This is a genomic window from Streptomyces scopuliridis RB72, from assembly GCF_000718095.1.
Taxonomy (GTDB): Bacteria; Actinomycetota; Actinomycetes; order Streptomycetales; family Streptomycetaceae; genus Streptomyces; species Streptomyces scopuliridis.
In genome coordinates this window covers 571,512-614,009 of sequence record NZ_JOEI01000005.1, presented here as the reverse complement: position 1 = coordinate 614,009, position 42,498 = coordinate 571,512, and the positions used below count along the sequence as shown (strand labels likewise).

Here is a 42,498-nt window from a genome sequence, read left to right as displayed (position 1 = left end):
CAGCCCGGTCGCCTCGTCGGCGGGCACGCTCAGACCGACGATCGCCGCCACGACCAGCGAGACGACGCCGACCATCGCGGCGTACTCGGCCCCGCTCTGTCCCCGGTCGCGCTGTGGCGGGAGACCGGGTATGTGGTCATGCGCATGCCATCTGCGAAACCGTTCCGCGCCCTTCATCAGTTCTCCTCGCCCACGCCGTCTCCCGTTCCCCCGAGCTTCTGCAGCCTATGGATGGGCCCGGGCCCAAACGCAGGGTCCCGGGACCCAGTTGAGGGCCCAGCCCCCCTCGGTGTTGGCTGATCGGCATCGCCGAAAGTGGCGTCAATTCGACCGCTGTGCGAATGAACCCGACGGGTCCGCCTTCCGTCTTCCGTGCCGACGCGGTTCCGGTTGATCAGCACGCTCCCGGTACGCGTCGCTTCGGGGGTTCTTCGACACAACACCTCACCTTTGGGGGAGAGTTGCTCAGAAACAGCAGCAGAGCGGGCGCGGCCATGGTGGCGGCGCTGCTCACCGCGGGCCTCACGACGGGCGCCGCTTCGGGGGCGGCTTCCGGCGTCGCTTCGGCCGGCGACAGCGCGGAGATCTTCGCCGCGAAGGCGCGGCAGGCGAAGGGTGCGTCGTCCGCGGTCACCCTGATCACCGGCGACCGCGTCCATGTGGACGCCGAGGGCCGGGTGACGCGGGTGGAGCCGGCCAAGGGCCGCGAGGGCGTCCGAATAACCGTCAACCGGATCGCGGGCGCCACGTATGTGCTGCCCTCCGACGCGTCCCGGCTGGTGGCCCAGGGCAAGCTGGACCGGCGGCTGTTCAATGTCAGCCGGCTGATCGAGGACCGCTACGACGACGCGCACCGCGGGACGCTCCCGCTGATCGTGTCGTACGCCAGGGCCGCCGAGGACAAGGCGCGGGCGAAGTCGGCCATCTCGGCCGCGGACGTCTCGGTACGCCGGGTGCTGCCCGCGGTCAAGGGCGAGGCGGTGACCGCCCCGAAGACCGGTACGTCCGAGGTGTGGCGGGCCCTCACCGCGGTCGGCGAGCGGCGGAGCGGGGAGCGTACGGTCGCGCCGGGCATCGAGCGCGTATGGCTGGACGGCAAGCGCCGGGCGAGCCTGGACAAGAGCGTCCCGCAGATCGGCGCGCCGACCGCCTGGCAGGCCGGGTACGACGGCAAGGGCGTGAAGATTGCCGTCCTGGACACCGGCGTGGACGAGACCCATCCCGACCTCAAGGGCGTGGAGCTGGCCCAGAAGGACTTCTCCGGCTCGGGCAACACCGTCGACCACTTCGGCCACGGCACGCATGTCGCGTCCACCGCCGCGGGCTCCGGTGCCAAGTCCGGCGGTAAGTACAAGGGCGTCGCGCCCGGTGCGAAGATCCTCGACGGCAAGGTGCTGGACGACTCCGGGTTCGGTGACGACTCCGGCATCATCGCGGGCATGCAGTGGGCCGCCGACCAGGGCGCGAAGGTGGCCAACCTCAGCCTCGGCGGCGGGGACACGACGGAGACGGACCCGCTGGAGGCGGCCGTCGACAAGCTCTCCGCCGAGAAGGGCGTCCTCTTCGTCATCGCGGCGGGCAACGACGGCCCCGCCGCCGAGACCGTCGGCTCGCCCGGCAGCGCGGCCTCCGCGCTCACCGTCGGCGCGGTCGACCGTAACGACAAGATCGCCGACTTCTCCAGCGTGGGCCCGACGGCCGACGGTTCACTGAAGCCGGACATCACCGCGCCCGGGGTGGACATCGTCGCGGCGAAGGCGGCCCAGGGACAGATCGGTGACCCGGCCGCCGACGGCTATGTGTCGATGTCGGGCACGTCCATGGCGACCCCGCATGTCGCGGGCGCCGCCGCGATCCTCGCCCAGGAGCACCCGGACTGGACGGGGCAGCGGATCAAGCAGACGCTGACCGCGTCCGCCAAGCCCGGCGCCGGACTGACGGCCCATCAGCAGGGCACCGGCCGCGCCGATGTGGCCAGGGCGATCACCCAGACGGTGGTGAGCGAGCAGACCTCGCTGGGCTTCGGCACACAGCAGTGGCCGCACGCCGACGACAAGCCGGTGACCAAGCAGATCACCTACCGCAACAGCGGAACGAAGCCGGTCACCCTCGACCTGTCGGTGGAAACGGCCGGCCCCAAGGGCAAGCCCGCCCCGGCCGGCTTCTTCGCGCTCGGCGCGAAGCAGGTCACCGTACCCGCGGGCGGCACCGCGAACGTCGGCCTCACCGCGGACACCCGGATCGGCACCCTGGACGGCACGTACTCCGGTGCGGTCACCGCCAAGGCGGCCGAGGGCGGCCAGCAGGCCCGTACGTCGTTCGCGGTAACCCGCGAGGTGGAGTCGTACGACCTCACGCTGAAGTTCATCGACACCAAGGGCAAGCCCGCCCAGGCCGAGTCCACCGTCTACGGCCTCACCGCCGACTTCTGGAAGAACCCGTACGACACCGACGGCGACGGCGTCGCCAAGATCCGGGTCCCCAAGGGCTCGTATCTGCTCGACGTTCCGGTGCAGACCCCCAAGGGCGGCGACACGCCCCCGGACATCGCGCTGATGGTGCAGCCGAAGATCTCGGTCACCAAGAACGCCACGGTCACCTTCGACGCCCGCAAGGCGAAGCCGGTCTCCATCACGGCGCCGGACTCCGCGAAGCAGCTCGACACGTATCTCAACTACGGCTTGGAGTCGGGGGACAGCGCCTTCGGCAGCACCTGGTACCTGGACTCGTTCAAGGGCTTCCGTACCGCGCAGGTCGGCGCGGCGCTGCCCGCCAAGCAGTTCAGCAGCCAGCTGGGCGGCACCTGGCAGAAGGGCAGCACGAGCTACAACCTGCTCTACAACCGCGCGGGTTCGCTGTACACCGGCTTCAGCCACACCGCGTCCAAGAGCGAACTGGCCCTGGTGAACATCAAGATCGGCGCCTCGGCCAAGGGCCGCAAGGGCACGGTCAACCCGTTCTGGAGCACCCCGATGTTCGGGGTCGGCACGGTCACGCAGCCGTTCGCCCTCCCCGCCACGGCGAAGACGTACGTCACCGCTCCCCAGGGCTTCGACTGGGAGTTCAACATCGGCCAGGACGGCACGGGCGAGGAAGGCGGCGTGTACCTTCAGTCCGACCCGCCTCGTACGTACCAGGCGAAGAAGACCTACGAGAAGACGTACAACGTCGGTGTCTTCAGCCCGAAGGTGGACGCGAACAACACCGCGCAGCGTCTGGGCAGCGAACTGGCCGTCTGCGTACCCGAGTTCACCGACGGAGCCGGTCACTTCGGGCACTCCGAGGTCTCCAAGCAGCGGACGCTGATCACCGCCGACGGCAAGAAGATCGTGGACGCGAAGGACGGCCTCTGCCAGTTCGTCACCGGTCTGCCCGCGAAGTCGGCCGCGTACCGCATCAGCACGGACGCGTCCCGCTCCACCACGGTCGCCGGCGTCAGCACCCGTATCACCGCGGCCTGGACCTTCGCCTCGAAGAAGCCCGCCGGGGACACCATCGTCACCCTGCCGCTCTCCACCGTCCGCTTCGCCCCGAAGCTGGATCTGGGCAGCGCCGCGGCGGCCGGCAAGAAGCTCACCGTCCCGCTGACCCTCCAGGGCCCGGCCGCGGGCAAGGGCTTCAAGTCCCTGTCCGTGCAGGTCTCCTACGACGGCGGGACCACGTGGGCCAAGGCCCCGGTCACCACCGCCAAGGACGGCAAGAAGAGCCTGTCGCTGAGCCACCCGAAGACGGCCAAGTCGGTCTCCTTCAAGGCGAAGCTCACCGACACGAGCGGCAACACGTACGAGACGACCGTCGTGAAGGCGTACCTGCTGAAGTAGTGCGCCCAGCCGTGTGACCCACAGTCAGCCGCGCCCGGGGGATGAACGTCCTTCCCCGGGCGCGGCGTTGTGGCGGTCGCCCCCCTCTCCGGAGGCTATGTGACCTCGGTCACAGTGGTATGGGGATACGTGTATGTGGCATCACCGTGGAGCCGGTGCCCCGGTGGTGAGGTTCCTCATGGCTTCGGCTGACGAATGTCATGGATATGGCTGATAAATGTCATGGCGCTGGAATGGTGCTGGAATGGCGCTGGAATTGCCCATTCCATTTGCGGTGTGATCCGCGTCATACTCGCTCAGTTCGAATAGATGCTTGTATCTCTCCCCGGGTGAATCCGGGTGGCAAAGGGCTGCGCATCCATCCCTTTCCCCCGGGTCGCCTTCCGTCTGTCCACCGCACATTCCTCATGGGGAGGGACACAATGATCGAAGACAAGTTCAACGCGCAGATGGAGAGCCTCGGCGGGCTCTCCGAGGAGACCCCCGGCTGGCTGGCGCACGAGACGTCTCCGGTTCTGGCCACGCCGGCCCTCGCCTTCGCCGGAGGCGCGGCTCTCGTCACGGGCGCCTACGCCGTCGGCAAGGTCGTGGGATCCAGCCCCCAGGGCTGACGCGACAGCAATTCCGCACCCATGCGAGAAACCCCGCCGGTCCGGAGATGATATCCGGCCCGGCGGGGTCCGTATGAGTCCGCGCATTCCGTTTAAATGTCGCGGAAGATCTCGATCTGCGCGCCCACGGAATTCAGGCGTTCCGCCAGATCCTCGTAACCGCGGTTGATGACATAGACATTGCGGAGTACGGACGTACCCTCCGCCGCCATCATCGCCAGCAGTACGACCACGGCGGGCCGCAGCGCCGGCGGGCACATCATCTCGGCCGCGCGCCAGCGCGTCGGGCCCTCGACCAGGACGCGGTGGGGGTCGAGGAGTTGGAGCCGGCCACCGAGGCGGTTGAGGTCCGTGAGGTAGATGGCGCGGTTGTCATAGACCCAGTCATGGATCAGGGTCTGGCCCTGGGCCACCGCCGCGATGGCCGCGAAGAACGGCACATTGTCGATGTTCAGCCCGGGGAACGGCATCGGGTGGATCTTGTCGATCGGCGCTTCCAGCTTGGACGGCCGTACGGTCAGATCCACCAGCCGCGTACGGCCGTTGTCGGCGGAGTACTCGGTGGTGCGGTCGTGGTCGAGCCCCATCTCCTCCAGCACCGCGAGCTCGATCTCCAGGAACTCGATCGGGACCCGGCGGATCGTCAGCTGGGACTCGGTGACCACGGCGGCGGCGATCAGGCTCATCGCCTCGACCGGGTCCTCGGAGGGGGAGTAGTCGACGTCCGCGTCGATGGACGGCACACCGTGCACGGTCAGCGTGGTCGAGCCGATGCCGTCGACCCGGACGCCCAGCGCTTCGAGGAAGAAGCACAGGTCCTGGACCATGTAGTTCGACGAGGCGTTGCGGATGACGGTCGTGCCGTCGTGCCGGGCGGCGGCCAGCAGGGCGTTCTCGGTGACGGTGTCGCCGCGCTCGGTCAGTACGATCGGGCGGTCCGGCGAGATCGTGTGGTCCACCTGGGCGTGGTACAGGCCCTCGGTCGCGGCGATGTCCAGACCGAACCGGCGCAGCGCGATCATATGCGGCTCGATCGTGCGCGTACCGAGGTCGCAGCCGCCCGCGTACGGCAGCCGGAAGGTGTCCATCCGGTGCAGCAGCGGGCCGAGGAACATGATGATGGAGCGGGTACGGCGGGCCGCCTCCGCGTCGATCGCCTCCATGTCCAGCTCGGCGGGCGGCACGATCTCCAGGTCCACGCCGTCGTTGATCCAGCGGGTGCGTACGCCGATGGAGTTGAGCACCTCCAGGAGCCGGAACACCTCCTCGATGCGCGCGACCCGGCGCAGCACCGTGCGCCCCTTGTTGAGCAGCGAGCCGCAGAGCAGTGCCACACACGCGTTCTTGCTCGTCTTGACGTCGATGGAGCCGGAGAGCCGGCGTCCGCCGACCACCCGCAGATGCATGGGCCCGGCATAGCCGAGGGATACGATCTCACTGTCGAGCGCCTCACCGATGCGCGCGATCATCTCAAGGCTGATGTTCTGGTTACCGCGCTCGATGCGGTTCACGGCGCTCTGGCTGGTGGCCAGAGCTTCGGCAAGCTGGCTCTGTGTCCAGCCACGATGCTGACGGGCGTCACGGATGAGCTTGCCGATGCGTACGAGGTAGTCGTCTGCCATAGGGGAAGATTATCTCAGGTGTGAGATAAGCGCCCTGCGGGGGTGCGCTGCCCGGGTGACAGCCACCCGGGCGGATCTCCGGGGACGGATCTCCGTAGACGGTCCGAGGGCGGCCACCCACGCTCCGATCGTGGGAGCCGGGGGCCGCCCCGGCAACCGCAGCGCCGCCGTACGGGTCAGGCGGCTGACATACCATCAGGCGCGCTGGAGCCCCGGCCGCCCCGCCTCGGTGAGATAGGAGATCCGGGTCGACACGGGCGCGCCGGGCCGGGTGACGTACGGGAGCACCTTGAAGTCGGCGCGGCAGGACTCCCGCGTGGCCGTGCAGCGGACATAGCCGCGCTGGTAGTTGGTGAACTCGATATGCGAGTTGGCCGCGAGCAGGCTCGCCCCGGAGGGGTCGAGGTCCATGCCGTCCATCTTGGTGGAGATGGAGGTGCCGACGAATTCGACGCCGACGGTGGGGGAGTCAGGGTCGTCGAAGTTCCGCTTGAGGTTGGCGGCGAGATGGCGGTGCATATCGCCGGTGAGCACCACGGGGTTGCTCACGTTGCGGGCGGCGATCTGGTCGAACAGCCGCTGCCGCGAGGCCGCGTATCCGTCCCAGAAGTCCATCACGAACGACTGGCCGGGGCCGGGATCGGTGTCGACCTGGTTCATGGGGATCTGCTGGGGGATGAAGTTCCAGGTCGTCCCGGAGCGGCCGAGGCTGTTGTAGAGCCAGCTCTCCTGCTCGGCGCCGAGGATGGAGCGGTCGGGGTCGAGGCGCTCGTCGCAGCCGCTCTTCGTACCGTCACCGCAGGGCTGGTCGTCGCGGAACAGCCGGGTGTCAAGGATATGGAACGAGGCCATCCGCCCGTAGCTCAGCTTGCGGTACAGCCGGGCCTCGAAGCCCCTCGGCTTGTTGGGCAGGCGCAGCGGCAGATGCTCGTAGTACGCCTGGAACGCGGCGGCGGCGCGCTGGCGGAACACCGCCGGGTCCTGGTCCGGCTCGTTGTCGAGCTTGGAGTGGTCGCCCGCCCAGTTGTCCTCCACCTCGTGGTCGTCCCAGACGACGGCGAACGGGTGGGCCTGGTGGGCGGCGATCAGATCCTGGTCGAAGCGGTGCAGCGCGTGCCGGTTGCGGTACTGGGTGAGGTCCATCGGCTCGGGGCGCAGTTCGGCGGCGACGGGGACCTGGCGTACGCCACCCATCGCGTCGATGGGGTTCTCGTAGATGTAGTCGCCGAGATGCAGGATGAGATCGATGTCCTCCTGCGCGAGATGGCGGTAGGCGGTGTAGAAGCCCTCGAACCACGCCTGGCAGGAGACGAAGGCGAAGTTCAGCTCCTTGGGCCGGCTGTGCGGCGAGGGCGCGGTACGGGTGCGGCCGACGGGGCTGATGACCCCGCCGGCGCTGAAGCGGTAGTAGTACTGCCGGCCGGAGTGAAGGCCCGTCAGTTCGACATGGACCGAGTGGGCGAGCTCCGCCACCGCCTTGGTCCGGCCCCGGCGTACGACACGCCGGAAGCGTTCGTCCTCGGCGACCTCCCAGAGGACCGTGACCGCGTGGGGCGGCATGCCGCCGGTGCCATCGGGGGCGAGGGGGTGAGGCGCGAGGCGGGTCCACAGGACGAATCCGTCCGGCCAGGGGTCGCCGGACGCGACGCCCAGGGTGAAGGGGTCATCGGTGAACCGCTCGGCGGCTCCGGCCCGGCCGGCCGACAGGCTGCCGGCGGCGAACGCCAACGCGAGCGTTCCCGAGGCGCCGAGCATCGCGCGTCGCCCCAACCCTCTGGATCTGTCGATCCCACTGTTCAGTGGCATGGATGCTGGTCCGTTCCGTCGTGCGGGATCCCGCCCGAGCCGAGGTACTCGAAGGGGTATCGACGCTTGATTTAACGTCCGTTCGTGTTGTAATCACACGGTGAATATCACATGAGAATCACGGGGTACAAGAGCACCCGCTGCGGGGGCTACAACGCTTGTCGTAGGCGACTGTAAGGGCCTCCCGAGCGAAGATCGATTGCGGCATGAGATGGCTAATGCGCACCTCGGTAACACTCTTGACACCTCTCGCGAGGGGCTCATAGTCTCCACGCCACAGAATTCACGTTAGATTTCACATTCGAAGATGGTCGTCTTCACGCCGTGCAAGTGACGACGAGCAGACGAACTGACGAACAGTCGACGGTGACGCGCCGCTCCCGGCGCGAAGGAAGGACGTGCTCGTGTCCCTGCGGCCCTACGCCCTGCGATGCGACCACCGCGCCACCCCGCTGGGCATCGATGAGGCCGCGCCCCTGCTCTCCTGGCGGCTCGCGTCCGCGCACCGGGGCGATGCGCCGCTCGCGTACCGCGTGCGGGTCGCCGACCGGGCCGAGGACTTGGACGAGGGCGGCCAACCCCTCTGGGACACCGGCCGGATCGAGGACCCCGACGCGATCGGAGCCGTCTACGCCGGACCCGCGCTGAAGTCCCGTACGCGCTATCACTGGCGGGTCGCCGTCTGGCCGGCCGAGCGGACGGACCCCACCGGACCTACGGCCGAAGGCGGTTCGGCCGCGGCCGTCGAGGCGACATCGTGGTTCGAGACCGCGTTCCGCGGCGCGGACGAGTGGCGCGCCTCGTGGATCGGCCACGATCCCCGCCCGATCCCGGTCATGGACGCGCCGACCGAGGGCGAACGCGCCCTGGACGACCACGGTCTCGCCCCCTGCCCCACGCTCCGGCGCGCCTTCACCGGCCCCGCCGCCCTCCGCGCCCGGCTGTACGTCAGCGCGCGTGGCCTGTACGAGGTCCGCCTCAACGGCACCCGCGTCGGCGACGCCGAACTCGCGCCCGGCTGGACCGACTACACCCGCCGCGTCCAGTACCAGACGTACGACGTGACCGAACTGGTCCGCGACGGCGAGAACGTGCTCGCCGCGACCATCGCGGACGGCTGGTGGAGCGGGTTCGTCGGCTTCGAGCCCCGCAGGGCCGGCGCCCACTACGGCGCGTTCCCGCAGTTTCTGGCGGAGCTTCATATCGACCACGCCGACGGCCGTACCACCACGATCGTCACCGACGACACATGGCGCACCCACACCGGGGAGATCCGCCACGCCGACCTGCTCATGGGGGAGTGCCACGATCTGCGGCACGCGGCCGACGGCTGGGATCTGCCCGGCTTCGACGACACGGACTGGTCACCGGCGCTGATCACGGACACCGGCCATCGCCTGCTCGTGGCGTCCGTCGACGAACCGGTACGGGCCACGACCGCGTTACGCCCCCGCTCGATCACCCGCGTCCCCCACGGCAACGGTGGTGTCACGGCCGACGGCGGACACGACACCCATATCGTCGACTTCGGCCAGAATCTCGCCGGCCGGGTAAGGCTCCGCGTCGCCGGACTCGCCCCCGGCGCGCGGGTGGTCGTACGCCACGCCGAGGCGCTGGACGAGACGGGCCGCCTCTACACCGCGAACCTGCGCACCGCCGCCGCCACCGACGTACTGATCGGTGACGGCCGTGAACACCTCGTCTTCGAGCCGCGCTTCACGTACCACGGGTTCCGTTTCGTGGAGATCAGCGGAGTCCCGCGGCTGTACGACTCCGATGTCGTCGCCGTGGCGCTGCACAGCGACACACCATGGTCCGGCGCGTTCGACTGTTCCGACCCCGAGATCCGCCGGCTCCACGACTGTGTGGTCTGGGGACAGCGCTCGAACTTCGTCAGTGTGCCCACGGACTGCCCGCAGCGTGACGAACGGCTCGGCTGGCTCGCCGACGCGCAGGTCTTCCTGCCGACCGCCGCGCTCAACGCCGATGTCGCCGCGTTCTTCACCAAGTGGCTCCGCGACATCGAGGACGCCCGCACCCCCGAGGGCGGCTTCACCAATGTCGCGCCACGCCTCATCGGCGTCGCCGACGAGGGCGCTCCCGGCTGGGGCGACGCGGGCGTGATCATCCCCTGGCATCTGTACCGCACCTACGACGACCCGCGCTTCCTCTCCCGGGCGCTACCCGCCATGCGCGCCTGGATCGGTCTGATCCACCGTCACAACCCGGACCTGATCTGGCGCCGGCACGTCGGTCCGCACTTCTCCGACTGGCTCGCCCCCGGTGTCCCGACCCCGCGCGAGGTCATCGCCACCGCCTACTTCGCGCACAGCACCCGCCTCACCGCGAGCGCCGCGGAGGTGCTGGGGCTCCCGGAGGTGGCGCGCGAGTACCACCGGCTGGCCGCCGACATCCGTACCGCCTTCAGTGAACGGTTCGTGACGACCGACAAGAACGCGGAAGGCGACCCCACCGTACGGATCGCGGGCGACACACAGACCGGCTATCTCGTCGCCCTCGCCTTCGGTCTGCTGCCCGAGGACGCGACCGGCCCCGCCGCCCAGCGGCTCGCCGAACTCATCGAGAAGGCCGGGCCCGCGCTCCAGACCGGCTTCCTCGGCGTCGCGCTGGCCGCGCCCGTCCTGGACGCGTACGGCCGCGCCGACCTGGCGCACGCGCTGCTGCGCCGTACCGACGTACCGTCCTGGCTGTTCCCGCTGCGCCACGGCGCCACCACCATCTGGGAACGCTGGGACGGCTGGACACCCGGCACAGGGTTCCGCGCCCCCTCGATGAACTCCTTCAACCACTACGCGCTCGGCTCGATCGGCGAATGGCTCTACCGGGGCGTCGCCGGACTCGACCAGAGCCCCGACTCCACCGGATACCGGAAGCTGCTGATCCGGCCCCGGCCCGGCGAACTCGGCCACGCGAGCGCCGGTTACGAATCGGCCCGGGGCACCGTCACGGTGCGCTGGGAACGCCACGACCAGACCCTCGGCCTGCGCGTCCAGGTGCCGCCGGGGGCGAGCGCCGAGGTGCACGTACCCACCGACGACCACGGCTCGGTCCGCGAATCCGGCGCGGTGCCGGTGGACGGCGAGCACCTCACGCTCCTCGCGACCATCCCCGCCACCGACACCGCCTCGGGCCACTCCGTCTACCGCGTCGGCTCGGGCGTCTACCGCTTCACCGCGTCGTACCCCTCGCGTCCCACGTACCCCTCGCGTCCCACGGGCGGGTACCCGACGGCGCCCGTCGCGAGCGCCGGGCCCCGACGTGCTCCAAGCCCGGCGGCGTCGCTCGCCGGATCACACGAGGAGGACACACCATGACCACAGGTTCCCGCAGCCTGTCAGAGCCTGTCCCGGGCACGGTCAGCCGCCGGGGGTTCCTCCGCGCCGGCGGCGGAGTCGCCGCCCTGGCCGCGCTTCCCCCGCTGCTCACCGCGTGCTCCAGCTCCGGCGGCTCGGACAAGGTGCGTATCGTCGGCGTCGCCGACCAGCAGAAGCCCATCGAGGAACTGCTCGCTCTCTACCGCAAGAGCCACCCCGACCCCGCCTTCTCCACCTCCTTCGCCCCCACCGACCAGGTGCAGACGGTCGTACGCACCCAGCTCGCCGGCGGCAACGCCCCCGATGTGCATGTGCTGTTCCCCGGCAGCGGCAGCGCGATGTCCATGGTCGAGCTGGCCAAGGCCGGACTGCTCACCGACCTCGGCGGGCAGAAGTGGACCCAGCGCATCCCCAAGAACTTCGACCCCGCCTACCGCCATGACGGCAAGACCTATCTCTACTCCGCGGGCAGCAGTGTCATCGGCGCCATCTACAACAAGAAGGCCTTCGCCACGGCCGGCGTCCAGCCGCCCAGGACCTGGAGCGAACTGCTCGACGTCTGCGCCAAGCTCAAGGCGAAGGGCATAGTGCCCATCGCGCTCGGCGCCCAGACCCCCTGGGTCACCCAGCTGATCAGCTACGCGCTGGTCCCCAACGCCGTCTATGCCAAGACCCCCGGCTTCGACGCCGACATGGCCGCCGGCCGCGCGAAGTTCGCCGGCTCCGGCTGGGCCGACGCGCTGGGCAAGTACCAGGAGCTCCAGCGCAAGGGCTTCTTCAACGACAACCCCAACGGCACCACCTACGAACAGCAGACCTCGCTGGTCGCGAGCGGGAAAGCGGCCATGGCCGTCCAGGTCTCGGCCGTGCTCGCCAACTTCCGGCAGGCCACCCCCACCCCCGACGACCTGGGCATGTTCCCCTTCCCCGGCGGTGACAATCCCGCCGAGCTATGGATTCCGGCGGGCATCGTCGTCGGCCTCGGCGTGGCCGCGCACGCCAAGAACCCGGCCGAGGCCAAGGCGTTCATCGAATTCCTCGGGCAGCAGGAGAACATCAACCGCTGGGCGACGGCCGTCTCGGCGATCCCCTTCACCCGCGACGCCACCACCGAGATCGATCCCGCCCTGGCCGGCTTCCTGCCCATCATCGACGCCAACCGCGCCGTTCCCTTCATGGACCAGAGCTGGCCCAACGCCGAGGTCCAGCCCGCCCACTTCGCCGCCGTACAGGAACTGCTCGCGGGGAAGACGGATGTCGCCGGCGCACTGGGGAAGATGGACCAGGCGTACGGGAAGAAATCGTGAACTCCCTCCCGGATACCGCCACTTCAGGCCCCGAGAAACCCGGCCCGGCGGTCGGCGGCGCGCCCGCGAAGAGTGGCGCGCCCGCTCCGGCGGGACGGACCCGGCGCCACCGCGACGCCACCCTCCCGCCCTGGGCCTTCGTCGTCCCCGCGCTCCTCGTGTACGCCGTCGTCGTCCTCTATCCGAGCCTCGCCGGGGTGGTGTACGCCTTCACCGACTGGTCCGGCGTCGGCGACTTCGCCTTCGTCGGCCTGGACAACTTCCGTACCCTGCTGAACGACGACCGCGCCCTGGAATCCGTCAGCAACACCCTGCTGCTCACCCTCGCGGTGGTCGTCGTCCAGAACGGCATCGGCCTGCTGCTCGCGCTCGGCGTGAACGCCAACATCCGGTCCCGGTCGCTGCTGCGGGTGATCTTCTTCGCGCCCGCCGTCGTCAGCCCCGTCATGGTCGCCTTCCTCTGGAAGTACGTCTACAACCCGGACAACGGCGCGGGGCTCAACGGAATCCTCGGCGCCCTCGGCCTCGGCGGACTGCGCCAGGACTGGCTCGGCAACCCCTCGCTCGCCCTCTGGTCCGTCGCCGCCATGGTCGTCTGGCAGTACGCCGGATACTCGATGGTCATCTTCCTCGCCGGCCTCCAGAGCGTACCCGCCGAACTCCACGAGGCCGCCCGCATCGACGGCGCGGGCACCTGGCAGCGCTTCCGCTATGTCACCTGGCCGCTGCTGGCCCCGGCGCTGACCATCAACCTCATGCTGTCGACCATCGGCGGACTCAAGCTCTTCGACCAGGTCTACGCGGCCACCAACGGCGGCCCCGGCACATCGAGCGAGACGCTGTCGACCGTGCTGTACAAAGAGGCCTTCGTCTTCGGGAAGTTCGGCTACAGCACCGCCGTCGCGCTCGTGCTCGCGCTGTTCGTCGCCGCCGTCTCCCTCGTCCAACTCCGTTATCTGCGCGCCCGGGAGGTCACCGCGTGAGCACCACCGCCACGACTCCCCGCAGCACCGCGCCCAAGCGCCGCCCCCGCTACGGCGGTTACGGCCTGGAACTGGTCATGGCCGCCGTCGCGGTGGTCTTCCTGTTCCCGGTGTACGCGCTGGTCACGCTGGCGATGAAGGACCCCGCGCAGATCGCCGACTCGCCCCTGTCGCCGCCCGCGCCGCCCACCTTCGCCAACTTCGGCAACGCGTGGTCCTCCGCCTCCCTCGGACCCGCCCTGCTCAACAGCACGATCATCACCGTCATCAGCCTGCTGCTGCTGATCGTCCTCGGCTCCACCGGCGCCTACTACCTCGCGCGCCGCGCCCGAGGACTCGGCTACGGGCTCTACATCCTCTTCCTGCTGGGCATCGTGCTGCCGTTCCAGCTCGGCATGATCCCGCTGTACAAACTCGTCGACGACCTCGGCTGGCTCGGCACGTACCACGGCATGGTCCTCTTCTACACGGGCATCCAGCTGCCGTTCACGGTCTTCCTCTATACGGGGTTCATCCGCGCCCTGCCCCAGGACTACGCGCAGGCCGCGCTGATCGACGGCTGCGACCACCGCCAGGCGTTCACCCGTATCGTCTTCCCCCTGCTGCGGCCGATCACCGGCACCGTGATCATCCTGAACGCGGTCTTCATCTGGAACGACTTCTTCACCCCGCTGCTGTATCTCGGCGGATCCGGCAAGGAGACCGTCCCCGTGGGCGTGTTCTCGTTCGTGGGCCAGTACGTCTCCGACTACGGCCTCGTCTTCGCCGGTCTGGCGCTGGCCGCGCTGCCGATTCTCGTGGTCTTCCTGCTGCTCCAGCGCTATGTGATCAAGGGCTTCGCGGGCGGACTCAAAGGCTGAAGGCTGCTAAAGGCTGAGGAACACCATATGACGTACGTAGGACCCTCCCTCCCCACGAGCATCGCGGAGGTCCTGACCGAACCGCCGCGCGCGTTCTCGCCCACCGCCATCTGGTGGTGGAGCGGGGAACGGCTCGACCGCGCGCGCCTGCGCGACCAGCTCCAACGCTTCGCGGAGGGCGGGGTGTTCAACCTGGTCCTGCTCAACCTCGCGCCGTCCGGGCCGCTGTTCGGCTCCGACGCCGACGATCCCCCGTTCCTCTCCGACCCCTGGTGGGCGCTGCTCGAAGGGGTCTGCGACGACGCGCGCGACCTGGGCATCGGGCTCTGGTTCTACGACCAGCTCGGATTCTCCGGTGCCGACCTCCAGGCACGCCTGGTCGACGAACGGCACGGGTACGCGGGCCGCCGGCTCGACCGCGTACGTGCCGTGGTGGACGGCCCCGGCGAGCTGCGCTGCCCCGACGACGGGCAGCCGCTGGCGGGCCACGCGGAACCGGTCGACGGCGACGGATCTGCCACCGGTCCCGCGATCACGCTCCCGCTCGTCGCGGACGGACCGACCGTGACCGTACGGGCACCGGGCCCCGGACGTTGGCGGTTGACGCTCCATCACCACACCGCCCTGGGCTTCGACTACCTCGGCGCCGACGCCTGCGCGGCGCTGCTGGCGGGGGTGCACGGCGAGTTCGAGCGACGGCTCGGCGACCGCCTCGGCACCGTCGTCGTCGGGTCTTTCCAGGACGAACTGCCCTCCCTGCCCACCTGGTCCGCCGAGTTCGCCGACGCCTTCCGACGGCTGCGCGGCTACGATCTGATGCCGCATCTGGACGCCCTGTACGAGGACGGCGCGCACCGGCCGGACGTCCACCGGATCCGCCACGACTACCATCTGACCCGCGCCGAACTCGCCGAAGCGGCCTTCTTCCGCCCCCTCGCCGCCTGGCACGAGCGGCATGGGCTCGTCGTCGGCTGCGACCAGCAGGACCCGGCCCGCGCCGGCCACCCCGTCGCCGGTGTCGAGTTGTACGCGGACTACGCCCGTACGCACCGCTGGTTCTCCGCGCCCGGCTCCGACCACCACGGGGACGCCCGGATCCACTCCTCCCTCGCCCATCTGTACGGCAGGCCCCGTACCTGGATCGAGGCGTTCCACTCCACCGGCTGGGGCGGCACGCTGGAGGAGACCTACGACTGGCTCCTGCCCTGGCTGCGCGCCGGCGCGACCCTCTACAACCCGCACGCCGTCTACTACACGACCAAGGGCGGCTGGTGGGAGTGGGCGCCGCCGGGCACCGACTGGCGCCAGCCGTACTGGACGCACCATCGCGTTTTCGCCGACGCCGTCACCCGGCTGTGCGCGATCCTCAGCCTCGGCAGCCATCTCTGCGACACCGCGATCCTGCTGCCCACGACCACCGCCCAGACCGGCGCCGCACTCGACGGTGTCTCCGCCGACGCGCGCCGGGCGCAGGCGGTCTATCTCGAACTCGTCGGGGACATGACCTGGTTCAGGACCCGGCCGGGGGTGATCGACCGGCTCGGCCTGGACGCCGATGTGATCGACGACGACTCCCTCGCCCGCGCCCTGGTCAGGGACTCGGACGACGGGACGCGGCTGTGCGTCGCGGGCGAGAGCTATGCGACGGTCGTGCTGCCCGCGTGCACGGCGCTCGAAGAGGACACGGCGCTGCGGCTCCTCGAATTCGCCTCGGCGGGCGGGGAGCTGATCGCGATCGGCGCGCTTCCCGAGCATGTCATCGGCCGGGACGGCGCCGCGGGACCGGACAAAATAAGGGACGAGCTGAGTGCGTGCTTCGCCGACGGCCGGGCGGTCCTCGTCCCCACGGCGGACGATCTGGGCGAGGCGCTGGGGCGGGAGCGGGCGCGGACCGGGACGGAGCCGGTCGTACGGGCGTCGGTACCCGCGCTCGCCCGCCGGGTGGACGACGCGACGGTGGTGTTCCTGACCGCGGCCTCGTTCGACGTACCGCGCGCGACCCGCGCGGCGGTCGCCGCCCCTGACGAACGGGGCGCCGCACAGGGCTGGATCGATGCCCGTTACGACTTCGACCCGGACCGCTATGTGCGCCACGCACAGGTGCGGGTCCGGGATGTGGAGGGGCCGGCCGTACTGCTCGACCCCTTCGGCGGGGAGCCGCGTACCGTACGGGTCCGGGCTGTTGAGGACGATGAGCGGGCCGTCGAGGTCGAGGTGCCGTTCGACCGAGGGCCCGCGGCGGTACTGGTCTTTCCGGCGCGGACGGCGGCGCGGGCGACGGGGTGGATGGCGGAGCGTCCGGGGTGCGCTGACGCTCCGGTCGTGGAAGGCGCGGGCCGTACGACGGTCGAGGTCCCGGCGGACGCCGAGTGGGACATGACGCTGGTCCCGACCCTGGACAACACCTGGGGCGACTTCGCGCGGCCCGCGACCGGGCCGGCCGGCAGCGCCGTCGTCGAGTGCCGTACGTTCCGGCGGGGCCGCGCGGGCGATCCGGCCCGGCCTAGGGCGCATGCCACCTTCGGGCCGCACGCGCTCCTGCTCGATGGCGACGGCGACGGCGACGACGATGGCGGCTCCGACTCCGATGACGGCGGCGGCTCGCCGCTCGAATGGTCCGGCACCCGGGGCATCCACAAGGACCCGATCCACCGCGATGTCCTCGGCCCCAAGGGGCATGTGCCCGAGGAGTTCGTACGGATCGGCCCGACCGCCGCCGGAACGGTGGCGCGCGTCCGGACCGAACTGCTGCTGGACGAAGCCTTCGACGGACATCTGGCGGTGGGCGCCGCGGCGGCGAAGACGGTACGGCTCGGGGGCGTGCCCGTGGCGCTGGACGATGGCGGCCATCTCGCCATGGGCCCGGTACGGCTCGCGCCGGGCAGCCATCTCCTGGAACTGGACCTGACACCCGATCATGACGTCGATCTGCGCGCGCATGTGGCGCTCGTGCGCGATCCGGAGCGCTACCGCCGCCCTGAGTGGATCCTCGTACCCGGTGGCCGGGCCGCCCTGGCGACGACCCTGACCGTGGCGGACCTCCCGGGCCGGGCGATCGTCCAGATCGCGGCCCGGGGCCGCTGCGTACTGCGGGTCAACGGTCAAGTGGTCGGCATACAGGGCGGATTCGACCCGTACGCCGAACACACCGTGCCGCGCGTACGCCGGCACGACATCGCGCCGGCCCTGCGGATCGGTGCCAACGAACTGGCGGTGGAGACGGACGGTGGTGAGGACCCCGCCGTTCTGGTGGACGCGGCTCTCTATGACATCGATGGCCGGTGCGTGACGACCGTGCACAGCGACGGCACATGGCGGGCCGAGCGCGCCGGTGAGCCGGTGCCGGTCGTGGTGCGCCGGGAACAGGTGGGGGACCCGGCCGCGCTGTATCTGCGCCGTCGGCCGCATCCGCTTCCCGGCGCCGCCTGGCTGGACCCGGACGCCGACGACGGCACGGTCGTACCGGTCGGCTTCGCCGTCCCGGGGGCACGGCCCGGAGTGGAATGGTTCCGGTGTGAACTCCCGCCGGGCACAGATCGGTTGACGGTCGACACATATGGTGCGACAACCGTGTTTGTCGACGGTCACGAACGCACCACGACGGCTTCCGCAGGCAGTGGCGGTGTGGCCGACGCACATACCGTGACCGTCGACCTGTCGGCCGACGGCCCCTCCGGGACACGGACCGCCACCCTCCGCGTGGAGACCCGCCCCGGCCGCCAGGGCGGCGCCGCGCTGGCGGGCCCCGTACGGTGCGAGGTCGGTCCCGGGCGGATCCGCACCGGGGACTGGGAGGCACGCGGCCTCGCCGAGTACAGCGGCGGGGTGCGCTACAGCCGCGTGATGACCCTGCCCGCCGGCGCCGGTACCGGACAGGTCTCCCTCGACCTGGGGCGGGTGCGGGGCACGGCGGAGGTACGGATCGACGGTGTCGCCGCCGGGGTGCGGGTGTGCTCCCCGTACGTCTTCGATGTGACGGGACTGGCCGGGCCCGGGGACCGTACGGTCGAGATCACCGTGTTCGGCACGCTCGCGCCGTACCTGGACGCCACGAGCCCGACTCACTTCGTCTTCCCGGGCCAGCGCGTCACCGGCCTGATGGGCCCGGTACGGCTGACCATCGGCCCGCCGGGACCCACCCCGTGACTGTCCGCCCCACTCTGTGAAGACCCGCGGGGGCCGTGCCGGTCAGTGGGTGGCGGCCGGTCCCCGCCACCGGTTCCGCGCGTTCCCGACCCGGAACAGATAGTCGGCGTAGGCCTGTTCATAGAACGCCACGCCCGCTGGATCCGGGTCCACCACGGCGTCGGGCGCGGTCCACCCCGCGACGTCCAGGCTCTGTCCCAGCTCCGCTCCCCGGGCGTCGACCGCGGCCAGGACGGCGCCGCGCGCACCCGGTTCCGGCCCCCGCGCGACGCGCAGAGGGCGGCCGAGGACATCCGCGAACAGCCGCAGCCAGGCGAGATTGCGCGCGCCGCCGCCGCACACGGCGAGCTCGCCGGTGAGCCCCGCGGCCTCCAGACAGTGCCGGGCCGCGAACGCGATCGCCTCGCACATGCCCCGTACCAGATCCTCGCGCGAGGCCCGCAGATCGAGACCGGTGAACTCCGCGCGCGCGGTGGGGTCGACGAACGGCGCGCGTTCGCCGGACGGCGACAGATAGGGCAGCGCGGCGACCCCCCGGGCGCCGCGCGGGGTCGCGTCCAGGATGGCGGAGACCTGGTCGTGGGTGGTGCCGGTGAGATCGAGCACCCAGTCGAGCGCGACCGTACCGGTCATCGCGGGCAGCGCCCGCATATGGCGGTCGGGCCGGGCGAGCGCGAGATGGAACCCGACGGGGTCGTCGTCGAACGCGACCCGCTCGACCACGACTTGGCACGCCAGGGTCGTGCCGACGATCAGGAGCCCGTCCCCGGGCTCGGTCACGCCCGCGCCGATCGCGCTCGCGGGAAGGTCGTAGGGACCGGAGATGACGGGCGTACCGCGCGACAGCCCGGGGGCACGGCCATGAGCCTCCCCGTACGGCAGGGTCGCCGCGATGGGCGGCAGCAGCCCGGCGCGGTGTTCCACCCCGAGGGCCGCGAGCGCCTCGGGGGAGTAGGTCCGGGTGCGCGGATCGAGGAAGGGGACGGACGCGTCGGAGAGATCGGTGGCGCGCTCGCCGGTGAGACGCAGCTGTACGACGTCCTTGCAGCAGGCGGCGGTCGTGGCCGCGTCCAGTGAGGCCGGTTCGTTACGGTCCAGCCACGCCAGCAGAGGCCCGGGGGAGCCGGGGAAGAGCACGTTTCCCGTGCGCCGGTACATCTGTTCCGCGGTGCTGTCGGCCATCCATCCGGCGACGAGATCGCCGGCCCTGCCGTCCATCCACGACAGCGCGGGACGTACGGCGCGCCCCTCGGCGTCGACCAGCCACAGGCCGTCGCCCTGACCGGTGATCGCGACCAGGGCGGGCGCGCGTGCGCCGGTCACCGAGCCCAGGACGTCGGTGGCGGCGAGGACCACCTCTTCGACGTCCTGCTCGACACCGTCACCGTGGCCGCCGAGCGAGATCGGCTTCGATTCCACCCGCAGCGCCGTGCCGTCCTCGGCGAAGGCCGCGGCTTTGACGATCGAGGTTCCCATGTCCAGTCCGACGAACACCCTGTCTCCTCCTGTCGATACGGCGAGCGTGACGAGCGTTCACGTGATGTCAGATGACGAGCGTCCAGGTAACGCGCGTTCAGGTGACGAGCGTTCAGACGACGCGATGGGCGAGCGGTTCCCCGCGCAGGAACCGGCCCACCTCCGCGGCCGCGATACGCGCGGCGTTGTGCGCGACCGAGATGTTCGCCCCGGCCAGATGGGGCGTCATGACCAGACGGGGAGCGGTACGCAGCCGGGAGTCCGCGGGCGGCGGCTCCACGGCGAACACATCGAGCCCCGCCGCGGCGAGCCGGCCCGACTCCAGGGCGTCGCAGAGCGCGTCCTCGTCCAGGAGCGCGCCACGCGCGCAGTTGACCACGACCGCGCCCTCGGGCAGCAGGGCGAGTTCGCGGGCGCCGAGCAGCCCACGGGTCTCGGGCGTGAGCCGCGCGTGCAGCGAGACGACATCGGAGCGGCGCAGCAGTGCGTCCAGATCGTCGACGGGGGTGCCCCACTCGCGCAGCGTGTCCGGGTCGGCGTACGGATCGTAGAGACAGACGTGCGCGCCCAGGGCGGTGAGCGCGCGGGCCACCCGGCTGCCGACCGCACCGCAGCCGATCAGCCCGACGGTCGCCCCGTCCAGACCGGGACCGCAGTTGTCGTACGTATAGAACTCGCCCGCCCAGTGGCCCGCCGTGAGCGCCGCCGAGGTCTCCGGGATCCGGCGCATCGTGGCCAGCAGCAACCCGACGGTGTACTCGGCGGTGGCCGCCGCGTTGCGTCCGGGGGTGTTGCACACCTGGACGCCACGCTCCTTCGCCGCGTCGAGGTTGACGTTGACGGGGCCGCCCCTGCCGACGACCACCAGCCGCAGATCGGGTGAGCCGTCGAGCACCTTGCGGGTCACCGGAGCCATCTGCGTGACACACACCCGCGCTCCGCGCAGCGCGGCGAGGAGGGTGTCCTCGTCACCGGACGCCTCGTCCACCTCGGAGACCGGCCCGAAGGGCGTCAGCGGCCAGGGCAGGTGCAGTTGGTCGATGGTGTGGTCCGTGCCGATCTCGGCCGTCAGCTCCCGGGCGAACAGATCGGGGGCGACGAAGTGGTCGCCGGCGGCGAGGATTCTCATCGTCGAGCTCTCCTTGACGGTACGGGCAGATCAGGTCAGGCCAGGTCCGGGCTCGGGCTGGGCTCAGGTCTCGGCGACCTCGTAGTGCACACCACTCTCGTCGAGGGAGCGGAGCACCTCGGGCGGGGTGCGGTCGTCGACCAATATCAGGTCGAAGGTCGACAGCGGGGTCAGCCGGTGCAGCGCGGTGCGGTCGAGCTTGGAGTGGTCGATCATCAGCACATTGCGGCCCGCGGCCTTGAGCATCGCGCGCTTGACGGCGACGATGCGCTGTTCCTGGTGAAAGGCGAAGTCGCCGTGGACGGACGAGGTGGACACGAAACACATGTCGACCCGCAGCGCCTCGACGGCCTCCACACAGGGCACCCCGAGGAAGGAGTCGTGCAGGGGGTCGTAGTCGCCGCCCAGGGCCATCAGATGGATCCCGCGTTCACCGGCGAGCAGATTCAGCGCTTCCCGGAAGTTCGTGACGACGGTCAGCGGCTCGATACGGGGAAGGAGCCTGGCCAGTTCCAGTACGGTGGTCGAGTCGTCGATCATCACCGACATACCGGGGTCGATCAGCGTCGCCGCCTTGGCGGCGAGCGCCTCCTTCTCCGGCCGCATGGACTTCTTGCGGTAGGCGACATTGCTCTCGAACACCCCGGAGGGCTGCGCGGTGACACCCCCGCGGAACTTCCGCAGGACGCCCTCATTTTCGAGCTCGTCGATATCGCGGTAGATCGTCATCACGCTCACGCCGAACCGCTCCGCCAGGTCCGACGCCGATGCCGATCCCTCGGTCAGCACATGATCGGAGATCTCCCGGCGGCGCTCTATGGGGCCCCGCTGGCTCTTGTCCTGTGACATTCCTCGGTCCTGTTCACCTCATGAATAACATGAAGCCCTGAGGTTATAACATAGATTGTTGAGGTACCGTTCGGCAGTGTTCCCCACGGTCGATGGCCTGGTCAACCCGTCCGACGCCACGTCAGCCCGTTCCCTGCCAGGTGAGACGCGGAGTCCGGGGCCACCGAGCCGGGCCGACGCCCTCGATGGAATCCGCGTCCACGGTGTGAATTACACCGTGAGATCAACATTCGCGAGAACACCGGACGACGACGAGAAGGCGGGAGCCTGTGCGCGAGCCCCTGACGGACACACGCCACCAGGACGTGTGGATGGGAGTCGACCTGGGGACGCAGAGCGTACGCGCCCTGGCTGTCACCGACGACGGGCGGGTACTGGGCCGCGGCTCCGCCCCGCTCACCGGTCACCGCGAGGGGGACCGTCATGAACAACTGCCCGCCGACTGGTGGCGGGGCGCCGCCGACGCCATCCGCCAGACGCTGAGCGCCCTGTCCGCCTCCGCCTCCGCCTCCGCGTCCGCTTCCGCCGCGCCCGCGCGGGGGCGTGCGCGCGTACGGGGAGTGGCGGTGTGCGGTACGTCGGGCACCGTCCTGCTGACCGACGCGCGCGGGGTCCCCCTGACCCCCGCGCTGATGTACGACGACGGACGGGCCGGGGCCGAGGCGCGGTACGCGCAGGAGACCGGCGCCGACGTGTGGGACGCGCTCGGGCTCCGTATCCAGCCGAGCTGGGCGCTGGCCAAGCTGCTCTGGCTCACCGGCGCGGGCGCGAAGAGCGGCGACACCAGCACCCTTCAGGGCGCCCGCGTCTGCCACCAGCCGGACTTCATCACCGCACGCCTGGTCGGGCGGCCCGTACCGACCGACTCCAGCCACGCCCTCAAGACCGGCTACGACCTCCACACCCGCTCCTGGCCCACGGCCGTCCATGACCGGCTCGGCCTGTCCGGACTCGACTTCCCCGACGTGGTCGCCCCCGGCACCCCGCTCGGTACGGTGTGCGCCGAGGCGGCGGCCGATACGGGCCTCGCCGAAGGCACCCCGGTCATCGCGGGCATGACCGACGGCTGCGCGGCCCAACTCGGCTCGGGCGCCTGGGAGGTGGGCCGGTGGAACACCGTCCTGGGCACCACGCTCGTTCTCAAGGGCGTCACCGCCACCCCGCTCCGTGACCCCGCCGGTGTCCTCTACAACCACCGCTCACCGGACGGGCACTGGCTCCCCGGCGGAGCCTCCAGCGTCGGCGCCGGCGCCCTGACCCACGCGTTCCCCGGAGCCGATCTCGCGCGCCTCGACCGCCTCGCCGCGGACCGGGAGCCGGCGAGCGTCGTCGCGTACCCCCTCGTCTCCCGAGGCGAACGCTTCCCGTTCCTGGCCCCGGACGCCGAGGCCCTCACGCTCGGCCGCCCCGCCGACGACGCCGATCATTACGCGGCGCTGCTCCAGGGCGTCGCGCTCGCCGAGCGGCTCTGTCTGGCGTACGTCCGTTTCCTGGGCGCCCCGATCGACGGGCCGGTCACCTTCACCGGCGGCGCCACCCGCAGCGACTACTGGAACCAACTGCGTGCGGACGTCCTGGGCCGCCCCGCCGCCCTCCCCGAACAGGCCGACTCAGCCCTCGGCATGGCGGTGCTCGCCGCCCACGCGGTGACCGGCGACGACGCGGCCCGCCGCATGGTGCGTATCCGTACGATCCTGGAACCGCGGCCCGAGGCCGGCCGGCGCTTCGACGGGCCCTTCGTCACCCTGGTCGACGCCCTCGAACGGCGCGGCTGGCTGCCCTCGGACACGGCCACCTACGCACGGGAGCACGGATGACGACCAGCACCACCCTCTTTCTCGCCCGCCACGGCGAGACCGTCTGGCACGACGAGAACCGCTACACCGGCATCAGCGACATCGATCTGACCCCGCGCGGCCTGGTGCAGGCCGAGGCGCTCGGAGTGTGGGCCGCGGGCGCCGGGCTCGACGCGATCGTGACGTCTCCCCTCTCCCGCGCCCGGCGCACGGCGGAGCCCGCGGCCCGGGTGACGGGGCTGGAGGCGGTCGTCGAACCCGATCTGCTCGAAGTGGACTTCGGGATCGCCGAGGGCCGGACCATCGCCGAGCTCGAAGCGGCCCATCCCCAGGAAGTGGCGGCGTTCCGCCGCGACCCGGCCGCCCACCCGCTGCCGGACGGCGAGGACCCGCCGGCCGCCGCCACGCGCGGCGCCGAGGCCCTGCTCCGACTCGCGGACACCCACCCGGGGAAGCGCGTGCTGACGGTCGCGCACAACACGCTGTTCCGGCTGGTCCTGTGCCGGCTGCTCGGCATCCCCGGGAGCGAGTACCGGCGCGTGTTCCCGGCGATGCGCAACTGCGCGATCACCGAGCTGCGCGTGCCCGTGGCACCGGCCGGCCGGCCACGACAGGTCGCCCTGATGTCGTACAACGTGCCGACCCACGCATGACCGAGCGGCGGTCATGTACTAGAGTTATCTCGACATCGAGATATCTGCCGAAGGCGTACCGCGGCCGCCAGCCGGTAAGGGTGACCTAACTAAGCCTTACCTTAGCGGATCGGCGAGGAGTCGTGGCGGCAGCATGACGGTAGTACGCGCACATTGATGAAGGAGACTGTCGTGTCGGCGAACAGCTTCGACGCCCGCAGCACGCTGCGCGTGGGCGACGAGTCGTACGAGATCTTCAGGCTGGACAAGGTCGAGGGCTCCGGGCGCCTCCCTTACAGCCTGAAGGTGCTGCTGGAGAATCTGCTCCGCACCGAGGACGGCGCGAACATCACCGCCGACCACATCCGTTCCATCGGCTCCTGGGACTCGCAGGCGCAGCCGAGCCAGGAGATCCAGTTCACCCCGGCCCGTGTGATCATGCAGGACTTCACCGGTGTGCCCTGTGTCGTGGACCTCGCCACCATGCGTGAGGCCGTGAAGGAGCTGGGCGGCGATCCGGCGAAGATCAACCCGCTGGCCCCGGCCGAGCTGGTCATCGATCACTCCGTCATCGCCGACAAGTTCGGCACGCCGGAGTCCTTCTCGCAGAACGTGGAGCTGGAGTACGGCCGCAACAAGGAGCGCTACCAGTTCCTGCGCTGGGGCCAGACCGCGTTCGACGAGTTCAAGGTCGTCCCGCCGGGCACCGGCATCGTCCACCAGGTCAACATCGAGCACCTGGCCCGTACGGTCATGGTCCGTAACGGCCAGGCGTACCCCGACACCCTCGTCGGCACCGACTCGCACACCACCATGGTCAACGGCCTGGGCGTGCTGGGCTGGGGCGTCGGCGGTATCGAGGCCGAGGCCGCGATGCTCGGCCAGCCCGTCTCGATGCTCATCCCGCGCGTCGTCGGCTTCAAGCTGACCGGCGAGCTGCCGGCCGGCACCACCGCCACCGACCTGGTCCTGACGATCACCGAGATGCTGCGCAAGCACGGCGTCGTCGGCAAGTTCGTCGAGTTCTACGGTGAGGGCGTCGCCGCCACCTCCCTCGCGAACCGCGCCACCATCGGCAACATGTCGCCGGAGTTCGGCTCGACCGCCGCGATCTTCCCGATCGACGACGAGACGCTGAAGTACCTCCGTCTGACCGGCCGCAGCGACCAGCAGGTCGCCCTCGTCGAGGCGTACGCCAAGGAGCAGGGCCTCTGGCTCGACCCGGCCGCCGAGCCCGACTTCTCCGAGAAGCTGGAGCTCGACCTCGCCACGGTCGTCCCCTCCATCGCGGGCCCGAAGCGCCCCCAGGACCGCATCATCCTGGCCGAGGCCAAGGAGAAGTTCGCCGAGGACGTACGCAACTACGTCTCCGAGGACGAGGAGGCGGGCAAGGAGTCCTTCCCGGCCTCCGACGCCCCGGCCTCCGCCAACGGCGTGCCGACCCGGCCGACGCTGGTCACGGCCCCGGACGGTACGACGTACGAGATCGACCACGGCGCCGTCACCGTCGCCGCGATCACCTCCTGCACCAACACCTCGAACCCGTACGTCATGGTCGCCGCCGCGCTGGTGGCCAAGAAGGCGGTCGAGAAGGGCCTGACCCGCAAGCCGTGGGTCAAGACCACGCTCGCCCCGGGCTCGAAGGTCGTCACCGACTACTTCGACAAGGCGGGCCTCACCCCGTACCTCGACAAGGTCGGCTTCAACCTCGTCGGTTACGGCTGCACCACCTGCATCGGCAACTCGGGCCCGCTGCCCGAGGAGGTCTCCAAGGCCGTCAACGAGCACGACCTCGCCGTCACGTCGGTACTCTCCGGCAACCGCAACTTCGAGGGCCGGATCAACCCGGACGTCAAGATGAACTACCTGGCGTCGCCGCCGCTGGTCGTCGCGTACGCCCTGGCCGGCTCCATGAAGGTGGACATCACCAAGGACGCGCTCGGCATCGACACCGAGGGCAAGCCGGTCTACCTCGCGGACATCTGGCCCACCGAGGCCGAGGTCAACGACGTCGTGGCCAACGCCATCGGCGAGGACATGTTCAACAAGTCCTACGCGGACGTCTTCGCGGGCGACGCGCAGTGGCAGGCGCTGCCGATCCCGACCGGCAACACCTTCGAGTGGGACCCGCAGTCCACCTACGTCCGTAAGCCCCCGTACTTCGAGGGCATGACGATGGAGACCTCCCCGGTCGAGGACATCACCGGCGCCCGCGTGCTGGCGAAGCTCGGCGACTCGGTCACCACCGACCACATCTCCCCGGCCGGTGCGATCAAGGCCGACACCCCGGCCGGCACGTACCTCACGGAGCACGGCGTCGAGCGCCGCGACTTCAACTCGTACGGTTCCCGCCGCGGCAACCACGAGGTCATGATCCGCGGTACGTTCGCCAACATCCGGCTGCGCAACCAGATCGCGCCGGGCACGGAGGGCGGCTTCACCCGCGACTTCACCGTCGAGGGCGCCCCGGTCTCCTTCATCTACGACGCCTCCCAGAACTACCAGGCCGCCGGCACCCCGCTGGTCGTCCTGGCGGGCAAGGAGTACGGCTCGGGCTCGTCCCGCGACTGGGCCGCCAAGGGCACCGCGCTGCTCGGTGTGAAGGCCGTCATCGCCGAGTCGTACGAGCGCATCCACCGCTCGAACCTGATCGGCATGGGCGTGCTGCCGCTCCAGTACCCGGAGGGCGCCTCGGCGCAGGCCCTGGGTCTGACCGGCGAGGAGACCTTCTCCTTCACCGGCGTGACGGAGCTGAACAACGGCACCACCCCGCGCACGGTCAAGGTGACGACGGACACCGGCGTCGAGTTCGACGCGGTCGTCCGTATCGACACCCCGGGTGAGGCGGACTACTACCGCAACGGCGGCATCATGCAGTACGTACTGCGCAGCCTGATCCGCAAGTAGGCGGCGCCGCGACGGAATCGAGGGCCGTGTCCCGTACGGAGAGTACGGGGCACGGCCCTCGCCGTTCAGCCGTCGGTCAGTGCCGCGGCGGCGTCGTCGCTACCGCAGCAGCTCCACCTCCGCCAGGGTCGACGGAGCGTCGCTCACCAGCCGGTACTTCGCGTACGTACCGGGTTCGGTGACCGTGAAGACCCGGGTCTGCCGGTCCCAGCCGAAGGACTGGTCCGCGCGCGTGTCCAGGGTGCGCCAGGTCGTGCCGTCCGCCGAGCCCTGGAGTGTCCAGCCGGCCGGGGCCTTCGCCGCAGTGGACGACGTCAGGGTGTACTGGACCGCCTTCGTGGCCGACGCCACCGGCAGCTCCACGGACTCGGCCGGCGCCGACGTGCCGGAGGAGTTGTCGAAGAGCGGGCCCGACGCGGTCAGGACGTCCGTGCGCGGGGAGGGCGCCTTGTCGTCCTGCTGGATCGAGACCGGCGCCGCGTTCTCACCCGTGCCCCAGGACGACGGCTTCGGGCCCATCGCGAACTCCAACTGGCCGCCGCGCGCCAGTACATCGTGCGGGAGCGCCGTGGAGTTCCAGGGCTTGCCGTTGACCTTCAGACCCTGGACGTAGATGTTCTTGTCGCTGTTCTTCGGCGCCTTGACGACCAGCGTGCGCCCGTTGTCCAGATGGACGGTCGCCTTGGTGAAGAGCGGCGAGCCGATCGCGTACTCCCCGCTGCCCATCACGAGCGGATAGAAGCCGAGCGCGGAGAAGAGGTACCACCCCGACTGCTCGCCGTTGTCCTCGTCACCGTGGTAGCCCTGGCCGATCTCGCTGCCGACGTACAGCCGCCCCAGGACCTCGCGCACCTTCTCCTGGGTCTTCCAGGGCTGCGAGGCCGCGTTGTACATGTACGCGGCGTGGTGGGCGACCTGGTTGGAGTGGCCGTACATCCCCATCCGTACGTCGCGTGCCTCCGTCATCTCGTGGATGACACCGCCGTACGAGCCGACGAACTCGGGGCCGGCCGTCTCGGGCGTCGAGAAGTACGTGTCCAGCTTGTCCGCGAGACCGGGGCGTCCGCCGTAGAGGTTGGCGAGCCCGCGGCTGTCCTGGACCGCCGTGAACGCGTAGCCCCACGCGTTCGTCTCGGTGTAGTCGTACCCCCACACCCTCGGGTCGAACGAGTCGGAGGGGACCCGCCAGTCGCCCTTGAGGTTACGGCCCTGGAAGAATCCGGCCTTGGAGTCGAAGAGCGAGACATAGCTCTGGGCGCGGTTGCGGAAGTAGTCGGACTCCTCCTTGTACCGCTCCTTCTTCGTCTTCTTGTAGAGCGCCTCGCCCATCTTCGACAGGCCGTAGTCGTTGAGGTAGCCCTCCAGCGACCAGGACAGGCCCTCATGGGTCTCCGTGGAGGCGTAGCCGAGGAACGGGGACGTCTCCATGCCCTTGCGGCCCACACCCGAACGGGGCGGCACGACGGTCGCGTTCTTCAGCGCCGCCTCGTACGCCGCCTCCGCGTCGAAGTCGACACCCTTGACATAGGCGTCGGCGAAGGCCACGTCCGAGCTGGTGCCCGTCATCAGATCCGCGTAGCCGGGGGAGGACCAGCGGGAGATCCAGCCGCCGTCCTTGTACTGCTGGACGAAGCCGTCCACCAGTTCGCCCGCCCTCTTCGGGGTGAGGAAGGAGTACGCGGGCCAGGTCGTGCGGTAGGTGTCCCAGAAGCCGTTATTGACGTACACCTCGCCGTCGACGATCTTCGCGCCGGTGTGCGTCGGGGTGTCGGGCCCGGTCTGCGGCGAGAACGGGCTGGCGTACTGCTGCTTCGGGCGGGACTTCGTACCGGTGTTCTCGAAACCGGAGTTGGGATACAGATACAGCCGGTAGAGGCTGGAGTAGAGCGTGGTCAGCTGGTCGTGGTCCGCGCCCTCGACCTCCACCCGTCCCAGGATGTCGTCCCAGGCGCTCTGCGCCCGGTCCTTGACCCGCTCGAAGCGGGTGGCGGCGGGGATCTCGTCGGAGAGGTTCTTCTTCGCCTGGTCGAGGCTGATCAGAGAAGTCGCCAGCCGCAGTGTGACGGTACGGTCCTTGCCGGCGTCGAAGCGCAGATAACCGGTGACATCGGAGCCCCCGCCGCCGGAGAGCTTGCCGCTCGCGGTGACGGGCGCGTCGAAGACGCCGTATACGAAGAGCCGCGTCGCGCCGGTCGACAGTCCGCTCTTGACATCGGAGAAGCCGGAGAAGGAACGGGTCGCCGGATCGAGGGTGAGGCCGCCCGCGTTGGAGATGTTGTCGAACACCATGCTGGCGTTATCACCGGGATAGGTGAACCGCATCATCGCCGCGTGGTCGGTCGGGGTCATCTCGGTCTTGAGACCGTTCTCGAAGGTCACGCCGTAGTAGTGCGGCTTCGCGATCTCGTTCTCGTGCCGGAAGGGCAGCGCTCGCGCCGTACGGGACGCCTCGGGCGTCTCGGCGGCCACCGACGGCATCAGCTGGAAGGTCTGCCGGTCGCCCATCCAGGGGCTCGGCTCATGGCTCGCGCTGAACGCCTGCACGGTCGGCAGATTGGCGGCGTTGTTGGCGCGGCTGTACTCGTAGAGCCAGCTCGTGGAACCGGCGTTGGTCACCGGCGTCCAGAAGTTGAAGCCGTTCGGCACGGCGGTCGCGGGGAAGGTGTTGCCGCGCGAGAAGGAGCCGCTGGAGTTGGTGCCGCGCGTGGTGGAGGCGTAGTCCGACAGATGCGCGAGCCGCTTCTCGGCCGCCTTGGGCGCCAGGCTGATGTCGTCGATCCAGCCCTGGAACTTCGCCGGGCCCGTACGGGAGTCGTACGCCACCAGGATCCGGTCGACGGTCTTGCCGGCCGCTACGGCGCCGATCCGGGCGTCCACCTGGTTCCACTGGTTGACATAGAGCCGCTTGGCGTCGCCCTGGCCCTGCGGGGTCAGCAGCCCGCCGTGCGCGTCGGTCGCCTTCAGATCGCTCAGATAGGTGCCGTCGGTGAAGGCGAGATCGACCGAGACGTTCGTGGCCGGATAGTTCAGATCCGTCTCCGGGAGGGACGGGTAGATCCGGTACGAGAGCGCGGTGTCGCGCCGCACGGGCGCCTGGACGTCGAAGATCTTGTTGTACGAGTACGCCCGCCCGTCCGGCTGGTGCGTACCGGCGTACTTCAGCGCCCTCGTACCGGTGAACCCGGCGCCCGCCTTGGCGGTGGGGGAGCCGGAGGGGCCGCGGTCCACCTGGGTGCGCATGTCCTGGGGCGCGGGGGTGCTCGTATCCCCGTCGGAGAACTGCACGTCGGCGAGTTGCGTCGCGTCGGAGGCGCCGTTGTTCGCCGTGATGTCCAGCCGGAAGTGCTGGTAGGCGGCCGGGGCCGCGACATCGTACGACTTTGTCCGGAACCGCTCCGAGAAGGTCTCGCCCTTCCTGGAGTCCAGCTCCTTCCACTCCTTGCCGTCGGCGGAGCCCTGGAGCGTCCAGTCCTTGGGGTCGCGCTCGGCATGGTCGTTCGCCGAGGTCAGCGCGTAGGTGACGACCTTGACGGGCTCGTCGAGATCGAACTCGATCCAGGCGGTGGGCTCGAACGCCAGCCACTTCGTGGCCGACTGGACGTCGACGAGGTTCTCCTTGGTCTCACCGCCGCCCGTGTTCTCGCCGCTCGCGCGCAGCTCCACGACCCGGTCGGTGACATTGCCCGGGATTCCGTTGGTGAAGCCGCCATCGACACCGGATGCCCGTTTCTCTCCACCGGGTCCCACTTCGACGGTATTGCGCCAGTCCGGCTGGGGTTCGTCCGCCTCGAAGGAGGAGGCGAATTCCCTTTCCGCCGACTTCGGTTGAGCGGGTTGTGCTATAGCTGCCGACTGCGCTGTTACGACGAGCAGCGAGGCGGCCGCCACCAGGGCGGCCGTATGCCATTGTCTGCGCCGGGGTCCGGTTCTCTGCCGCATACCGAGCCTTTCGTCCTGCGTACCAAGTTGGACAACGTTGTCAAACGAGAAGCGCAGGGTCCAGTAGGGGCCAAGTGTCGGGTGGTGTCAAGGGTGTTGCCGGGATGGCGTGTTCGGAATGGCTCATTCTGAAGAGACCGAGGTGGTCGAATGAGTACACACCCGGCTCAGATATCCACGAGGTCTCAACTCGGGAAAGACTGCCGTCCAAACCTGCTTTCGATCTTGCCCCGTCGGCGGGAAGTGGACTATACCTGTCGGCGTCCGCCCAAGCGATGCGATCGAGCGCGATCGAGCACGATCAAGCACGGCAATTCCGCATGACCCAGCTACATTTGACCGCGGTGGCGGGGCCCTTCGCCTCAGAAGAGAAGGACGGGCGACCGGTACACCGCCTGAGTCCTGGAGAAGGCGAGGACTTGAGCATGGGATCCACCTCCGCTCAGAACAGCGAGGGCCTTGGCCGTCGTGATGTGATCAAGCGGTCCGCCGCGATCGGTCTGATCACCGTCCCGACGATGAGCTTCCTGGCCTCGTGTGCCAGCAGCGACAGCGGGAGCGACAAGAAGGTCGAGAAGGGCAAGGCGACCGAGAAGAACCCGCTCGGGGTGAACGCGAGCGCGCCTCTCGACTTCGTCCTGTTCGACGGCGGATTCGGAACGGAGTACGCGACGGACGCCGTCAAGGGGTACGAGAAGGCGTTCCCCGACGCGAAGGTGAAGTTCACCCCGACCCAGAAGATCCAGTCCGAGCTCCAGCCGCGCTTCAACGGCGGCACCCCGCCCGACCTGATCGACAACTCGGGCGCCGAGCAGATGGACATGGGTGTTCTCGCCGGCAAGAAGCAACTCGCCGACCTCACGCCCCTGATGGACGCCCCCTCCTTCGACGACCCGGCCAAGAAGGTCCGCGACACGCTGCGGCCTGGTGTCCTGGAGATGGGGCAGTTGGACGGTGATCCGGTGTGGATCATGTACTACGCGTACACCGTGTACGGCGTGTGGTACTCGCAGACCGCGCTGGACAAGCTCGACGCGCAGTACCCCGAGGACTGGGACGCGATGCTGGCCCTCTGCGCGAAGGCCAAGAAGAAGGGCATCGCGGGCTGGACATACGCGGGCAAGTACCCGTACTACATCCCCTTCTCGCTCTACCCGTTCATCGGCAAGATCGGTGGCCGCGAGGTCCTCGACGCCATTGACAACCTGGAGCCCAACGCCTGGAAGCACCCGGCCGTGAAGTCCGCCTTCGAGGCGTACTTCGAGCTGTACAAGAAGGGGTATATCCTCCAGGGCACCCCGGGTCTCGACCACATCCAGTCGCAGACCGCGTGGACCGAGGGCAAGGCGCTGTTCATCCCGAACGGGTCCTGGGTGGAGAACGAGGCGGCGAAGACCACGCCGAAGGACTTCCAGATGAAGGTGGCCGCGCCGTCCAGCCTGGACAGCTCGGACAAGCTTCCGTTCGGCGCGCTCTGGGCGTCCGGCGGTGAGCCGTTCATCGTGCCGGCCAACGCCAAGAACCCGGACGGCGGTATGGAGCAGCTCCGCATCATGCTGAGCGAGGAGTCCTCGAAGAACTTCACCTCCAAGGTCAAGTCGCTGAGTTCCTTCAACGGCGGCACGGACGGCCTCAGCCTGTCCACCGCGCTGCAGGCCGGGGTCGACGCGCTCGCCAAGGCGGGCGCCAATGTGCTCAACCCGCGGCTCCAGGACTGGTACGTGGAGCTGCAGAAGCAGAAGATCGGTGTGGGGGTGCTCGGCGAGCTGATGGCCGGGCGCATGACACCGGCCGAGGCCGTCAAGAAGTGTCAGGAGTTCGCGGACGCGACGGCCAAGGACAGCTCCATCAAGCACTACAAGCACCAGTAGGAGTGGAAGTGACCGGAGGCCCCGCCGGGGCTTCCGGTTCCGGCCCGTCGCACGGGCCCCCCAGGGCAGCACGGCGGTACCCGCCGGAGATTCGGGGTCGGGAGACATGCAGCACGGCAAATACCGGTTCATTGTGGGGTTTCTGGTATTCCCCCTGGCGCTATACGCGCTCTTTGTCGTATGGCCATTCATCCAGTCCATCTATTACTCGTTCACGGACTGGACCGGTCTCAGCCCTGACTTCACGATGGTGGGCTTCGACAACTACACCCGGATGCTCGATGACGACACCTTCTGGAGTTCCCTCCAGCACAGTCTGACCTTCGCGCTCCTGCTGCCCGTGGTGGTCCTCGGTCTCGCGCTGTTCTTCGCCTTCATGCTGAATGTCGGCGGGCGCGGCCGGAAGGGGGCGGCCATCTCGGGGGTCCGCGGATCCTCGTTCTACAAGATCGTCTACTTCTTTCCGCAAGTGCTCTCGATCGCGATCGTCGCCCTGCTCTTCCAGTTCGCGTACAACCCGAACAGCGGCGCCATCAACTCCGCGCTCAGCGCGGTCGGTCTGGACAGCGTGAAGCCGGAGTGGCTGGGCGATCCGAAGCTCGCGCTCTGGTGTGTGATGGCCGTCCTGGTGTGGAGTACGACCGGCTTCTTCGTGGTCCTCTTCTCCGCGGGCATGGCCTCCATCCCGAAGGACTTCTACGAGGCGGCGCTGCTGGACGGCGCGAGCCGCTTCACCACCTTCTTCCGGATCACCCTCCCGTTGCTGTGGGACACGGTGCAGTCCGGCTGGGTCTATATGGGCATCCTCGCCCTGGGCGCGGAGTCCTTCGCGGTCGTCCAGATCATGACCGTGGGACCGGGCGGTCCCGCCGATTCCACCAATGTGCTGACGTTGCTCGTCTACCAGAAGGCATTCCGTGACGGTCAGGCTGCCTATGCGACCACGATCGGTGTCGCCCTCCTCCTCGTCACGCTGGCCTTCGCCGCCGTCGTGATGCGGCTGGGTCGACGTGAGCGGCTGGAGTTCTGATGAAGACCACTGAGACCCCTCCCCCCGCCGACACGCCTCCGCCGGCCGACGCCGTACGGACCCGGCCCGCCGTGACCAAGACGGCCGCCCCGCCCGACAAGGAGTCGAAGACCGGCGGCGTCCTCAATGTCTTCTCCCACGGCGTGCTCGTCATCTGGGCCTTCCTGGTCGCGATGCCGCTGCTGTGGGCGGTCATGACGTCCTTCAAGGACGACAAGTCGATCTTCACCTCCCCGTGGTCGCTGCCGGACACGCTGCACTTCGAGAACTGGTCGCGCGCCTGGACCCAGGCGCATATGAGCGACTACTTCCTCAACACCGTTCTGGTGGTGGCGGGTTCACTGGCCGGCACGCTGCTGCTCGGCTCGATGGCCGCGTACGTACTGGCCCGCTTCGAGTTCCCCGGGAACCGGTTCATCTATTACTTGTTCATCGGCGGGATGAGCTTCCCGATCATCCTCGCGCTGGTCCCGTTGTTCTATGTCATGAACAACATGGGCCTGCTGAACACGATCCACGGTCTGATCCTCGTCTACATCGCCTACTCGCTGCCGTTCACGGTCTTCTTCCTGACCTCGTTCTTCAGAACGCTGCCGACCTCGGTGGCGGAAGCGGCGATCATCGACGGGGCCTCGCACACCCGGACCTTCTTCCAGGTGATGCTGCCGATGGCCAAGCCGGGTCTGATCAGCGTCGGCATTTTCAACTTCCTCGGGCAGTGGAACCAGTACCTGCTGCCCACGGTGCTCAACACCGACCCGGACAACAAGGTCCTCTCCCAGGGGCTGGTGCAGCTCGCCGTCAGCCAGGGGTACAAGGGGGACTGGTCCGGTCTCTTCGCCGGGCTGGTGATGGCGATGCTGCCCGTGCTCGCCGCGTACATCATCTTCCAGCGTCAGGTGGTGGCCGGACTGACGGCCGGCGCGCTGAAGTAGCCCGTCCGTTCCGGGACCGAGATCCGGACGAATCGCCCGTCGACCCCGGTCGGCGGGCGGTTCGCCGTGTTCCCATCGCTCAAGGTCTTGACGGGGAGGCGCCCCGAGGGCTGAGCTTAGGGTTCACAAGTTGGAGATACGTCGGGGTCTCATTGGCGCGGCCCCGGCCGGGGGCGGTGGTCGTGCCGCCTGCCAAGGGCGGGAGTGGATGAGTCGTGGAGACTCCGGGGTCGCAGTCGTCGCTGCACCGGGCCAACCTCGAACGGGTCGTACGCGCGGTGCGTATGGCCGGTTCGCTCACCCAGGCGGAGATCGCCAGAAGCACGGGCCTGTCGGCGGCCACGGTGTCCAATATCGTCCGTGAGCTGAAGGACGGCGGGACCGTCCAGGTCACGCCCACCTCGGCCGGGGGCCGCCGGGCCCGCAGCGTCTCGCTCAGCGGGGACGCGGGCACCGTCATCGGGGTGGATTTCGGCCATACGCATCTGCGCGTGGCGATCGGCAATCTCGCCCACCAGGTGCTCGCGGAGGAGTCGGAGCCCCTCGATGTGGACGCCTCGTCCGCCCAGGGCTTCGGCCGGGCCGAGGAACTCGTCGAGCGGCTGATCGTCACCACCGGCGTCAGCCGTCAGAAGGTGATCGGAGTCGGCCTCGGCGTCCCCGGGCCGATAGACGTCGAGTCGGGCACGCTCGGCTCCACCTCGATCCTCCCCGGCTGGACCGGCATCAACCCCAGCGACGAGCTGGCCGGGCGGCTCGGCGTACCCGTGTACGTCGACAACGACGCCAACCTCGGCGCCCTCGGCGAGCTGGTCTGGGGGAGTGGTCGCGGGGTCAAGGACCTCGCCTACATCAAGGTCGCCAGCGGGGTCGGCGCCGGGCTGGTGATAGCCGGCCAGATCTACCGCGGCCCCGGCGGTACGGCCGGTGAGATCGGGCACATCACCCTCGACGAGTCGGGCCCCGTCTGCCGCTGCGGCAACCGCGGCTGCCTGGAGACCTTCACGGCGGCCCGCTACGTACTGCCGCTGCTCCAGTCCAGCCACGGCGTGGACCTCACCATGGAGCGCGTCGTCCAGCTCGCCCGCGAGGGCGATCCGGGCTGCCGCCGGGTGGTCGCCGATGTCGGCCGCCACATCGGCAGCGGCGTGGCGAATCTGTGCAATCTCCTGAACCCCAGCCGGGTGGTGCTCGGCGGGGATCTGGCGGAGGCTGGTGAGCTGGTGCTCGGGCCGATACGCGAGTCCGTCTCCCGGTACGCGATCCCCAGCGCGGCGCGCCAGTTGTCGGTGCTCCCCGGGGCGCTCGGCAGCCGGGCCGAGGTGCTCGGCGCGCTCGCCCTCGTCCTCAGCGAGATGGGCGATGCGACGCTTCTGGAGAGCGCCCTTCCGGCAGGGACCCCTGCCTTCACTTAGATAACGAATGGCACCGTTGTCATCTCGTTAAGGATTTACTCCTTGACGCTGGCCTCGCGCCGGAGTTGACTTCCTGCCACCTCGGCCGCAACGACGCGGCCTCGTCAGGGAGGTTTTTGAAGTGAACGCGAAGATGCGTCGTGCTGCCGTGGCCACCGCCGCTACCGCGCTGGCCGTCTCCCTCGCCGCCTGTGGCAGCGCGAAGGAGTCCGGCGACAAGGCCGAAGCGTCCAAGTCGGACAAGAAGGGCCCGATCACGGTCGGCCTCCTTCTGCCGGAGAACCAGACCGCTCGGTACGAGAAGTTCGACAAGCCGCTGATCGAGAAGAAGGTCAGCGAGCTGACCGACGGCACGGGCAAGGTCGTCTACGCCAACGCCAAGCAGGACGCGACTCTGCAGAACCAGCAGGCCGACACCATGGTCACCAACAAGGTCGATGTGCTGGTCGTGGACGCGGTCGACTCCAAGGCCATCGCCAGCTCGGTGAAGAAGGCCAAGGAGGCGGGCATACCGGTCGTGGCGTACGACCGTCTCGCCGAGGGACCGATCGACGCGTACACCTCCTTCGACAACGAAGAGGTCGGCCGGGTCCAGGGCAAGGCGCTCCTCGAAGCGCTGGGCTCCACGGCCAAGTCGGGTCAGATCGTGATGATGAACGGCGCCGTCACCGACCCGAACGCCGCCCTGTTCAAGAAGGGCGCGCACTCCGAGCTCGACGGCAAGGTGAACATCGGCAAGGAGTACGACACCAAGGAGTGGAAGCCGGAGAACGCCAACGCCAACATGGAGGGCGCCATCTCCGCCCTCGGCAAGGACAAGATCATCGGCGTCTACTCCGCCAATGACAGCATGGCGGGCGGCATCATCACCGCGCTCAAGGGCGCCGGCTTCAGCAAGCTCCCGCCGGTCACCGGCCAGGACGCCGAACTCGCCGGTGTGCAGCGCATCGTCACGGGCGAGCAGTTCATGAGCGTCTACAAGTCCTACCCGCAGGAGGCGGCCGTGGCCGCCGAGATGGCCGTCGCGCTCGCCAAGGGCGAGAAGCTCGACTCCATCGCCAAGGCCACCGTGGACAGCCCGACCACCAAGGGTGTCCCGTCCGTGCTCGTCCCGGTTGTCTCGCTGACGAAGGACAACATCAACGACACGGTCATCAAGGAAGGCATCTACACCGCCGGTGAGATCTGCACGGCCAAGTACAAGGCCGGCTGCGACGCGATCGGCCTGAAGTAGTCCCTTCCGGGACCGTCCGGTGACCTCCCCCGGTGAAAGCCTGTCCGGCACCCCGCCCGTCAACGCCCCGCAGCTGGGGCGGGGTGCCGGATGGAACACCCCCCGGTGCGCCCCGTGTGCCGTGCCGCGCGTCGTCCATGACCCGGTCCCGCGCGGCCGGCCCCTTGTTTGTCTCTTCTGCTCGACCTCCGCGCCTCCCCCCGGCGCGGCATCCCCGCCGGTCAGGCGGCGAAGGAGATGGTTCACGTGACCGCTACGCCCGTGCTGGCGTTGCGAGGGGTCTCCAAGCGATTCGGTGCCGTCCAGGCGCTCACCGACGTAGAGCTTGAGGTCCACTCCGGTGAGGTGGTCGCCCTCGTGGGCGACAACGGCGCCGGGAAATCAACGCTGGTGAAGACCATCGCCGGCGTACACCCCATCGATGACGGCGTCATCGAGTGGGAGGGCAGCCCCGTCTCGATCGGCCGGCCGCACGACGCCCAGAACCTGGGCATCGCGACCGTCTACCAGGACCTGGCGCTCTGCGACAACATCGATGTCGTCGGCAATCTCTACCTCGGCAGGGAGCTCCGCAGCTGGGGCGTCCTCAACGAGGTCGAGATGGAGCGCCGCTCGCGCGAACTGCTCACCACGCTGTCGATCCGGATTCCCAGTGTCCGTATCCCGATCGCCTCGCTCTCCGGAGGCCAGCGGCAGACCGTGGCCATCGCCCGGTCGATGCTCGGTGACCCCAAGCTCGTCATCCTCGACGAACCGACGGCGGCCCTCGGCGTCGAGCAGACGGCCCAGGTGCTCGACCTTGTCGAGCGGCTCCGGGAGCGCGGTCTCGCCGTGCTTCTCATCAGCCACAACATGGCCGATGTCAAGGCCGTCGCCGACAAGGTGGCGGTCCTCAGGCTGGGCAGCAACAACGGCGTCTTCGATGTCGCGTCCACCTCTCAGGAAGAGATCATCGCCGCCATCACCGGCGCCACGGACAATGCCGTGACCCGCCGCGCCTCGCGCACCGTGGAGGTTCAGAAGTGAGTACGGACAAGACCTCCACGTCTCTTGAGAAGACGCCGGGCGAGACCCCGGGCGGCAAGATCCCGGCCCCGGTCGACGCCCCCGCCGCGGCGGACGGCGCGGTCACCGCGGTGGACCCCCGGCTGCTCGTGCGTGAGCAGGGATTCGCGGGCTATCTCTCCGAGTTCAAGCGCAAGATACGCGCCGGTGACCTGGGCTCCCTCCCGGTCATCATCGGGCTGCTCATCATCTGCGTGGTCTTCCAGAGCCTGAACTCGAACTTCCTGTCCGCGGAGAACCTCAGCAATATCTCCGTGGCCATGGTCGGGACCGGCATGATCGCCGTCGGTATCGTCTTCGTCCTGCTGCTCGGTGAGATCGACCTCTCGGTCGGCTCGGTCAGCGGGGTGTCCGGCGCCATCGTCGCCGTACTGAGCGTCACCCACGGGCTGAACGAGTGGCTGGCCGTGGTGGTCGCCATCGTCAGCGGCGCCGCCATCGGCGCGATCCACGGCTTCTTCTTCGCCCGCGTCGGCGCGCCCGCGTTCGCCGTCACCCTGGCCGGTCTGCTCTTCTGGCTCGGCTTCATGCTCCAGATCCTGGGCGACAACGGCACCATCAACCTGGACCCCGACGGTGTGGTGGGCAAGCTCACCACCCACTACTTCAGCGATGTCGCGGCCGCCTACGGCCTCGCCCTCGTCGCGGTCGTGGTGTTCTTCCTGACCTCCTTCCTGGAGAACCGCCGCCGCGAAGCGGCCGGAGTCCCCTCCAGGCCCGTCAGCGAGATCGTGCTGCGCACGGCCGTCCTCGCGATCGTCGCCTTCGCCGCGGCGATCATGTTCAACCAGTACAAGGGCCTGCCCCTCGCGCTGGTCGTCTTCCTGCTGGTCCTGGTGGCGACGGACTTCGTGCTGCGCCGCACCACCTACGGCCGGAAGGTCTTCGCGCTCGGCGGCAGCGTCGAGGCGTCGCGTCGCGCCGGTATCAACGTCACGCTGATCCGGGTCTCGGTCTACTCCATCGCCGGTACGTTCGCGGCCATCGGCGGTCTCTTCATGGCCTCCAAGATCGCCGCGGCCAACCAGGGCGCCGGCACCGGCGACCTGCTGATGAACGCGATCGCCGCGGCCGTCATCGGCGGCACCAGCCTCTTCGGCGGCCGGGGCCGCACCTGGAACGCGCTGCTCGGTGTCATGGTCATCACCTCGATCCAGTACGGACTGGCGCTGGAGGGCATCGCCACCCCGATCCAGTACATGATCACCGGTGGTGTGCTGCTGGCCACCGTCGTCATCGACTCCGTCACCCGCAAGACCCAGAAGACCGCGGGTCGCGCCTGACCGCGGTCCCGCGCGCCGTGCCCGGCACCTCACGGGGTGCCGGGCACGGCTGTGTCCCGGAAGCAGCCGATATGACGTACATACCGTCGATCGGGTGACGTAGGACGCACTGCCCGCCGACCACTCGCGCGAGTGGAACATTAGACTCGCCAGATCGGCATGCTCGACAGCTCATACGCTAAGGAGGCACGGGTGGCGTTGCTGACCCGCATCAGGGGACCGCGCGATCTGGACCGGCTCGGCCCGGAGCAGCTGGAGCAGCTGGCCGGAGAGATCCGGTCCTTTCTCGTGGAGGAAGTTTCCAAGACCGGCGGCCACCTCGGCCCCAACCTCGGTGTCGTCGAGCTGACCATCGCCCTGCACCGGGTCTTCGACTCCCCGAAGGACAAGGTCCTCTTCGACACCGGGCACCAGTCGTATGTGCACAAGCTGCTCACCGGCCGTCAGGACTTCTCGAAGCTCAAGAGCAAGGGCGGTCTCTCCGGCTATCCGTCCCGTGCCGAGTCCGAGCACGACATCATCGAGAACTCCCACGCCTCCACCGTGCTCGGCTGGGCCGACGGTCTCGCGAAGGCCAACGAGGTACTGAAGAAGCACGACCACGTGGTCGCGGTGACCGGTGACGGCGCGCTGACCGGCGGTATGGCCTGGGAGGCGTTGAACAACATCGCCGCCGCCAAGGACCGTCCGCTCGTCATCGTCGTCAACGACAACGAGCGTTCGTACGCACCGACGATCGGCGGCCTCGCGAACCATCTCGCGACCCTGCGGACCACCGACGGGTACGAACGCTTCCTGGCGCGCGGCAAGGAGATCCTGGACCGCACCCCGGTCGTCGGCAGGCCCCTCTACGACACCCTGCACGGCGCCAAGAAGGGCCTGAAGGACTTCATCGCCCCGCAGGGCATGTTCGAGGACCTCGGACTGAAGTACGTGGGCCCGATCGACGGCCATGACATCGGGGCCCTGGAGTCCGCCCTGCAGCGCGCCAAGCGCTTCGGCGGCCCGGTCATCGTGCACTGCATCACAGAGAAGGGCCGCGGCTACAAGCCCGCCGAGCAGGACGAGGCCGACCACTTCCACGGCATCGGTCCCATCCACCCCGACACCGGACTGCCCATCGCCGCCGCCGGCATGGACTGGACCTCGGTGTTCGGCGAGGAGATGGTCAAGCTGGGCCATGAGCGCGAGGACATCGTCGCGATCACGGCGGCCATGCTCCAGCCGGTCGGTCTGGAGAAGTTCGCGAAGGCGTTCCCCGGCCGGGTGTACGACGTCGGGATCGCGGAGCAGCACGGCGCGGTCTCCGCGGCGGGCCTCGCCACCGGCGGGGTGCACCCGGTGTTCGCCGTCTACGCGACGTTCCTGAACCGGGCGTTCGACCAGGTCCTGATGGATGTGGCCCTGCACCGCTGTGGAGTGACGTTTGTTCTCGACCGGGCCGGCATCACCGGCACCGACGGCGCCTCGCACAACGGTATGTGGGACATGTCCATCCTCCAGTGCGTGCCGGGGCTGCGGATCGCCGCCCCGCGCGACGCCGACCAGGTACGCGCCCAGCTCCGCGAAGCGGTGGAGGTCGAGGACGCCCCGACCGTCGTGCGCTTCTCCAAGGGCGCGGTCGGCCCGGCGGTCGCCGCCGTCGGCCGGGTCGGTGGCATGGATGTCCTGCGCAGGACCGAGGAGGGTACGGCGGACGTCCTGCTGGTCTCCGTCGGCGCGCTCGCCCCGATGTGCCTGGACATCGCCGACCTTCTCGACAAACAGGGCATCACGACCACGGTCGTCGACCCGCGCTGGGTCAAGCCGGTCGACGAGGCGCTCGCCCCGCTCGCCGAGCAGCACCGCGTGGTCGTCACCGTCGAAGACAACAGCCGGGTCGGCGGCGTCGGCTCGGCGGTCGCCCAGGCGCTGCGCGACGCCGGAGTCGACGTACCGCTGCGGGACTTCGGCATTCCGCCGCGCTTCCTCGACCACGCCTCCCGCAAGGAGGTCATGGCCGAGATCGGGCTGACCGCGCCGGACATCGCGCGCCAGGTCACCGGCCTGGTCGCGAAGCTGGACGGCCGGCTGGTGGACTCGCCCACCGAGGCCGCCCGCGACTGATCCGCCGTCACGCGACGCGCTGCTGTACCGATGGGCCGGTGGGGCCGCCCTGTAAGGGTGGTCCAATCGGCCCATCCGTGTGAAATCCGCTCATATCGGGTGCCTGGGGGTAACGCGCTCTCGATCATGGCCGGATGAACGCGCACACGGAGGTACGCCGGTGAGTACGCAGCAGGACTCGGGACCAGCCGGAAACGGCGTGTTCCGCACCAAGAGCGTCGAGCAGTCGATCCGCGACACCGAGGAACCCGAGTTCGCGCTCAGGAAGTCCCTCTCCGCGCTCGATCTGACGGTCTTCGGCGTCGGCGTGATCATCGGCACCGGCATCTTCGTCCTGACC

General features: G+C 69.3%; 25 protein-coding genes (1 of these 25 cut by a window edge). 19 read left to right on the top strand and 6 right to left on the bottom strand.

All coding sequences use genetic code 11. From position 1 onward, the window contains the following. Positions 1-461 precede the first annotated feature (461 nt). Positions 462-3,821 carry a S8 family peptidase gene (locus IF11_RS0108070; protein ID WP_063759137.1) on the top strand — a complete coding sequence of 1,120 codons (3,360 nt, stop codon included), beginning with the start codon at positions 462-464 and terminating at the stop codon, positions 3,819-3,821. A 422-nt stretch (positions 3,822-4,243) separates the two neighbouring features. Further along, positions 4,244-4,432 (top strand): hypothetical protein, encoded by a 189-nt coding sequence (locus tag IF11_RS0108065; RefSeq protein ID WP_030350773.1) that lies wholly within the window; start codon positions 4,244-4,246, stop codon positions 4,430-4,432. Between the two features lie 92 nt (positions 4,433-4,524). Here IF11_RS0108065 and IF11_RS0108060 read toward each other — a convergent pair whose 3' ends face one another. Beyond that, positions 4,525-6,054: a helix-turn-helix domain-containing protein gene (locus IF11_RS0108060; RefSeq protein WP_030350772.1), complete on the bottom strand. Its 1,530-nt coding sequence runs from the start codon at positions 6,052-6,054 to the stop codon at positions 4,525-4,527. A 195-nt stretch (positions 6,055-6,249) separates the two neighbouring features. Continuing rightward, positions 6,250-7,860 carry an alkaline phosphatase D family protein gene (locus tag IF11_RS0108055; protein ID WP_030350771.1) on the bottom strand — a complete coding sequence of 537 codons (1,611 nt, stop codon included), beginning with the start codon at positions 7,858-7,860 and terminating at the stop codon, positions 6,250-6,252. Positions 7,861-8,264: 404 nt separating this feature from the next. Here IF11_RS0108055 and IF11_RS0108050 point away from each other — a divergent pair, with 404 nt between their 5' ends. From IF11_RS0108050 to IF11_RS0108030, 5 genes are read left to right on the top strand one after another with little or no spacing between them, the layout of a single operon-like run. Further along, positions 8,265-11,195, top strand: a complete 2,931-nt coding sequence (locus IF11_RS0108050; protein ID WP_206300761.1) for an alpha-L-rhamnosidase — start codon at positions 8,265-8,267, stop codon at positions 11,193-11,195. Continuing rightward, positions 11,192-12,502 carry an extracellular solute-binding protein gene (locus IF11_RS0108045; protein WP_051745634.1) on the top strand — a complete coding sequence of 437 codons (1,311 nt, stop codon included), beginning with the start codon at positions 11,192-11,194 and terminating at the stop codon, positions 12,500-12,502. The genes IF11_RS0108050 and IF11_RS0108045 overlap by 4 nt, the downstream gene beginning before the upstream one ends. Beyond that, positions 12,499-13,485 carry a carbohydrate ABC transporter permease gene (locus IF11_RS0108040; RefSeq protein WP_078490529.1) on the top strand — a complete coding sequence of 329 codons (987 nt, stop codon included), beginning with the start codon at positions 12,499-12,501 and terminating at the stop codon, positions 13,483-13,485. Before IF11_RS0108045 ends, IF11_RS0108040 begins: the two co-directional genes overlap by 4 nt. Beyond that, positions 13,482-14,345 (top strand): carbohydrate ABC transporter permease, encoded by an 864-nt coding sequence (locus IF11_RS0108035; protein WP_240628003.1) that lies wholly within the window; start codon positions 13,482-13,484, stop codon positions 14,343-14,345. Before IF11_RS0108040 ends, IF11_RS0108035 begins: the two co-directional genes overlap by 4 nt. 27 nt (positions 14,346-14,372) lie before the next feature. After that, positions 14,373-18,491: a glycosyl hydrolase family 2 protein gene (locus IF11_RS0108030; RefSeq protein ID WP_030350766.1), complete on the top strand. Its 4,119-nt coding sequence runs from the start codon at positions 14,373-14,375 to the stop codon at positions 18,489-18,491. A gap of 42 nt (positions 18,492-18,533) precedes the next feature. On the opposite strand, the gene IF11_RS0108025 is transcribed toward IF11_RS0108030, so the two are convergent. The 3 genes from IF11_RS0108025 to IF11_RS0108015 all read right to left on the bottom strand — a co-directional run bounded on the left by IF11_RS0108025 (position 18,534) and on the right by IF11_RS0108015 (position 21,945). Further along, on the bottom strand, positions 18,534-19,985 hold the full coding sequence (locus tag IF11_RS0108025) for an FGGY-family carbohydrate kinase (RefSeq protein WP_030350765.1): 1,452 nt from the start codon (positions 19,983-19,985) through the stop codon (positions 18,534-18,536). A 94-nt stretch (positions 19,986-20,079) separates the two neighbouring features. Beyond that, positions 20,080-21,096, bottom strand: coding sequence for a 2-hydroxyacid dehydrogenase (locus IF11_RS0108020; protein ID WP_030350764.1), 1,017 nt, complete (start codon positions 21,094-21,096; stop codon positions 20,080-20,082). Positions 21,097-21,159: 63 nt separating this feature from the next. Next, positions 21,160-21,945, bottom strand: a complete 786-nt coding sequence (locus tag IF11_RS0108015; RefSeq protein WP_030350763.1) for a DeoR/GlpR family DNA-binding transcription regulator — start codon at positions 21,943-21,945, stop codon at positions 21,160-21,162. A 311-nt stretch (positions 21,946-22,256) separates the two neighbouring features. Here IF11_RS0108015 and IF11_RS0108010 point away from each other — a divergent pair, with 311 nt between their 5' ends. The 3 genes from IF11_RS0108010 to acnA all read left to right on the top strand — a co-directional run bounded on the left by IF11_RS0108010 (position 22,257) and on the right by acnA (position 27,280). After that, a complete protein-coding gene (locus IF11_RS0108010) occupies positions 22,257-23,762 on the top strand; it encodes an FGGY-family carbohydrate kinase (RefSeq protein WP_030350762.1) in 1,506 nt (501 codons plus the stop codon). Further along, positions 23,759-24,394: a histidine phosphatase family protein gene (locus IF11_RS0108005; protein ID WP_030350761.1), complete on the top strand. Its 636-nt coding sequence runs from the start codon at positions 23,759-23,761 to the stop codon at positions 24,392-24,394. Before IF11_RS0108010 ends, IF11_RS0108005 begins: the two co-directional genes overlap by 4 nt. A gap of 171 nt (positions 24,395-24,565) precedes the next feature. Next, positions 24,566-27,280, top strand: a complete 2,715-nt coding sequence (gene acnA, locus IF11_RS0108000) for an aconitate hydratase AcnA (protein WP_030350760.1) — start codon at positions 24,566-24,568, stop codon at positions 27,278-27,280. Between the two features lie 99 nt (positions 27,281-27,379). Here the strand turns inward: acnA and IF11_RS0107995 are convergent, their stop codons facing one another. Beyond that, positions 27,380-31,219, bottom strand: coding sequence for a GH92 family glycosyl hydrolase (locus IF11_RS0107995; RefSeq protein ID WP_030350759.1), 3,840 nt, complete (start codon positions 31,217-31,219; stop codon positions 27,380-27,382). A gap of 425 nt (positions 31,220-31,644) precedes the next feature. Between IF11_RS0107995 and ngcE the strand changes: the two genes are divergently transcribed. The 9 genes from ngcE to IF11_RS0107950 all read left to right on the top strand — a co-directional run. Then, a complete protein-coding gene (ngcE, locus tag IF11_RS0107990) occupies positions 31,645-33,090 on the top strand; it encodes an N-acetylglucosamine/diacetylchitobiose ABC transporter substrate-binding protein (protein WP_030350758.1) in 1,446 nt (481 codons plus the stop codon). A 106-nt stretch (positions 33,091-33,196) separates the two neighbouring features. Next, a complete protein-coding gene (locus tag IF11_RS0107985) occupies positions 33,197-34,120 on the top strand; it encodes a carbohydrate ABC transporter permease (RefSeq protein WP_030350757.1) in 924 nt (307 codons plus the stop codon). Next, positions 34,120-35,055 carry a carbohydrate ABC transporter permease gene (locus tag IF11_RS0107980; RefSeq protein ID WP_030350756.1) on the top strand — a complete coding sequence of 312 codons (936 nt, stop codon included), beginning with the start codon at positions 34,120-34,122 and terminating at the stop codon, positions 35,053-35,055. Before IF11_RS0107985 ends, IF11_RS0107980 begins: the two co-directional genes overlap by 1 nt. 215 nt (positions 35,056-35,270) lie before the next feature. Next, the gene (locus IF11_RS0107975) at positions 35,271-36,470 is read left to right on the top strand and encodes an ROK family transcriptional regulator (RefSeq protein WP_030350755.1); all 1,200 of its coding nucleotides are present in this window, start codon (positions 35,271-35,273) and stop codon (positions 36,468-36,470) included. A 133-nt stretch (positions 36,471-36,603) separates the two neighbouring features. After that, positions 36,604-37,704: a substrate-binding domain-containing protein gene (locus tag IF11_RS0107970; RefSeq protein WP_030350754.1), complete on the top strand. Its 1,101-nt coding sequence runs from the start codon at positions 36,604-36,606 to the stop codon at positions 37,702-37,704. 237 nt (positions 37,705-37,941) lie between these two features. After that, complete coding sequence (locus tag IF11_RS0107965) at positions 37,942-38,730, top strand: ATP-binding cassette domain-containing protein (RefSeq protein WP_030350753.1); 789 nt, start codon at positions 37,942-37,944, stop codon at positions 38,728-38,730. Beyond that, complete coding sequence (locus IF11_RS0107960; RefSeq protein ID WP_030350752.1) at positions 38,727-40,052, top strand: sugar ABC transporter permease; 1,326 nt, start codon at positions 38,727-38,729, stop codon at positions 40,050-40,052. Before IF11_RS0107965 ends, IF11_RS0107960 begins: the two co-directional genes overlap by 4 nt. A 192-nt stretch (positions 40,053-40,244) precedes the next feature. Continuing rightward, positions 40,245-42,158 (top strand): 1-deoxy-D-xylulose-5-phosphate synthase, encoded by a 1,914-nt coding sequence (dxs, locus tag IF11_RS0107955; protein ID WP_030350751.1) that lies wholly within the window; start codon positions 40,245-40,247, stop codon positions 42,156-42,158. A gap of 160 nt (positions 42,159-42,318) precedes the next feature. Next, positions 42,319-42,498 carry the start of an amino acid permease gene (locus tag IF11_RS0107950; RefSeq protein ID WP_051745631.1) on the top strand. It continues 1,329 nt past the right edge of the window, so 180 of the gene's 1,509 nt are visible here — the first part of the coding sequence; it begins with the start codon at positions 42,319-42,321; the stop codon falls past the right edge of the window.

Excerpts from the sequence above, each read along its gene's own strand:
- IF11_RS0108065 (WP_030350773.1), top strand. The coding sequence starts at position 4,244 with ATGATCGAAGACAAGTTCAACGCGCAGATGGAGAGCCTCGGCGGGCTC.
- IF11_RS0108060 (WP_030350772.1), bottom strand. The coding sequence starts at position 6,054 with ATGGCAGACGACTACCTCGTACGCATCGGCAAGCTCATCCGTGACGCC.
- IF11_RS0108055 (WP_030350771.1), bottom strand. The coding sequence starts at position 7,860 with ATGCCACTGAACAGTGGGATCGACAGATCCAGAGGGTTGGGGCGACGC.
- IF11_RS0108045 (WP_051745634.1), top strand. The coding sequence starts at position 11,192 with ATGACCACAGGTTCCCGCAGCCTGTCAGAGCCTGTCCCGGGCACGGTC.
- IF11_RS0108030 (WP_030350766.1), top strand. The coding sequence starts at position 14,373 with ATGACGTACGTAGGACCCTCCCTCCCCACGAGCATCGCGGAGGTCCTG.
- IF11_RS0108020 (WP_030350764.1), bottom strand. The coding sequence starts at position 21,096 with ATGAGAATCCTCGCCGCCGGCGACCACTTCGTCGCCCCCGATCTGTTC.
- IF11_RS0108015 (WP_030350763.1), bottom strand. The coding sequence starts at position 21,945 with ATGTCACAGGACAAGAGCCAGCGGGGCCCCATAGAGCGCCGCCGGGAG.
- IF11_RS0108010 (WP_030350762.1), top strand. The coding sequence starts at position 22,257 with ATGGGAGTCGACCTGGGGACGCAGAGCGTACGCGCCCTGGCTGTCACC.
- IF11_RS0108005 (WP_030350761.1), top strand. The coding sequence starts at position 23,759 with ATGACGACCAGCACCACCCTCTTTCTCGCCCGCCACGGCGAGACCGTC.
- IF11_RS0107995 (WP_030350759.1), bottom strand. The coding sequence starts at position 31,219 with ATGCGGCAGAGAACCGGACCCCGGCGCAGACAATGGCATACGGCCGCC.
- ngcE (WP_030350758.1), top strand. The coding sequence starts at position 31,645 with ATGGGATCCACCTCCGCTCAGAACAGCGAGGGCCTTGGCCGTCGTGAT.
- IF11_RS0107985 (WP_030350757.1), top strand. The coding sequence starts at position 33,197 with ATGCAGCACGGCAAATACCGGTTCATTGTGGGGTTTCTGGTATTCCCC.
- IF11_RS0107980 (WP_030350756.1), top strand. The coding sequence starts at position 34,120 with ATGAAGACCACTGAGACCCCTCCCCCCGCCGACACGCCTCCGCCGGCC.
- IF11_RS0107970 (WP_030350754.1), top strand. The coding sequence starts at position 36,604 with ATGCGTCGTGCTGCCGTGGCCACCGCCGCTACCGCGCTGGCCGTCTCC.
- IF11_RS0107965 (WP_030350753.1), top strand. The coding sequence starts at position 37,942 with ATGGTTCACGTGACCGCTACGCCCGTGCTGGCGTTGCGAGGGGTCTCC.